Here is a 57,671-nt window from a genome sequence, read left to right on the forward strand (position 1 = left end):
TTGTTGAACTAAGCCGCTACGCGGAGATCCTATTCTGACCATTTGAGCCACACTTACCTTGGGGTTATCCCATATTTGGAGGTAAGTCATGAATACACTCATTGAACAAGTCAAAACTGAAATAGCCTACCGTGGTTATTCACAAAGTACCTGTAAAAGTTATTGCGAGCATTTACTTAAACTCAGCCATTATTTTAATAAACCACTCAATTTAATTACTGATGATGAGCTGAATATCTTTTTTAAAGATCCCGCCATTCGCAAGCTCTCCAGAGCGAGTCAAAAAATACAAATAAACAGCATTTGGTTTTTGTTTAAGAATATTTTACACCGCCCACTGAACTTAGACATAGCCTTGCCTAAAGCAAAACCTCGGGCACCTACTTATTTATCGCGTGATGATATTCGACGACTTATAGAAAGTTGCACGGATATGCGCTTAAAAACATTGATAGTGGTGTGTTATGGATGTGGTTTGCGTATTGGCGAACTGCTGCGCATCAAAGTGCAAGACATCGATGGACAGCGTAAAACCATTTTAATTGAACATGGTAAAGGAGATAAGTCACGCTATGTTGTTGTATCAGATAGCGTGCTAAATCAATTACGTTGCTATTGGAAAATGTATCACCCAACGGGCTGGATGTTTTATTCACGATGGTTAATGGATAAACCCATGTCACCCTCAAGCTTCAGAAAGGCATTGAAAAAACATGCACAAATGTGTGGTTTAAAGCACTGTAATCCACATGTATTACGCCATGCTTATGCAACACATCAACTTGAGTTAGGGATGCCGCTTCATCAACTTCAACATCAGCTTGGTCACAGTGACATTAGAACCACGCAAAGTTACTTACACTGGTTACCTGAATTAGGGCATGGTGGTATTGATTTACTCGCAAGTTGGGGAAACCAATGAGCGGCTTACACCTCGCTGATATTTTAAATTCTGGCCTTGGGAATTATCGGCAGCACCACATAATGAGTTATCAGCAGTTACGAGTCTGCCAACACCTTCAATCATGCAGAACGGGTCAGCTCGGTTATCAAGCATGGCAATGTGATAACTGTAGTGAAGTACAACAAATTGGATGTAGCTGTCGAGATCGGCATTGCCCACGTTGCCAAGGTATGGCAACGGCTAAATGGGTGCAAAGACAACAAGAGGATTTATTATCGTGTCGCTATTTCCACCTTGTTTTTACGCTCCCGCATGAGTTAAATATCATTGCGCACTACAACCCAAACGCGTTGTATCACTGTTTATTTAAAGCCGCATGGCAAACGCTGGTAAATTTGCGAAACGAAAGAGGCATGGCCAGTTAGGCATGACAAGCGTACTGCATACGTGGGGGCAGAACTTAAGTCAGCATATTCACCTGCATTGCTTGATACCCGCAGGCGCGCTTGATAAAGCGCACTGGCATGAAATAGAAAAAGGCTATTTATACCCCGTTAAAGCATTATCAACAGTGTTTAGAGGGAAAATGCTCGCGGCGCTCAATGAATGCGATAGTTCATTCGCGAAGGTAAGCACACCAACCAAATGGTGCGTGTATAGCAAAGCCTGTTTAACGTACAGTGAAAAGCTAGTTAGTTACCTTGCTCGTTATACCCGAAAAGGCGTGATGTCAGAATCGCGATTAGTGTCAGCGACTGAAGAAACAGTGAGCTTTAAATACCGCGATTATGCAGATAACAACCGCGATAAAGTCATGACTCTGAGTTGTGATGAATTTTTACGGCGCTACTTACAACATGTATTGCCCAAAGGGTTTATGCGCATTCGTCACTATGGCTTTTTAGCTAATGCGTGTCGCAAGCGAAAGTTAGGGTTAATAAAGGCTCAAGTATCAGCAACCCCATGCAAAGCGGTGAAGCCGAAGGTAGAGCAAGAACGATTAATACCCCATTGGTCTTGCCAGTCATGCAAGACGGGTACCTTACGATTTATTGGTGTGATGAATTTAGATGAGGCGACAAATAAAATAGCGCGAACGAGTTAGCAGCCTTGCTTGCTGCATCAAATCAATAAGTTAACCTGCTTAATTGCTCAGGCTAATAGCGACTGTGCGAGCGAAAAATATCCTTGCTTAACGGTTAAACATTCGGTTTAATGAATAGATAATAAACGCTGAGCAATGCAGGGAAAGCTTAAATTATAATAGGTAAGCTTATTAAATTAGCTGATTTAGCTAGAGCCTCTAAAAAGCAAATTCCCATAGCATAAACAACACCAACTCTGACACACCGAGCAGGTAGCGCCTCAGTCCAACAAGCGATTATGCAACACAAACTGCGTGTCGCATAAATACTAAAGTGTTAGGTTTTAGGAGAGTTTTGTGGCAATAGCCGAACATGTGGAAATCTTCAAAAAAGGCTCTCAAGTATGGAATGCTTGGAGAGAAGAGAATCCTAATTTAAGCCCTGATCTTTCTGATATAGATTTTGAAAAAGACGTTCATACATATAAAGAAATGTATGATATGCCAGAATTTACGGGTTACAACCTAGCGCACATGAACCTAAACCGCATTACTGCAAGAAACTCTTATTTTATACGTTGCTTTTTTGCTGGTAGCACGCTCAACTTCTCAGATATTTGCTTCTCATTTTTTCAAAACTGTAGTTTTGAAGAATCTAGCCTAGCGGTTTCAAAAATAGGCTCTGCAGAATTCCATGAATGTGATTTTACAAACTCAGATCTTTCATATTGTAGTGCTGAAGAGACAAACTTCTCAGGCTCAAAATTTATTTCTACTAAATTAAGTAATATGAGTTTAGTAAAAACAGACTTTACAGGTACCGTTATAAACGAAGCTAGGGTTTACGGTATATCTGCTTGGGATTTGATTTTAGATGGTAGCACCCAAAGTAATATCTTAATTGAAGAAGAAGGAACGTCAATTACAGTTCCAACTATCGAAATGGCTCAAGTTATTTCACTGTTAGTCAATAACTCAAAAATCAGGGATGTAATTGACACAATCACTTCTAAAGTCGTTCTGATTTTAGGTCGGTTTACTGAGGAACGAAAAGCTGTTCTTGATACCATCAAAACAGAATTACAAGGTAGAGGTTATCTTCCTGTGCTTTTTGATTTCGAAGGTCCGAGCAATAGAGATGTAACCGAGACTATCATTACTTTGGCATCACTAGCTAAATTTGTTGTTGCCGATCTATCAAGCCCTAAGAGTATCCCACAAGAGCTTACTCAAATAATCCCAAACTTTCCCTCTTTACCGGTTCAACCTGTGATAGAAGAAACACAAAGGGAATACGGTATGTTTGAACATTTTAAGCACTACCCTTGGGTTCTTGATCAGATTAAGTATTGTGAAAATAATATCCAAGCATTAGTTACAAAAGTCACTGAGAATTGTGAGAGTTATGTGGCAACTAAAACCTAACAAGACGATTCAACTAGGACAAAAAACAGTTGGTTTTTGCTCCTGCGTCGCTTATTTTAACCAACTATTTTTAGTCTGTTAATACGGGCGTTATATGCCCTAGGCATTGGGCGACCAATTCATTGATCAAGGAAAGGGGGCATAGATTGAAAGTTAAGATTACAGACAAGGTCGTATGGCAGGAGTTCTTGAAAAAGTTGTCGCTGATATCGGCCATTTTCTCGATAGCTTTTATTTTTATTGATGTCTCAGATAAGTATAAAACTTGTGCCGGTTTGTCAGTTGTACTTTTCTTTGTCGGTTTGTACGTTTTTCTATGGTGGCGATACAATAATTTACAACACCTGAATCTTTCAATTGATGGAAGTAAAGTATCAGTTTTGACAGGAGACTTGTTTAGTCAGCCTGGCATTAAAGCGATAGCATTTAACGAATATTTCGATACTCAAGTGGACGACAGGATTATTTCCAAGAACTCACTGAATGGAATATACATCAATGAACACTCTAATTTATCAGTGGCTGAACTGGAGCAAATTATCGAAGACTATCAATTTGAGGATGGCGAGCTAATAGATGGAGATGTTAAACGCATAGGAAAGTCAAAAAAATTCAAATTAGGAACGGCTTGTCTTATAGGTGACTATCTACTGACGGCTTTTTCGAAATTTGATAGTCAGAATAAAGCTGTTCTTAGTATGCCTGAGTATCTGGAATTTTTAATAAATTTTTGGGATAGCGTTAACCGAGTTTATTCTCAGAAAAGTGTTTCGGTTCCAATATTTGGGTCTGGTATTACTCGAATTAAAGAACATAAAAATATCAGCGACGAAGAATTACTTAAGATAATGCTTTGGACATTTAGGGTGAGTGAAATGAAATTTAAACATCCAGCGAAATTAAGCATTGTCATTCACAAAGATAAAATTTCTAGCATAAATCTGCTGGATATCAAAACCATAGAAAATGGAATTTGAATTATAACTAATGTTTAAATTTATGTAACTTGGGGAATAGCATGGCAAACAGAACTGGAACCTATATCGCTTTTGATGGACTAGGAAAGATAAACCCTACTGAGTCTGACTTTAAGTATTACGCAACAATGCAGGCATGGAGTGTAGGAAAAAATATAGATTTTAAGTTTGTAAACAGCCATGACAAAACTGCGGCAGTAAGAGATACAAGTCTTCGGGGGACATTAGAATCAAGGATCAGAGAACGATTGGCTGCATCAAAAAACTGCATTGTCATACTAAGTGATGACACTAGAAAAACGGGCAGCATGTTGTCATACGAAATCGAAAAGGCTGTTGATTTATACCAGATACCATTGATTTGCGTTTATGTTGGATATAACACAATCTATTCACCGAAAGAGCTGTCTCACAGATGGCCAAATACCTTGACTGCCAGAATAAACAATGGAACAGCAAATGCCATCCACGTGGCATTTAAGAAAGAAATACTCTTAACTGCGATCAATCAATTCTCAGTAAATAGTGGTTCTCCGGGTGGCTCATTAGTAACTTATACAAAAGAAGCGCAAGAAAAAATGAACTCTAAATAAATTGCACTATAAAGCATATAACAAACGCATGTTGTCGGACTGGTTTTACGCTCCGCGCAAACCAGCCGCAAATGCGGGCGTTAGGTGTTTCTCAGAATGCGGTTAAGTTTGTCACTATTTTTAATTCTTTTTTGCTCCTTTAGTTTTGCTCATAAAGATACAGGTATTACACTCGAAGCAAACGGTAATTTTAAAGGGTTGCCTGACAAATATTTACCTGCAAATTTCAATGTTCAACGCTTAACTTTGCAAATATCAAATCGCAAATTGCTAATCCCTAAGTGCATCGCCAAATATTTCGTTAAAAATGAATTATCATTTTCAAGTTCTTGGTATCACACTCGAGGAAAACTACCACCATATTTTAATATCATAGCTACTCATCCAGCTAAAAATATTGAATATACATTTATGTTAAATATGGATACATTAGAGTTGATAAAAGCTTATAGTTTTCCAAGTAAAATGGATATAGCTGGTATTCGTTATAGTATGGAGCCAATAGTTTTATCATCTAGTTGCATACAAAGTGTAAAAGCTAGCTAGTTTATAAAAACACCTAACAAGCGACTAAGGTTTCGATTATCCGATCATGGCACTTACCAGTCATATATAAACGAATCAAACACCAACAAAAAAGGCGCTTCCTTTACGGTAAGCGCCCTTCTCTTATCTCACTAATTACTTATTTTACGATTGTCATTTCGTCTAACAAGTTTTGTGCATTATCTACTTTATCCATTACCCACAGCATGTAGCGCGAATCAACGTGGATTGAGCGATTAAGCTCTGGGTTGTAATCCCAGTCACCAATAATACTTTCGTAAACACCGTCAAACAGTAAACCAACAAGCTCTGCTTTGCCGTTAAGTGTTGGCGAACCTGAGTTACCACCGGTAGTGTCTACATTTGATAAAAAGTTTACTGGTACTGTATTCATGCCACCCGTGTAATCACCGTAAAGCTTGGCTTTAATTTGCTCTTGTAGCTTTTTAGGTGCATTAAATGGGTCAACATCAGTGTTTTTAGCTAGTAACCCTTCAAGCGAGGTAAAAGGTGTTGCTACCAAGCCATCTTGAGGTGAGTAGCCGCCTACGGTGCCATAGGTTACTCGTAATGTGCTATTGGCACAGGTTTGTTTTTAGCTTTGTTAAACGCAATGATTGCGCTCATTAGCTCTGGGCGAGCGGCTTGTAATTTACCTGCAAGTGCTTTTGATTTGTCTTCCTCAGCTTTCATTACTTTAAATATTGCTTTAGCGTACTGCACAAATGGGTCTTGGCTTTGATTTAGCTGGCTAAACGATTGCTCAAATAATGAATTGCGAACAGTGGCATTATCGAGTCTTGACTGCTCATACATGCTATCAAGTAACGCGCTTTGGGTTGCTTTATCAAACCCATTTTGTACTTTAAATACGTTATCAACGTCGCTAAAACGCTCTTCTTTTGGAAGTGCTGCATACAGTTCTAAAAAGTGCAGTAAAATAGCTTTGTCTACTTTGCTATCATAACGGCGCGTCATGCGCTCAAGCCCTGCTTTAATGCGAGGTAAGTCACGCTCTTGATAACCAGATTCACGTTCGCTATTTGGCTTTTGCTTTTCATAAGCTAAGCGGTATAAACGTCGTGCTGTGCTGATCATTTGTGAGCGATGTACATAACCTAACATACGGTCGCGTTCACTGTGCTCTTGTGATTGCGCAATTAGCTCAGATAGCTCACCTAATACGCTTCCGTATTGCTCTTTACGCTCACCGTCACTATTGATCCATTGTGTTAGATCTTGCTCAAACTGTTTTTTGCGCTCAAGCATAGTGCCTTTTTTGAAGCTTTCGATCATCGAACCATAGTTTTTAATATAGTTGTTATAACCTGCAATGGTGCTTTCGTAAGCAATACGCGCTTTACTGCCGTCTTCTGAATTTTCTTCAATAAGCGACACGTATTTTGAGTTATGAACGCGTGCTTTAGGGTAGCTGTCGTTAAATACGTTATCTACCTCTGTTGCTATACGGTAGCGGTTAGNTGGGTAGCCTGTAACCATTACAAAGTCGCCTTCTTGCACGCCTTTGGCACTTACTTTTAGGTAAGAGTCAGGTACGTAAGGTACGTTGTCTTCGCTGTACTCTGCAGGTTTTCCATCTTTGCCTACATAAGCGCGGTAAAAACCAAAGTCGCCTGTGTGGCGCGGCCACATCCAGTTATCTATATCGCCGCCGTATTTACCTACGCCCATTGCCGGTGCATAAGTTAAGCGTACGTCTTTAATTTCAAGTGACTTAATTAGGTAAAACTCTAAACCACCATGAAACGAATACACGTTACAACGATAGCTTTCGTCGGCTTCACATTGGGCTACTAGCGCTTTTTCATTTTTTTCGAGTGCGTCGTAGCGTGCTTTTGCTGTTAACTCGTTAGTACCTTTAATTACTTCATCTGTTACGTTGGTAACCGTTTTTGTTACATATACGCGTGAGCCCGGCGCTGCAGGTAAATCTTCTTTAGGACTTTTAGCTAAAAAGCCATTTTCTAAAATATTGTTTTCAGGCGTTGAGTTGTATTGTACCGAGCCATAAACACAGTGATGGTTTGACACAACTAAACCCTTAGGCGATACAAACGATGCTGTACAGCCACCTAGGCTAATTACCGCATTCATTGGGAATTCGGTTAATTTAGAAATAGATTCAACATCAATTTCAAGCCCTTTGGCTTTTAAAATTGATTCTAACTCTGGAAGTTGGTGTGGTTGCCACATGCCTTCGTCGGCTATGGCACTACTTGAAAGTGATAAAGAAAATGTGGCTACTAATGTAGCTACAAGAGGTTTTAAACGCATTATAGAATCCTTTTTATTTGTTTCTATAACAGGTTACTCGCGATGGGACAATAAGGTCAATAGCCGTGCAATGAATTGTTACAATCGAGTGTTTAATCTTACTTTTTATCAAAATTCATCGAAAAATCAAGAAACTGTTTTGCTGGTATGGGTTTACTAAAATAGAAGCCTTGCATAAAATCACAACCCAATTCGTTCAATAAAGTATGCTGCTCTTTTGTTTCTACACCTTCGGCTACCACTGTCAGTCCTAAGCTGTGCGACATGGCAATAATTGCCTTTACGAGATTACAGTCTTCATTGTTTAATACAATACCGTCAATAAAACTTCTATCTATTTTGAGTACATTAAAAGGGTATTCTCTCAAATAACTTAATGATGAATAACCTGTACCAAAGTCATCCATTGATAAGTTAATGCCTAATGCAGTAATTTCAGTCAGTATATCAACAACATTAGTGTGGCAACTCATCAATACACCTTCAGTTATTTCAAGCTCTAAACTTTCGGGATTTACGTTTGTTTCACTCAATGAGTTTTGAATGAAACTGAGCAACCCTACGTCTCTAAATTGGCGAGGAGATAAGTTAACAGCCATTGTATATTTTTGTTGGCGTTTACAGGTACTTTGCCATGTGTTTAAAAAGTGTAATGCTTGGCTAATTACAAACTTGCCAATAGGTACAATTAATCCTGTATTTTCGGCAATAGGTATAAACTCATCGGGTGTTACATTACCTAGCACAGGGTTATGCCAGCGTAATAACGCTTCTGCACCAATGATGTGTTTATTTTTGGCGTCAAATTGGGGCTGGTAGAATAACTCAAATTCATTACGCTCAAGGGCGCCACGCATCTGCTCTTCTATTACTAGTCGGCGCTGAATAATTACGTTCATCTTTTTAGTAAAAAATGAATAAGTATTACGACCATATGATTTTGCTTGATACATTGCAGTGTCAGCATTTCGTAATAAATCAGCAACGGTTGTACCATTTTCTGGGTATATGGCTACACCAATACTCGCTGTTAGTATATGTCCCCGGCCCTCAATTTTAAAAGGGGCTCTAAAGTTATTGACCAGTTTTTCAGTAATTTTTAGCGCTGCATGGTGATCAGTTATACCTCGTAGTAATACGATAAACTCATCTCCACCTAGGCGCCCTACCGTGTCGTCTTTTCGCAGTGCCTCTTGCAGCCTTTGCGCTGATTCAATTAAAAGTTTGTCTCCTGTTTCATGGCCTAAAGAGTCATTTATTTTTTTAAAATCATCTAAATCCAAAAACAGTACTGCCGCTTTCTCGTTATTTCTTTGTGCTTCAATAAGTAATTGCGACAAACGATCAAGTGCTAAAAAACGATTTGGGAGTAAAGTTAGACTATCGTAATACGCTTGATGTCTAATTATTTCATCTGATTTATGCTGTTCTGTAATATCTCGAATAATAACCATTAACTGGTTATGTTCTGTTATTTTATTTATTCTTGCTTCAAAAAAAACGAGCCCATGGGGCAAAGCTAGCTCGTATTTAAAGCTCATCATCTGCTCTTTTTCTAATACAAGGCTGATATAGGTTTCAAATTTTTTGGCTACATCTTGAGGGAGTACATCACCCATTTTTTTACCAATAAATTGCTTTGGCTTGGTGTAGAGATCGGTCTCATTACTGGCATGATACTCAATAATAGTTCCATCATTTTCCATCAAGAAAAATAAGTCAGGAATTGCTCCAAAAATAGTTTTTAGCATATGCTCATTAAATGACGCATCTGCTTGTGCCTTTTTAACCTCAGATAAATCAATATCAATACAGTACATTTGTTTTGTATTATATTGATTTGTAAACATAACATGGCTGGAAAAAACCGATACATTGTTTCCATTCTTGTCTTGTAAGATAATTTCAGATGCTGGAATTTCTATATCTTTTTTTACCCAATCACTATGTGCGTTAATAACTAATTCACACATTGGCTCTGGAATTATAAGGTCTTCTATTTTTTGTCCTATGGCTTCTTCTTTGGTATATCCATAAAGTCGCTCACTGCCTTCATTCCAATAAATAACACGACGTTCATTGTCATAACCTTGAACAGAAATAACATTTACCGCATCAAATAACTGATGCAAATAGTCGTTAATTACAAATTGATGGGTTAAGTTTGAAGTCGGGTTATCTAATTTCATTTGAGGCTATATCCATAAATAATTTTATTTAATAATAGAGAAATACTAAATAATAATTAATTTTAATATTAAATTTCCATGTACATTATATACGCCATTATACAAAACAAAAAAAGAGCCGAAGCTCTTTTTTAATAATTGTTAACTATATTTAAACGCTATAAAAACTGAATTTATTTTTTTGTCACATCATTTGGATGTTCCACGCCAATCCATGCTTTGAATAGTGCTTTTTGCTCAGGCGTTGCCTCTTTATCAGCAACTACTTTTTTAGGCTTATCAAAATCTTCTGATAATACTAATGTTAAGCTTTCAAGAGCATCGCGACGAAGATAGTCAATGGTTACTTTATCGCCTTTTTTAAACGTTTCTAAGCTGGTTTTTAAATCTTTACCTACGTGATGTTTGTTTATAGCGACAATTTTATCATCGGTAGTTAAACCTGCTTTCCACGCACTGCCACCACGGCGAACGTAACTTAACGTAAGTAACTCGCCTGTGTTTTTAGCGGTAGCATCAATGCTTGCAAGCGCTTTTGCTTTTTCAGGACGTTCAAATTTCAAGCCTACTTTAGTAAGTAAGTCGTCAAAGTTAATACTTGCAGGCGACTCAACATTTTCTTGCCACCAGCTTGAGTAATCACGCCCTGTTAAATCTTTTAAGATATTAAGTACATCTATATCTGTAAAACCAGCTGGCATTTTATGATTGTTATAAAGTGCTTTGTGTACGTCGCGATAGCTTATTTTACCTTGGCTTTTTTCTAGCAAGTCGATATCTAAAACTAATGAAAGTAATGAACCTTCTGAATAAATATTAGTGCTGTAGTTACGTGCATGATCGCCACCTTGGTTAATCCATTTATCAAAGCTTGTTTCGCTTGCGCTTTGCACTTCACGGCCTGGGGTTTGTAAATGACGATTAATGGTTTTACTCATCACTTTAAAAAATTCATCTGTGGTTTCAATACCAGAGCGAACCATTAAATGATCTTCAAAATAACTTGTTGAACCCTCTGCAATCCAAAGCAGTTTAGAGTAATTCATATTAGTGTAATCGTACGGCACTAAACCTTGAGGGCGGTATGCTTTAACATTCCAAGTATGAACAAACTCATGCGCAGCGGTGCTAATAAAGGCTAGGTAATCTTCGCGGCTACCAAATCTATCGCGTGGACGTTGAATAATTGTTGAGTTTAAATGCTCTGTTGCACCACCAGCACCCGACGTAGCATGTACCATAAATACATAACGTTCATACGGATAGCCATCCCAAATTACATTACCAGTGGCAACTAATTTTTTAAGATCGGTAAGCATTTGCTCTACATCGTAGTTACCATCGCCCCATATAACTAAATCGTATTCACGGCCATCTACTTCAAATGTGTGTAGTTGGTTAATACCCGTTTCGATTGGTGAATCAACAAGTACGTCGTAATCTGCTGCTTTAAATGAATTTTTGCCTTTTAAATTATCCATACCCGATACAGATCGCCACTTTTTAGGCACCTCTAAATTAACGGTTACTGGCTCTTGTCGAAATGATTCACTAAACATAAAAAAGCCTGATGCATCTATAAATGCGTGGCTGTCGTCAATGTGGCGAGCGCGCTTACCAAGCTCATTTGCATACACCTGGTAGTCAACATTAACTTCTGTTGGCTCATTAAGGTGTACACGCCATGTACTGTGATCAATTTTTTCCCATTTTAACTCTTTGCCATCTTCATCTTTAGCTTTGAAATAACGAATGCCATTGGCAAGGTTTAGCATTTCATAGCGACCCGTTCGCCATGCAGGAAGTTTTATATCAAGATGTGCTTGCGCTGTTTTTGGAAACTCAACACTTACATCGCCTAAATGATGTTGTGGTTGTGAGATTTCTAAAGAATAATTTACATCGGCAAATACAGGTGCTGAACATGCAGCTAAAATAGATAGGGCTAATAACTTTTTCATAGAGACTCTTAGTGGAAACTTAATTGCCTGCAAGACTAGCAAGCCCCTATTTAAAAGTGAATTAAATACGACAAATTGCCCCGTATACGAGTTTATACGTAGTAGCTTATTAAAATTTCTAAGTTTTTTACTAGATAACTACACATAATAAAAATTTGTTGTAAACTGAAGATAATAAAATTAATTTGATGGCGGTACGCTTAGGTGTCTGAAAGATCTAATCCAACAGATAAAAAACTCAAACAAGCAATTGATGCTCGTATGGCTATTGAGAGTGCACGCAAACATCAAGTGGATATTTTGTGCGACTTTGCAGCTAAACTTTCGCTAAGCTGTAAAGGGCTTGATATTGAGTTAGATAATCGCCTTGCTAAATTTAGAAGTGCACTCAATAAAGGTATGAGCTTTGAAGACCTCTCTCCCCTTGTTAGTGAAACTTTGATATTACTTAAAAATCAAGAATCGATTCAGCAAGCTCAGCAACGTGATTTATTCAACAGTGTACAAAATGCAGGTAAACAGTTACAAAAAACTAAAGGTTTACCAGACGATACTCGCAGAGCCCTGAGAAATTTACTCGATCAAGAGATTAATAACGTTCAATCAACCCATGGTTATATTCCGCTACTTGATCAACTTATTCTCTTTTATCATGAAGCATTGCTAACTAAGCAAGACCCTCAAGCNNNNAAGCCGATAATCAGGGCCCTGTAAAACAGGCTCGTGCAAAAAAACTACTTGAGCTAGCTAACGAACTTATACTTGAAGAAGAAGCTACACTACAAATTAATAGTATAAAAAATAATATTACAGAAAGTGACACAATCGACGCATTACTCGATGTTGCGATTAACATAATTGAAGTTGTAGTAAAAAACATTAGCAAAGAGCGCAAATCTGCACAAAGCTTTTTAGTTTCATTAAATCAAACCCTCGAAGATCTACATAATTCTATTGTCTCTACTAGTAGACACTCAGAATCGATGAGTATTGAGTTTGATTCGTTGAATAAAAGCATTGAACTAAAAATTAAAAACCTCAACGAACAAACACAAAAAGCAACGTCAATCTCATCTTTAAAAGAACTCGTAGATAACGAATTAAAATCACTAAGCGAAGATTTTCTAGCAAAAGAAAAGTTAGAACGAAAAGATAGAGAAATGCTTAGCACTAGCTTTAGTGAAATAAACAAACGAATTGTTACTTTAGAAGATAAGTTAACAACGTATAAAAAACGCTTAAACGAACAGCGCTTTAAAAGTTTACTTGATGGGCTTACAAAACTGCCTAACCGAGCTGCATTTGATGAACGTTACAATCACGAAATGCATTTGTTTAATGTGCAGCCATCAGATGTTACGCTTGCGGTTATTGATGTTGACCACTTTAAATCTATCAATGATAGATTTGGCCACACCGCAGGTGACATTACCTTACAGGTTATATCAAAAGCGTTGCAAAAATCGGTAAGAAAGTCCGATTTTATAGCGCGTTACGGCGGTGAAGAATTTGTATTGTTAATGCCAGGTGTATCGCTAGAAAACGCAACATTACCTCTGGATAAAGTAAGAAAGGTAATTAAAAATATACCTTTTAAATTTAGAGAAAAACAAATTGAGATCACTATCTCGGTAGGTGCAACTCAGTTTAAAAAAGGCGATACTCTGTTAAAGGCATTTGATAGAGCAGATGATGCTCTTTACGAGGCCAAAAACTCAGGACGAGATAGACTTTGTACCAGTAAATAATGTCATAGCCATTATAGATTTTATGACAAGTAGTTTTTTACGATTTAGCAGTAAGGAGAACGTCTATGTTAATACAGTTAAACCCAACTGGGGTTTTAGATTTACTGTCGCAATTAGAAGTTGATTTATTAGAGCAATCTTCTGCTAGTGAGCGTTATAAGTTATTTAGAAACTGCGTACTAGCAGTGCTTAATGTAGGTAGCCATACCGACGAAAGTAGCGATATATACGACAAATACAAAGATTTTGATATTCGTTTAGTAAGCCGCGAACGAGGTATTAAAATTGAGCTTGAAAACCCACCCGAAACCGCATTTGTTGATGGCGAAATAATTACCGGAATTCACGAGCATATATTTTCTGTTATTCGCGATATTTTGTTTATTTGTCAAAAATACGAAAAAGATTTAAAAGAGCAAAAAGCCATTACTCATATGGTGTTCGATATGCTCAGAAATGCAGGTGCTTTGCGTGTTAATAGCGAACCAAGTATGGTTGTATGCTGGGGCGGACACTCAATAAACGAAGTTGAATATAAATACACAAAACAAGTAGGTTACGAGCTTGGCTTACGTGGATTAAATATTTGTACTGGTTGTGGCCCTGGTGCCATGAAAGGCCCAATGAAAGGTGCCACTATTGGCCATGCAAAACAGCGCAATACCAATAACCGTTACTTAGGCCTAACAGAGCCAAGCATTATTGCTGCAGAGCCACCAAACCCTATTGTTAACGAATTAGTTATTTTACCTGACATTGAAAAGCGCCTTGAAGCTTTTATAAGAACAGCTCACGCTATTATCATTTTTCCTGGAGGCGCAGGTACTGCTGAAGAATTGCTATATTTATTAGGGATATTACTTCATCCAGATAACACCAAACAATGTTTGCCTGTTATTTTAACTGGCCCTAAAGAAAGTGAAGCGTACTTTAAAGAGCTGTGTGAATTTGTTGAAATGACGCTTGGTAAAGAAGCATTAGATAAGTTTGAAGTTATTATTGATAATCCTGAGTTAGTTGGGCAAAAGCTAAGATCGGCTATGGCCAATGTTCGTGATTACCGTAAAAGTGAAGGCGATGCCTACTACTTTAACTGGACGTTAAAAATCGATAACGATTTTCAACAACCTTTTGCACCAACACACGAAAATATGGCAAGTCTTGATTTACATCTTGATCAACCAAAGCAGTTATTAGCGGCTAATTTACGCAGAGCTTTTTCAGGTATTGTAGCTGGAAATGTAAAAGACGAAGGCGTTAAAGCCATTAAGCAAAACGGTCCATACATTTTAAGTGGCGAGCCTGCCCTTATGGAAAATATGGATACGTTATTACAAGCATTTGTTGATCAAGGCCGTATGAAACTCCCTGGCAGCAAATACATTCCGTGTTACAAAATAAAAGCATGAGTTTTATAGTTTGAAACCCCATTTACTTCTTATTGATGCGCTTAATTTAATTAGGCGCATTTACGCCGTTGACGCTAATCAAAAACATCACAGTGATGAGCAAATGATACAAACGTGCTGTGCACGTGTAGCTCATGCGTGTAAAAAGCTTTTAGATACAAGTAATGCAACCCATGCGATTGCGGTATTTGATGGTGACAAAAGCTGGCGTTATCATTTTTATAAAGACTACAAACACTCCCGTGCCCCAATGCCTCAAGTGCTAAAAGATGCCTTAGAGCACTTTAAAACCGCAATAGAAGAAACCGGTATTGTTGTATTTGAGCCTATTAACGATGAAGCCGATGACATTATTGCAACGCTTGCGTTTAAGGCATCAAATAATCAAATAGCTAATACTGTTGTCTCTACTGATAAAGGCTTTTTACCCTATATAGGCCCCTACATTACAGTTTATGATTATTTTAAAAAACTCTATTTAGATGAGACAAGTATAAAAGAGCGTTTTGGTGTTGAGCAAAATAAGCTCGTTGATTTTTGGGCTTTGGCTGGTGATAAAACAAATGATATTCCGGGAGTAAAAGGAATAGGCACTAAGTCTGCGCAGCAAATAGTTAATAACTATAATTCAATTGAGCATGCGGCCGAAGATGAGTCTCTAAGCCCGAGTATTAAAGCAAAGTTAGCCGCTAATATGGATATGTACGTAATCTCAAAGCACTTGGTTAGTTTACGCACCGATATAAATTTAGGCTTTAGTTTAAAGCAGTTAAGGCTTAATTAATCGCAAGTTAATAGCCTCTAAACATTACAAAACGTATACTATTTATTAGTTACCGGAGTTAGAGTAAACCATATTGAAAAAATTTATCCGATATTTAATCTTAGGTTTAGGGCTATATGCATTGATAGCAGCGTTGGTGATCACCTTTTATAAAGATGATCCTCAGGCTATGATTTGGCAAGACCGAGAGGCTTTCAATAAACGTTATATCGAAAAACTATCACTTGAGCAGCCAACAACACTAAATACTGTGCTTGATTATTTAGGCAGCCCCGACCTTACTTATGCCAAACGAGATGGTGAACAGGTATTTCAGATTGTTTTTTACCGTACACAGCATAAAACATCTGACGGTATAACCACTATTGATGAATGTACTGGGTTATTATTTAAAAATGGGCAGCTATTTTTATGGGGTCCTAGTGCATATAATAAATATCAAGAACAAAACTAGGTGAAGGTTTAATGGATGAAGCTGTTTCAACTACTTTAGAGCAGCTGCTTAATAATACGCAGCTGTTTTTAAGCTATTATAACAATAAACAAAAATGGACAGCCTTATACCCCATGGCAAGTAAGCTAGCTGAGCAATATAGAGTGCTCTATAGCGAACAGCCATTCGCATTACAAGCTCGTTTAACACTTTATAATCCTAATTATTCTTATGCCACCAACTTAGTTGTTAGTCAGAGTGTAATAACCGCTGCACTTTGTAAATCTCAACACTATAACAATGCCCTAAGCGAGCTATACATAGCGGCTTCACTCATTGAGCATTTATGTGTTGGAGCGCAATTAAACAAGCTCTGTGAGCAAACACCTTTTCAAGACTCTGATAAAAACATATGGAAAATGCGTCATCAGTTAGCTGCTAAAGTAATGTTATCCAGTGGCGATTCTGCCAAACCCGTTACGCAATTATTAGCTAAGTTAAGTAAATATAAACAAGCATTGGTAAGTGCTCCTAAAATAATGCTTTACGATGGGGGCATAACACTAATTGCTTTAGCAAATATTATTAGTATGAACATTACTAGTAATACGGCTAATAAACACATGAGTTTATTTAAAGCACTTACTGACTTGTACATTCGCACACCAAATTTGTTTGCACTGCAGCTAATCAAATCACTTATAGCCCATTTGGGGCCACTATTACCGGGAAGCCGCGTTTTTTATGCCGAGCAAACCATGATTTATTTAGCGACTGATGCGCAGCAAAAACATATTTTAATTAGTACCGCTAATCCAAATAAATTGGCTTGGTTTAGCGTTAAAGCAACGCTTAACGACAACTCAAAACAATGGCATTGCGCTGATAAAACCATTAGCTTCAAAGTGTTTAACAGTGAACATGTTAAGTCAAAAAGTGTGGTTGACGTTGATAAAGCACAGTCTTTACTTGAACTAATAAGTAATATTAAGTCACAGCACGAATATAGCTATAAAGGGCTAAGCCAGCTAATGGCGGCTCACCCTCAGGTAGTTGCTAATTTATGTGAGGCAGTAAAACCTTATAATAAGGAGCATCAGGCCGCTAAAGACTTAAAGCATAGTTTATCGATGGTCGGTTATTATAATGCGCCTGCGATAATTCAAAGAGTTGTTTTTGAGCAATTAGTTAATGTCACCCCACACCCTCTGCAAGCCTACGTTACTAACAGATTAAATGGCTTAGTGAAAATAATGGCCTTATTAGTTAGTAAAAATAAACATGACCAGTTTGAACACATTACATTACCTTTATATGCTTATGCTCATTTTTTATTAACGCAATGCAGTACACAGCTTTCTCGTAAAACGCTGATTGACGACACACCAAATAAAACATTGAGTGCCCCTATTTGCTCATTTTTTGGTGTGGATTCAATTAATAACGAGCAACTAACGCAACAGCTTACTCATTTATTAAGTGACAACCCATGGACAACGGCACTTTTAGAAGCAGAGCAAACACCTAAAAAACACTTAACTGATTCTCATAAACTCTGGATCACACTTAAAATTGTTGCACAGAGTGTTTTTAAACCAGAACTTGCGCTAACAGCGTGGCAACTGCAAACATTAAACGAACAGCTGAAAATACTAAATTGGCAAAACCCAACTGATTTTAATCAAAAATTAGAATCTCTCGCGTTATTTAATAGTATTTAATTTATGGGACCCTATTTAACGTCTTTATACCCATTATAACTTTGGTGTATACCCAGTATTTCTTGTATAAACTAGCAAAATGGGTGATAAGTTGATATAAATGCGCCCTTAAATTTTCAAGCACGTTCACATAAATGATCTAACAAGCGATTACTCTCTCAGGGTAATAATTTATGTGCAAATCAAACTCTTTAAAGGAAAAGTCAATGGCCAAACAAACCATCACAGTGATCAAAGGCGACGGCATCGGTCCGAGCATTATCGACTCAGCACTTGAAATATTAAAAGCCGCAGGTTGCGACTTTGATTATGAATTTGTTGATGCTGGCCTAGCTGCACTTGAAAAAACAGGTGAGTTACTTCCACAAGACACGGTTGATACAATAGCTAGAAACAAAATCACTCTTAAAGGCCCATTAACAACGCCTGTAGGTGAAGGTTTTACGTCTATTAACGTAACACTTCGTAAGCAATTTGGTTTATACGCTAACGTACGCCCTGTTAAATCATTTGTTGGCACTAAAGCGCGTTACGACGATATTGATATCATTACTATTCGTGAAAATACGCAAGGTATGTACTCAGGTGCAGGCCAAATAGTAAGTGAAGACGGTAATGAAGCAGAAGCAAAATCGATAATTACGCGTGAAGGCGCAGAAAAAATCGTAACTTTTGCATATGAGCTAGCGGTACGTGAAGGTCGTAAAAAAGTAACTGCTGTTCATAAAGCTAACATTTTAAAATCAACATCTGGTTTGTTCTTAAAAGTAGCACGTGAAGTAGCTGAGCGTTACCCACAAATTGAATCAAATGAAATGATTGTTGATGCAACGTGTATGAAACTGGTAATGACACCTGAAGAGTTTGACGTAATTGTTACGACTAACTTATTTGGTGATATTTTATCTGACCTTTGTGCTGGTTTAGTTGGCGGTTTAGGTATGGCTCCAGGTGCTAACATTGGTGAAGACGCTGCAATTTTTGAAGCTGTACACGGTAGTGCACCAGATATTGCTGGCAAAAACCTAGCTAACCCAACATCTGTAATTTTAGCGTCTATCCAAATGCTTGAGCATTTAGATATGGGCGATACAGCAGAGCGTATTCGTAGTGCTGTTGCTGATGTAATTAAATCAGGCGACCGTACAACTCGCGATTTAGGCGGCAGCCACGGTACAACTGATTTCACTCAATCAGTAATTGACCGTTTATAATTAATATTTGTTATTAATTTAAATAGCCCGCTAATTTAGCGGGCTTTTTTTATTTGTTAATTAAGCTTATACCAACCTGCTTATATAGTTAGTATTGAACCTAAATAAACTTAACAGTAGTAATCCTAATAAACCTGCCAATGATCCGCCACTTGAACCAGAACTACTTTGTTGCTTTTGCACTGTAAGAGATAACTCTTTAGCAAAAGTGTCATTTGTTTGAGTGTCAGTAACATTCAACGTTACACTAAATGCCCCGTCAGTTTGATAAGTATGCCTTGGGTTTTGTAAGTTTGATACCGCACTGCCATCACCAAAATCCCAACTGTAAGTATAACTATTAAAGCCGCCGGTTACTTGCGCATTAAATTGAGCGCTTAAATCATTTACTGTAACGTTTGCGTCTATGCTAAGCGGAACAGTTGCCGTTACATCAACCGCTTTAGTTTGCTCCGTGCCTTCGTTATCTGTCACTGTAAGCGTTACTTGGTAATCACCAGAGTATAAATAATTATAAGTGAGCGATTGCGTCGTTAAAGTACTTCCATCCCCTAGCTGCCAATTATAAGTATACGGTGCGACTCCACCTGTAAACGAAGCTTGAGCTGTTAATATTCCTTGGTTTATTTCATATTCAATTTCATTTACAGATAATGGCTCAGCTAATGTAACTTGAGCTACAGCTACTTGCTGTGAAGTATCATTACTTGCCATAAACTCAACGCTATAGGTGCCATAGTCTTGGTATTCATGAGTAGGCGTTAACTCTGTGCTTGAGCTACCATCGTCAAAATTCCACGTGAATTTATCCGCTGGCGTGAGTGCAAAACCTTCTACATTAAAATTAACGATTAAACCTGTTTTGGTAAAATTAATACCTTTAGTAACATCGTAATTAAGCTCTACTTCTATATCTTCACTATCAGCTGACTGGCTTATAATATTAAACCCAAAGCCAACCTGTGGAAGGGCAACGCCCGATGACTGTTGCGCTGAAAAGCTATAGTCGGTTTTATCAGTAAATTCTGTAATAGCTGATAAATCATCATCACCTAATCCAGCTCGCTGTGGATATAAACTAAAAGCAGCATCACGAATTTGAATTGCTGAAGCAGCCGGAGTTTGCGTACTGCCTTTATTTATAGAGCGCTGATCAGCATCTACCACTAATGCAAAACCACTACCTGGATGCTCTGTCGTGTTGTTATCTGCTTGAGATTCATTGCTATACCACAATAATAATCCCGGTGAGTACTGCTCTGCTTGCAAACTACTATCAACGCCTGTGTATGAACGCAATTGTAAATAGTAATGTGATGGCGATGCATATGTGTAACTACCTATTTTTTCAAAGCCATTAAACTCGGTGTTAATTTGATCTTGTGCATTATTTTGCCAAATTAAAGTATCACTTTGCACAATACGCATATCATCCACAACAAAACCATAATAATGTGTGTTCGCATCTGTTATGTATTCAATTTTTAGATCAATGATTTGCCCAGCATAAGCTGATAAATCAAACTTATGAGTTAAATAGCCGTTAGGCTGCTTAGCATCACTATTAAAAAATGAATCACCTGATATATACGGACCAATGTCACCATAGTATGGGTTTATTGCTTGCGTATAATTACTAGCAATAGGCTCCCCATTTACTTTTACCTGTACTAAATCATAGTCGCGCTCAATACTGTAATAAGCAATAAAGCTTAAAGTAAGTGCCTCAGTTGTGTTTGGTAGCGTTACTGTATTAACTAAGCTGTTACTAACATTGTCGCCCGTATTTGAATAGTATTGAAAATCGCCTTCTACTGGCGTTTTAAATTTTTCGAGTCGAGATGGCAGTGTTATTTTTATTTGGCTTTGTAGTTGTGAATTACTCGCAGTATTAATTAATGTTTGCTGTGCGTTAGCATCTATCTCATCCATATCAAGCGTGAGCTGATTAACCCAATTACCCTGGTATCGATTTTGTAAATATTCAAGCGCATAAGGACTAAACATAACAGGCTCTGAACCTCGTGGCGAACCTGCCCAACTTCCTGTCGACATAACTGACCAAGACGCAACAGGCTCACCTACCGTGTTAGATTGTAAGTCGTATTCATCTAATAATCCCAAGTCATGCCCAAACTCATGTACCACCACGCCAATCCCAGCATCAATTGGATTAATTGTGTAACCAAAGAGTTTAATACTGCTGCCTGCAATCTCGCTCGGCCCACTATTTTCATCAAATACATAGTAGCGGTGCGACCAAATAGCGTCGGTGCTTAGGTAACCGCCACCTGACTCCTCACCAATACTTGAATGAAAAATCATTACATGATCAATAATTCCATTAGGCTCGTTGAGGATGCCATCGCCATCAACATCATCTAAATCAGTTAAATCATAATCAGCTAAATTAATATTAAACTTTGCAACCGCCTTCTCCACAGCCTCTTTGACTAAAGCGGGCGCATTTTTATCACGCGTACTGCCTTGGCGTTCACCATATATTTTTGCATTGCTATCAGCGGTTACCCAGCCATATACCTGCCCGTTAAAGTTTAAGCTATTACCAGATGCTGCTTTATAATAATCTGCAGCCGTTGATAAGCTTTGTCCATCAGGGCCCGCATAACCTTGAGTATTAAAAAGCATTTGCTGATAGTGTTCAGTTGAATAATCAGCGTAAAACATGTCTGTGTCTTGCTCTACAAGTCGATTATCGTCATGTTTGAGGTCAGGAAAATCAATTAAGATAGCTAACACTTTTACATCATTAACGCTTTGATCAGGCACTAGCGACGTTGAAAAAGCGGCTTGTTGTTTATTTGTGTTTGAAAAATCCGTAGAGGAGGATTTAAATTGCCTAAAGCCATTTTTAATTGAGTGATTGGCAACTTCTTTGTTACTCATATATGACTTAAATGAACTATCTAACTCACTAGAGGATATTTGGTCTCTTTTTTTAAGCCAATATAAAATACGTTCTTCGTTAGTTATACCAACATCATGCGGGCTTAAATTATTAGCCGCTACCATAGGGCTTAATAGCGTAGTTAAAAGCGCAATTAACGTCACTTTTTTCACTGTTTTTTCCTCAAACATAATTATGTAGTAATCATACCTAATAATAGAAATTTAAACATGCGATAAAAACATATAGTTAACATGTGCAATAAAGGTTAATGGTCTGTCACACTCTTTTATAACTAAAATCAAACACACAACCTAAAACGCATAATTTCTGCTAGTTAACTCAGTTAAATACAGTATTTCTGAAGATTTAAATTAAAAAAAGCTACAAAACGAATTTAAAATGCAAAAAACCACTTTCAAGGTTGACATAAGGGTTCAAAACCCTTAAAAATAAACCTATACAGAATTTTTAATTTAAAAGCAGTGTTTTGCTAAGTAGAGTAAAAACTATGAACACACAAATTAACCTTTTAGTCGTACTCGTACTGGTCTTAGTTATAAGCCCAGCGGGGATGTATTAAAAGGTGATACTGCTTTTTAAAAACCCTCGCACTACGCGGGGGTTTTTTTATGCATAAAAAAAGCGCACAGAGGAATGAGGATGAGCAAACAAGAATATAATGGCTCTGAACTAGTAGTTCAGGCATTAAAAGAGTTAAAGGTAAAATACATATTTGGCTACCCCGGTGGTTCGGTTTTAGACTTATATGATGCACTTTTTCAGCAAGATGATATTGAGCATATATTAGTACGTCATGAACAAGCTGCCACACATATGGCTGATGGTTATGCTCGTGCTACTGGAGACGTTGGTGTTGTACTTGCAACCTCAGGCCCTGGCGCTACAAACTGTATAACGGGTATTGCAACGGCCTACATGGATTCAATTCCTATGGTTGTATTGTCAGGCCAAGTACCTACAAATTTAATTGGTGACGATGCATTCCAAGAAACTGATATTGTTGGCTGTTCTCGCCCTATAGTTAAACACAGCTTTAACTGTAGAAGTGCTAAAGAAATCCCAACAATCTTAGCTAAAGCCTTTTACATAGCCAGTACAGGTCGTCCTGGACCTGTTGTAGTTGAGCTTCCTAAAGATATGCTTAACCCTGCTATAAAGTTTGAATACGAATTTCCTAAAACAACAGAGCTAAGAACATACAGCCCTAATACTAAAGGGCATTCAAAACAAATTCGTAAAGCGGTAACAACTATTCTAGAGGCCAAAAAACTGGTTATCTATTCTGGCGGTGGTATTGTTATTTCAAATACGTCAGAGCAATTAACGCATCTAGTTGAATCGTTAAATGCACCCATTACCAATACACTAATGGGGCTTGGCGGCATATCAGGTGTACATCCAAACTTTGTAGGTATGCTAGGCATGCACGGTACGCTTGAGGCTAACAAAGCAATGGCAAACGCCGATGTGATTTTAGCGCTTGGTGCACGATTTGATGACAGGGTAACTAATAACGTTAAAAAGTTTTGTCCAAATGCCACAATTGTTCATGTTGATGTTGACCCAACTTCAATTTCAAAAACAATCAAAGCACACATACCAGTTGTAGGTTGTTTAGCAACCGTACTTGAACAACTACAAACGGGTATTGATAAAAGCCCAATTAAAATAGATCGCAGCGCGCAAGAAGATTGGTGGCGCCAGATTATCAGCTGGCGTGAACAAAAATGTTTAAGCTACAACACTGATGGCGACAAAATTAAGCCACAAGCCGTTATTGAAGCTGTTTATAAAGCCACTAATGGCGATGCTTACGTAAGTTCTGACGTTGGTCAGCACCAAATGTTTGCAGCACAATATTACCCATTTAAGCATCCTCGTCAGTGGATAAATTCAGGCGGCCTAGGCACTATGGGCTTTGGCTTACCTGCTGCTATGGGCGTAAAATTAGCCTTTCCTGATAAAGAATCTGTATGTATTACGGGTGATGGCTCTATTCAAATGAATATTCAAGAGCTATCTACCTGCTTGCAGTACAACCTAGCGGTAAAAGTTGTATCACTCAATAACCGCTCTTTAGGTATGGTACGCCAATGGCAAGATATGGTTTACGGCGGTCGTCATTCATCATCTTACATGGACTCGCTGCCTGATTTTGTTAAGTTGGTTGAAAGCTACGGGCATGTGGGTATTAAAGTAAACACACTTGATGAGTTACAACCTGCAATCGATAAAGCTATGAGCATAAACGATCGTTTAGTCTTTTTAGATATTCTTGTAGACGAGAAAGAACATGTATACCCAATGCAAATCAAGTTAGGTGGCATTGATGAGATGTGGTTACGTAAAGGAGTAAAAGCATAATGCGTCGTATTTTATCTATTTTACTGGAAAACGAACCAGGTGCACTGTCGCGTATTGTTGGGCTTTTTTCACAACGTGCATACAACATTGACAGCCTAACTGTTGGCACAACTGATGATCAGTCGTTATCACGTATTACCATTACCACCATGGGTGATGACAGAGTGGTTGAGCAGATCACAAAACAAGTTAACAAATTAGTCGACGTGCTTAAAATTATCGATTTAACAGAAATGAGTCACATTGAGCGAGAGTTATTGCTTGTTAAGGTATTTGCTCAAGACGAGACGACTCGTGCAGCGGTTACCCGCGTAGTTGATGTGTTTCAGGGTGTTATTTTAGATATGGGCCGACAAAGCTATAGCCTGCAACTAGTGAGCAGTACAGACAAAATAGAATCGTTTTTAGACACACTTCGCCATGAAACCGATATTATTGAAGTTGTACGTTCTGGTGCTGTTGGCATTGGCCGAGGCGATAAAGCCTTAAAAGCATAAATTTATAATATAAAGGCATCAATTGATGTCTTTATTAAACATAAAAAAAAAGAGCTAAATAGCTCTTTTTTTATTTTAATTCGTTAAACCTATTAAGGGTTTACTTGGTCTTTAAGACCTTTACCTGCTTTAAAGCTTGGGATAGTTGCCGCTGCGATTTGGATCTCAGCACCCGTTTGTGGGTTACGGCCAGTGCGAGCTGCACGTTCTTTTACTGAGAAAGTACCAAAACCAACTAATGCTACTGAATCACCTTCTTTTAAAGAAGAAGTTACAGCACCTGTAAACGCGTCAAGAGCACGAGTAGCAGCGGCTTTAGAGATTTCTGCATCAGTAGCAATTTTTTCAACTAATTGAGCTTTATTCATTGTTAGATTCCTATTCGTTATTATTTTGCCTTCGCAAAACCTATCTTTATGCATTTTTAAAGAGTTAGCAACAGCAAATTGCATTTTTTGCTTAAATTCTTAAAAAATGAGTAAAATTTAAATAATTCTCGGTAGAATACAGCGTGTTGGGTTAACAAAGACTTAATTTGAGTACAATTTTGGCGCAAGTTAAGCAACTGGGTAAATAAGCTATATTTTTTCGATAACTAAGGTCACTTCCCCGACCTCGACTCCAAACTTAACAATAGATGTGCGGTTTATCAAGCGCGATTGTGTAACCAGGTACATCCAATCGTCAAAATTCACTTCTAAAGTACTGCCATCGTATGGAAGCTCTACATCATAATTCCAATGAAATACGCTGCCGTCACTTTTGCCTTTTGCTGTACCTATAACATCAGCTGCCGACCCCGTTAAACTATTGTCTTCATTTAACGTTATTTTCCAAATTCGCTTTTGGGTTTCGCCATCATCATAAACAAAGTCTTCTTCAATAACGCCCTGGTTACCGTCCCAAGTCGCATTCATATCTACGACAAGCTTTCGGGTCAATTCGCCTTTAAAGTCTTGTACAACACCATAGGCTTTCAAATTTCCGCTAAAAAACGTTTTAAAGTCGAAATTTGGCGATGTATTTTTATAATGTTCAACATTTGGTGCCGAACAGCTAATTAAAAGTAGAGCCGAGAGGCTCATAACAGCTGCTTTTAACGTGTTTAATATGTTCATATTAATTCCCTAATAATTGCTTTCGTAATTTTGGCTCAGAAGTTTTTTCATCAAGCCAAATAGCTAAAAAGTCACTCGAAAATTGAGGTTCATCAATTTCACCCATTTTTTCATCATTATGATAAAAAGTGCTCATACCTTGCTCATTTGTCACTAATGTTAGTGAGTCACCCTTTTTTATATCAGGCCAAATAGACAACAATTTACTGTCGTATTTATCTGCCAGCCCTGTTTTTCCAAGATGTTCCCACTGCTCATTTGTTGCTTTTACTATTTCTTTAGCGTCAAAGTCACGTAAATAGGTAAGCTTAAACTTAACAGGATGTGTTTCTGCGCTGTAATTACCTGAAGGGGTAAATAGCACGGCGTCATATACATCCCAAAATAAATACTCCATTCGTGCTTCGCCTACTTTATTAAATTGTGTGTTAGCTAAAACAATTGAAGTTGTAAGCAAATAAAAAGTAACTGCCTTTAGTAAAAATTTCAAAATAAGCTCCCTTTGAGTCAATGGGTAATGTTACGAAATAGAAATTGTGGACGATCAGCGATTGATGAATAACTTGATTTTTTGGTTTATAAAAAGAATAACAGTAAATACTGTAGACCAAAGCGCGCCGTAAACGAGCCAGAATTGCCATAAAGGGAACCCTAAACTTATTACTTCAAAGCGTGCTCCAGCCCAATAACTTGCTGGCGCAAAAGCCATGCATACTAAAAAGGCCTGCCAAAGCTTTAATTTGCTCAAAAAAACCATAGAGGTATTTAAAGAAAGTAATAATGCAGCCCATAAAAAGACGAGCCATAGAGGGAAGGGATAAACTTTAAATTCTAACAAGCCTAACTTTACCGCTATAAATTCTAACAATAGTGCTAAAGGTAGGGCTTTAATTAGTAGTAAGGAGTCTTGTTTTTTCTGCTTTGACAAACAAAACATTAAAACAATAATCAAGCCACTAAAAAGTAGCGAATTGGCTTCAAGCAGCAATGATAAAAACCACACTGCTTGAAATAAAATAAAATTAGTAACCGAGCGCAATATCATCGTTATCACTAGTAAAACGAGGTTTACGCGCCATTAAATGTACCGTACTTGTTGCTCTCGCTCTAAACGCACCTTCGCAATAAGCAAAATAAAATAACCATAAACGATAAAAGCGTTCATCAAATTTAGAGCGGTCTAAATCAGGCCAACTTTTTATAAAACGAGTTCGCCAATCTGCTAATGTTCGTGCGTAGTGAGCGCCAATATCATTAACAGTATGAATAACCATATCGGTATTATTTTTAATCTGCTCACTCATTTCGTTAAGCGATGGCAAACATCCACCCGGAAAAATATACTGTTGGATAAAGTCAGAATTTTTTAAGTAGTGCTTATAACGCTGATCGCCAATAGTAATTGCTTGTATAAGCATGGCGCCATCGTCTTTTAGGAGCTCACCACACTGAGTGAAAAAGCTCGGCAAATAATCATGACCCACTGCTTCTATCATTTCAATAGAAACAAGCTTGTCGTATTTACCTTTTAGTAGTCTGTAATCGAGCTTGAGTAATGTTATTTTACTTTCAAGACCAAGTTCAACAATCTTGTTAGCTACATAATCATGTTGCTCATCAGATATGGTTGTTGTTGTTACATGGCAATCGTAATGTGTGGCCGCATATATAGCAAATGCCCCCCACCCTGTACCAATTTCAATTACTGAATCATTTTTTTGAAGCTCAACTTGCTCACAAATGCGTTTAAGCTTGTATTGCTGAGCCTCTTCAAGTGTGGCTTCTTTTGTAGGATATACAGCACTTGAATAAAGCATTTCTTTACTTAAAAATGATTCGTACAAATCATTACCTAAGTCGTAATGAGCAACAATATTTTTCTTAGATCCCGATTCTGAATTTTTGTTTTTTATGTGATTAAATCGGTGTGCGATACTACTAAAAAATGCGAATTTTTTTTCAAACTCATCGAGTTGCTTTTCGTTTATAGCAAATATCTCAATGAATGAAGTTAAGTTGTCACAAGACCAATGCCCCAAAATATACGCTTCGCCAGCGCCAACACTCCCAGATAATGCAAATGCTTTATACATAGCTTTATCATTAACTGTAACGGTTGTTTTTAGATCAGAAAACGTATCACCAAAAACAGTTCTTTCGTTGCCTTCGATAAGCACTATTTGACCTGTTTCGATTGATGAAAAGGCTTTAGTTACTAATTTTTTATATATATTAGTTAACCAATTTGTGCTTTGTTCGCAATTTAAGCTCGACACTTTATCCATTAAAATACCTATTAATTGTCCTGACTACCTATGTGCTTTATGGCTTACCTGAGTGGCCTAAAAAAGGCACTCGCTTTATAAACAACTTTAATGCTTGATAATAAATACCTTTGAAAATAGACCATGTCATGGCCGGAAAACGTTTAAACAACTTATTAATCTCTTCGTTAGTGAGTTCTTTACGTTTTAAGCGAAGTGTTGCATCAAATAATAACTCTTCATTTTTCTTATTTTCAATGTGTATCAATGTTTTATCAGGCGATTGTTTAACATGCCAATGATAGTTCATATCTAGATTCATAAAAGGTGATACGGAAAAAACCTTCTTAAAGTTCACTTTTTTTTCTAAAGGGACTAAATAATAATGACGTTCGTTCCAGGGTGTATTACTCACTTCAGCAATCATGTACTTAAAACGAGTGTCGTTGTGGCCAAAGAAGTAAAAATTAACAGGGCTAAAATACACCCCAAAACAACGAAGTTGCCCAAGCATATAAACATGAGTAAAGGTTTCAGTAATACCTAAATTGGTAAGTTGATCATGCGCACGCTCAATAAGAGGTCGTTTAGCACGCTTTGAGGGGTCTTTAAGATAATCAGCTTCATTAAATTTTAACGCTTTTAAGCCTGACGTACCTATGTGTTTATGCACACCATTTAGTTGCTGAGGATTATTTAAATCTACCCACATCATATACAAAGGGTAACTAAAACGATGTTCTTTAACAGCAAAACGGCGATGTTTTACATCGCCTAAATACACTGCACTAGTCAAATTCGACCCCAAGTTGCTTGGCTACATCTACACCACTGTGTACGCCATCTTCATGAAAACCATTGTACCAATAAGCACCACAAAAATAACTATTGTTTTGTCCATCAATACTGTGTTTAAGCTTTTGAGCAGCAATTGACTCTTGGTTAAATACAGGGTGATGATAAGTAAACTCGCGCAAAATTTTACTTTGGCTTATTCCTTCAAGGTGATTAAGCGTTACACAAAACTGTGTATCCGACTGTATGCCTTGCAAAATATTCATTTGGTAAGTAACAACAGCTGCTTTATCAGTGTTGTTATTAAGTAGGTAGTTCCAACTTGCCCATGCCGCTTTTCTATCAGGTAAAAGGTTTGTATCGGTGTGCAGCACAACTGAGTTCTCAGTGTAAGCTATTGTACCCAATACTGACTTTTCTTGCTCAGTCGCATCACCAAGTAGTGCAAGCGCCTGATCTGAATGACAAGCAAATATTACTTTATCAAACTTACTTAATTCACCATTGGCAAACTCTATTGTTACTTCATCATTTTGACGCGTAACAGATTTAATATCTGTATTAAGTTTAATTTTATCAGCAAAGCCTCTGATCAGTGGCTTAATATACTGACGAGAGCCACCTGGTACTACATACCACTGTGGTCTGTTTGTTACATCTAAAAGGCCATGATTAAAGAAGAACTTAACAAAAAATTCAACGCCTACATTTTCCATTTCTTTAATACTGGTAGACCAAATAGCTGCGCCCATCGGAAGAATATAATGGTATTTAAAAAAGTCATTAAAGTGATTGTCACTAAGCAATTGACCTAATGATTGATCAGACTGGTAATCATCTTTTTCATGTAGTGCTTTACACAATTTGTTAAACCTAACAATGTCGTACAATAATCGCCAAAACTTAGGTCTAAAAATATTACGACGCTGAGCAAACAGGCTTGTAAACGTATGGCCATTGTATTCAAAGCCAGTGGCTTCGTTATGAACACTAAAGCTCATCTGCGTTGTTTGTTTATCTACACCAATACGCGATAGTAACTTTTCAAAGTATGGGTAAGTTCTGTCATTAAATACAATAAAACCAGTATCTATTGCGTATTTTATGCCGCACACATCAACATCAACCGTTGCAGTGTGGCCACCTATATAATCATTTTTTTCAAATACGGTTACATCGTAATGTTTATGAAGCAAATGCCCACATGTTAAACCAGATACACCAGTTCCTATTATTGCTATTTTTTTCAACGGGCTAATCCTTTTGCGATTTTAAGCCAAATTGGGAGTGGCAAAATACGTAATGCCTTTAATATAAGTGTAAAACGGTACGGAAAGTGAACATCTTTTCGGCGCTTATGTATTCCCTTAATCATATAGTCTGCGGCTTTTTCAGCGGTAACGGCCATAGGCATCGGGAAATCATTTTTATTAGTAAGCGGAGTTTTCACAAAGCCAGGGTGAACTAAAGTCACATCAACATCATCTAAATCAACAGCTAAGCTTTTTGCTAAGTAACTTACACCCGCTTTTGATGCACCATAAGCTTCTGAACGAGGTAACGCAAGGTAGGTAACACTTGAGCTGACCAAAACAAGCTGACCACCTGAATTTATTTTAGGAAGTAGCGCCTCAAGGCAATACCCCATAGAGAGTAAATTTACGTTTATTACACGTTCAAACAATGCACTATCAAAATTTCGCGCGTCATCTATGTATTCACAATTACCGGCGTTTAAAATAACACGGTCAAAATGAGGAAAGCCAATAGTAGACTCTTTAATGTCTTGTAGATTAGTTGCATCAAATTTACACGCTTGAATATTGTCGTATTTAGCAAGCTCAGCGAGCTTTTCACTATTACGGCCACAAGCAATAACAGTGTCTCCCAACTGCGCATATTTAATTGCTAACTGCTCACCAATACCAGAAGTAGCACCCGTTATAAGTGTGATCATAATTAACCTGCCCTTTTATCAATTAGCTTTATAACGCTACCAAGTAAAGGAATGTGTTTGTATAACAACTCGCCCATATTAAAGTAGTCTCTGTGCTTGATAATTTTGCCGTCTTTAAAAATAAGCTTGCTATGACCTTCTACCGAAATAGTTTTACCTGATGAAAGCTTTGGATGTGCATAGTGCATAGTCCAATAAATAAAAGCATTGTTTCCGCTATTAAACGAATCACTAATATCAAACTGGCAATGCTTAACATTGCTATATAAGTTAGCAAAGTACCTGCGCAATTCTACAATGCCGTTAATTGCATGCATTGGGTCTATAAACTGTATGTCGTCACAGTAAATATCACTCAATAAATCAAGATTAGTGCTATCAAGCTGTTGGTATATTTCAACAAATTTATCTACTGGTAACTGGTTATCCATATCACACCTTAAATGCAGCAAGTGCACGTTCTCGTGCCGCTTTATGATCAACTATTGCTGGCCAGTAACATTCCTTATCTTTACCTATTGCGGCTAAATAAGTGTGTGGAAAATGAATGTGTTTATCTGGCACGTTTTCAAGCTCTGGCAAATACTTACGGATAAACTTGCCAGTTGGATCAAAGCGCTCGCTTTGTCTGATAGGGTTAAAAACTCTAAAGTAAGGCTGAGCATCACACCCGGTACTTGCAGCCCACTGCCAGCCACCATTATTTGAGGCTAAATCGCCATCAATTAGGTGCTGCATAAAAAAGCGCTCACCTTCGCGCCAGTCTATTAATAAATGCTTAGTTAAAAAGCTCGCAACAACCATACGTAAACGATTGTGCATCCAACCGGTTTGCTTTAATTGTAGCATTGCAGCATCCACTAACGGATAACCTGTTCGCCCTTCACACCATGCTGTAAATTCATTTTCGCTTTTACGCCACACTACGTCGTTATACTTTTCGTTAAAGTTGTCACCGCGCGAAAGCTTCGGAAATTCAGCAATCAAATGCCTGTAAAATTCGCGCCAAACAAGCTCGTTAATCCACGTAAACGTTTTACTTTTTGACGTAGTTAAAATATCAGGATAACGCTGCTGAATATTAATAAGCAGCTGTTTTGTGCTTACAATACCAAGTGCTAAATACGGGCTTAAACCTGATGTGCCTTTTACGCTGGGTATATCACGCTGATCATCGTAGCTTGTAAGTTTGTCACATATAAAGTTATCGACCACGGTTGCTAGTGTTTCGTCGTCAACCGGCCACTTATCTGAGCATCCATCACTTTTTAGTAAGTCGCTTTCATCAAATTTTATTGGATCAGAAGTTAAAGGCCATTGAGGCAAACTAAAGTGTGTATCTTGATACTGCTTTAACCATGCTCGCTTAAATGGAGTAAACACTTTATACATTTCATTACTTTGATTTTTAACCGTTCCAACAGGTGCAATTAAATCACCTTCGTACAAAGTAAAAGTAATTGAAAGCTCATCGCATTCGTGCAAAATTGCTTTATCGCGGTTTACTTCATTAAGCTCATATTCTGTATTAGCAATTACGTGTTTTACATCGTTTGATTTACAAAAATCAATAAGCTCACGCGTACAATCACAAAAGCTTGGCGCTTCAATAACATGTAAAGTAATGCCGTAATCAGCAAGCTGAGATTGAAGATAAGTAACTCGGCGCTTGAGTAAGTCAATCTGAATAGGCGCAGTTTGGTGCTGTTGCCACTGTTTTTCAGACACAAAAAAAATGGCGTGTTTAGCGCCATTATTTAGCGCTTGAATTAACGCTTCGTTAGAAAAAAGGCGCAAATCGCGCCTAAACCAAAATAATGTATCCATCAAATACCAAATCGTAGTTTTAAATCGTGAGGGTAAGGGTTAAAAAACACTTGTTTTTCAAGGTACTCATTTGGGTGAACCTTCAAATGATGTTTTAACAAGGTAAGTGGTACATACAATGGCACCAAACCTTCGCGGTATTCATCTATCGCATCACGAAGTTCTTGTTTTTCAACCTTCGATAAATCTGTTTTAAAGTAACCTTGTAAATGCATTAGCGTGTTGCAATTATTTCTGCGAGAAGCTGGCTTTTTAAGACCCGTCATCAAACCTAGAATATATTCATCTGCAACTGCATTTATATCGTCACCTACATAAGTCCCCAGCAGGTTACCCAAATCACGATAAGCTTGATAGTTATGAGCCATCAACAAGTACTTATACTGAGAGTGAAATTGAGTAAGCTTATGAACCGTAAGCGGCTCTTGTGCTAATTTTTGCCAGTTTTTAAATACGTAAATTCTCATTACAAAGTTTTCACGTAAATGCATGTCATTTAAACGTCCGTTTTCTTCACATGGCAATAATGGGTTGTGCTTCATTATTTGCTCAGCAAAAAAACCAACGCCTTCTGAGGTATTACCTGTTCCTGCTTCGTTGTATATTTTAATGCGCTCCATGCCGCAGCTTGGGCTTTTTGCACAAAATACAAATCCGCTTAATTCTTTAGCTTGTTCAGTTGCAACTTTTTTACCATATTCAGTAAGTTGTTGGCCTACTTCGCCGGTGCCATCTGGGCGGCATACTTTAATAGTATCGCCCACTTTAACTTGGCGAATAGTTGGACGAGGTATTGGTAAACCAACAGCTACTTCCGGACAAAACCGTGTGTATTCAACGTGTTTACCTAGCTCGTCCATACAAAAATTTGACTTTTTATGTCCTGTGTCAAATCTAACTTTTTCGCCTGCTAAGCAGGCGCTTATACCTATTTTTATTATATCTGTATGCATATATTCTCTTAGTAAATCAAATTACCTATTGGATTTAGTAACTTGCTGAAGCCCTTATTAAAATGTAGCGCACTACTGACAACTGTAAAGCATAAACATCCATCTTTCGTTAAAGGTGTGTGTTGATGACTACCATCTTGCCAAATAAAGTCGCCTGGTACGTAATTACCATCTTCATCACTAAACTCACCGTCTAGTAGTAAAGTAACTTCAAATCCAGTATGTGTATGCTCAGGAATTTCGCCACCGGCATCAATATGTAGCAAGCTAGAACGCAGCGCACCATCATCAAGCGAAACGCGAGATCGTGCCAGCTTACCAACTTGTGTAAATTTGCTATGAGAAATACGTGTTAAAGCACGTGGAAGCTGATAGTTATGCTCATTCACTTTAATAGAGACAGGCTCTACTTCGTAAACTTCATCAATAGAATCATCAGACATGATCATATCAAGTACATTTAGTTCAAATTCTTCAAGTAAATCAGATTTCTCAGTTTGAGGTTTCTCAAATTGAGCAGGCTCTTCACTAAATAATGCATTTGCATTACTTGCTTCAATTTTAGCTACTTTAGCTTGGCACACAGGGCACATGTCTACGTGAATAGAAACGGCTAAACTCAATGATGTAGCAAGTGATGCATCGCAATACTGTGTCAGTAAAGTTTCACTCGGGTGATGTTTAATCATGCTGATCTCCCATTTCATTACGTAATTTTTGCAAGGCCAAACGTAACCGTGATTTTACCGTGCCTACTGGAATATTAAGTTGATGTGCAAGTTGCTCTTGCGACATATCTTGAAAATAAACGCCTCTTACCACTTCGCGTTGAGCAATTGGTAATTTGTCTAAATAGCGCTTAATTTGCTTATCTTCTAAATGATCACTGTATTCGTGATGCGTATCTTGTGAGTCGTTTAGTAACGGCCAAATATCTTCGCTTATATTTTCTTCTTTATTACTTTTCATTTTACGAAGCATATCGAACGAAGCGTTACGCATAACGGTATAAACCCACGTAGTCGCAGCGCCTTTTTCACTATGATACAAATGTGCTTTACGCCAAACAGACGTTAATGTTTCTTGCACAAGCTCCATGGCTTGGGCTTCAACACCAAACTGCTTAATTCCAAAGCGTTTAATTTTTGGCGCAAAGTATTCAAATAAATATGAAAACGCTTTTTTATCGCGTGATTGCGCAACATCTATAAGCGCTTGCATGAGCTCTTTACTCGGCGTTTCTGGCATGGCAGTGTACTTACCTGTATTAGGTTCACAACGTGGTGACTGTTGTTGACTTACCATAATAATTTATCCCGTTATTGCTTTTGTATTAAGTAATACGGGCAATAATTAATTTAGGATCATAAAATTTAGGCAAATTCGTTATTAATCACAGTATGGAGGAAATTCAGTAAGTTATCAAAATTCGTTTCAAACGCAAGTTGCTGTTTTTTCTCAATAGAAACAGGTAGGAGTTCGAGCCAACGTGCTGCAATCCATGGAAGCTTGTCAAAATGAGTTTTCTTGTACAACAAATTAAGTTCCGGATTACCTTGAAACACGTTTTTAAGCGCATCGTGTAATAGGTAATGTTCACCAATTTGGTTGTTAGAATCTTTGTACCAATACGGCGTATTACAAGGCGATACCAAGCCATGACGTAATTCGTCTTCGTCTTGATAAACATCATTAATTTGCACATTTTGCGATGCAAATACATCAATTAATAATACATCGTTATCGTCTTGGTCAAAATCAATAATATCAACAAGGCAACCTTGCGCGCTTATATTAAAAGGCGTGTCATGCTCGAACGTACAAAGCACAAACCCTGTATTATTTTTTAATGCGGTTTTAACCATATTTAAATAGCGAGGCTCAAATATGCGTAATCGCGTATAACCTTCAGGTAACATAAAAATGGGTAATGGAAAAATCGCACGTTTCATAAAGTCTACTTATTTCAAACACTCTGCCTTTATTTACGTGCGCTTTTGCTAAGTCGATCAGCTTTGTATGAATCGAATTAATTACCAGCTATATAATTGGCTAAAGATTAAACCAACCTCCCATAGCTTTAAACACTTGAACCGAGTAATAAGCGCTAATCATACTGACTACGGGTGCTAACATTAATGCAAATAATCCAAGTTCACTGCTCATCGTTTTAATCCTTTAAATAATTTATTTTGCGTTTTTTATACTAGTGTCAGTATTTTTAAGCGTTGTGCTATTTGTTAAAACGGGCTCATCTAATAAACCCTCTAAAACAGTTTTAGCATCAAAATAAAGCGTCTCCTTTAGTGATTTTTCAAGCTCGATTGTGGTTTGCTTAACATAGCTTGCTACACTTTGAGTTAATATATCAGTTACATCTAGGTCCACTTCTGTTGCGTGTACTTGCGCAGAACCTAATACTAATAAACTTGCCATAGCGATTTTAATTGAATGTTTCATAATGGTATTCCTTGTTTGTGTATTGTTTAGACGTAGTTACATACTCAAGGGTTGTGCCAACATAAAAATAAATTATAAGCAACTGTAATTAAACAACTTTACATGCGCCACTTTAATTTAAAAAATTCATACCTCGTTAATTTAACCATTTAATTTAATTTTTTGACTACTTTTTAGTTAATAAATAAAAGGGGTTAAATGTATTAATACCGTCACACTAAATACATTTAGCGTTTATAAAAACGTCATATCTACCCGCTAAAGTGCACACCACTATAAATAATTCAAAAAGTGCAGTATGACCCTTTCATCACGTCGAAATTTTTTAAAAATCTCAGCAGCAAGCATATTTACCGTCGCAGTATCGAGTGCCATTACAGGTTGTGCTCAAACATTAACAAACAAACCTTTATCGGCTATTGAATTTAAACACGGTGTAGCCAGTGGCGATCCGCTCACTAATGCTTTAATAATTTGGACACGTGCAACTACTTCTCAATCAAATTTTGAAGTTACTGTTGCTTGGGAACTGGCAAGTGACTCTCAATTTAAAAACATCATCCGCAGCGGACGCGAACAAACAGATAAAAGCAGAGACTTTACAATAAAAATAGATGTGCAAGAACTTGATCCAAACACAGAGTACTTTTATCGGTTTATGGGTTTAAATACACAAAGCCCAATTGGCCGTGCTAAAACACTACCAATAAATAACATTGAACAAGTAAAAATGGCTGTTGTGTCGTGCTCAAACTATCCTGCTGGGTACTTTAATGCCTACACCGATGCCGCTAAACAAAAAGATTTAGATGTGGTACTGCATTTGGGAGATTACATTTACGAATACCCAATGGGCGGNCAGCCGATAACAGTGGTGAAATTATTACCCTTAGCGACTATCGTAAGCGCTATGCTATTTACAGAACAGACCAAGGCCTTCAAGCTCTTCACGCTGCAGCGCCTTTTATTGCAATATGGGATGATCACGAAGTTACCAACGATACCTATAAAAGTGGTGCTGAAAATCATACCCCTGATGAAGGTGACTTTTTTAAGCGCCGTGCAGCAGCTATTCAAGCNTGGCTGCCAATTAGACCGCCTATGGGCGAACAAAGCCCGCAAATATACCGCACCTTCGATTTTGGTAATTTAATAAGCTTGCACATGCTAGATACGCGCGTAATAGCACGCGATAAACAACTTGCTTACAGCGACTATAAAAACCTAGAGACCAAACAAATGGATGTTGCGCGCTTTGCCAGTGATTTAAATAATCCAAGTAGGCAGTTACTAGGTAACACACAACTAAACTGGCTCACGAGTGCAATAACTAAATCAAATGCAAAATGGCAAGTATTGGGCCAGCAAGTATTGATGACTAAAATGTGGCTACCTACTGAAATATTCTCGCAATCCGATCGCACTAAAATACCGCAGGTGTTAAAAGAGCTTGTTGCCATTAAAAAAGCCGTGTTAGCTAATAAAGCGGTAACACCTGAGCAACTCGCACGCGTAAATACTTTAATGCCTTACAATTTAGATGCGTGGGATGGTTACCCAAGCGAGCGCGAAGCATTATACAAAAGCGTTACCGCATTAAATAAAAAGTTAGTCGTGGTTGCAGGTGATACGCACAATGCGTGGCATGGCACATTAAAAAATGCAAAAGGCGAAAGCATAGGAGTAGAATTTGCAACGCCTGGTGTTACATCCCCGGGTATGGAGCATTATTTAGCGCTTAATACAGCACAAGCAAAGCAAATGGCTGACTCGCTTTCATTGTTAATAAACGACTTAAACTATTGTGACTTATCACACCGTGGGTATATGTTACTGACTATTACTAAAGAGCAAATCACAACCGATTGGCGCTATATAGATAACATAAACTCCCCAAGCTACAATATTGTTGAACAACACCAAAGTGTTTATAAAGGCTAATACTTTTAAAAAGAAGGTAAATGTATTATTTACCTTCTTCGCATATTTTATAAAACGTGCTTAATTACAAGTATAAAGAAGCGTCCACGAAGCATCACTTCCTGGAAGGCTGTTTGTATACCAATTTGCGCTGTATGCATTACCTTGATATTGCATTTTATCGTCGGTGTTATTGTGGGTAAACGGACCACCTGAGTAATCTTTGTTCACCCAATTAGGGTATGCATTAATACCGTTACAATCTGTTGAGCTTACAACACTGCATCCGTTTGTATCAACACTTGTACCAGCGGGTGTATCTGGGCACTGATCGATATCATCATTCACACCATCGTTATCCGCATCGCTTTGTGGCTCAACTACTTCAACAACGCAACCTACATTATTAACAGTTTCACCTACTGGTGTATTAGGACATTGATCAACATTATCGCTAATACCATCGGCATCGCTGTCAGTTACTGCACAACCAATACTATCAACCGTTGTACCTGCGGGAGTATTATTGCACTGATCAAGGCTGTCACTTACGCCATCCCCGTCGCTATCTAAATCAACATTGCTACTACCACCACCCCAACCTTGAATGATCTCTTTAACTTTAGAGCCTGACGATGTTAGTGAATTCCAACTACCGCCTGGAGTAAATAACGATGCACCTTCGTTTTTATCGTTTAAAGCCCAGTTAGCGTGGCTAATATTGTTTGTTTTAAAAAATGCCATCCATGCATCGGTTTCATTGATATTAACACCACCATTTCCATCAGCATTAACTGTTCCCCACTCTGTGGCGAATAGTGCAATGCCGTTATCGAGTGCTGTTTGTGCTTTATTTCGATACGATTGACCATGCGTGCCAGCATAAAAATGCAGAGTGTAAGCAATATTGGCACGATCAATTGGGTTTTGTGATGCCACATCAACATCTTGCGACCACGTAGGCGTTCCAACCACAATTAAGTTATCAGGGTCGATTGCTCTAATTTTATCAATAACTGTTTCTGCGTAAGGCTTAATATCGTTAACCCACGAGATTTGTAATGGCTCGTTATAAATTTCATAAATAACATTGTCGTACTGCCCATATTTGGTAGCTACGTCTTCAAAAAAGCGAACTGCAGTCGCCTGATCGGTATGTGCTTCATGGCTATGAAAATCAATAATAACGTACATATCCTCAGCAATAGCTGCGTTTACAACAGTATCAAGACGGCTCATATTGCCCTCCCAATCAAAGTTCAAACTACCACCAGTACTCGTACCATGACCAATAGCTGCACGAATTAATGTTGCATTAAATTCAGTTTTTGCCTTTGCTACTGTTTCTGCTGTATAAAATTTTTCAGCGCCCCACCCCGTATTACTCCAAAATAGGCTAGGTCCTGCAAAGCTTGTGTTTTCTCCACCCGCAAGAATTTGATTCCCACTCACCGTTAACTTCTCAACAGCGGCATTGGCCATTGTTGAGCATCCTAATAATAAAGCTAACGATAAGCTCGCCACTTTAAAATCCTTTCTTTTGTGATTATTTGAACTGTTATTCATCGTATTTCCTTAAATTGAAGTTATCAGTCGTCATTGCTTGACGTAATAAATCGATAGCAAACCAATACTTAATAGCTAAACAAAGTTAATTTGGCGAGCAGAAAGTATCATTTATTTATTAACATTAAATGAATAAAAAGGTACAAGGAGAAGGATTTCAATTAACTAAATATCAACAAGTGAGCGATTTAACGAGGTTTGAGGATTTTACTGGGTATATACAGGCATTTACACGATATTTACATGATGCGGGCAAAAAATCTCGGTTACAAAAAATATGTATAAAAATGAAAAGGCGGTAATAATAATTATTACCGCCATCAATAATAGCTAAATATCAGGGTAAAATATTAATAAGCCAACCAAACCGAGTTCTGATTAAGTGGCTTATTTTTTAGTGGGTAGCGCTTTTCTGCCCAAACGATATGCATCCATCATGCTCAGCACCCAAATTATAATCATTAAAGGTACGTACTTATATTCAGCGAGTTGAGCGCAGGCGTTAGATGGTTGTTGCGCGGCTTTTAAAATAGCCGTAACCGACATGGGGATTTTTCCGTTTACAATTTCATTTGCAGTACACTGTGCAATCGCAAATATATCTTTTAGGGTTAAAATTAAAAGAACAGAAAATACACCTGCAAAAATAGCGCCTATAAGGTGTTTTTTTAAAGAAAAATGCCCCGCTCCAGGATAAACAATGGCGGTAAGTAAAGCAGCTTTTAGATCTTGTTTCATTTTTACCTAATATAAATTCACTTTAACGTGATCACATAAAAAAGCCACTTTGCAGTGGCTCAATTAAAATATCAAGTAGTTAAATGTATTATTGTCCACCAAACCCGAGAGTTAACTCAATACCAACAAAGCGAGGTGCTCCTGCAACAAATGTTGGGTTGCCAAATCCCCCTCCAGTATTACCTGCATCAACTAAATACTCTTTATCTAATAAGTTACTAGCAAATACACTAACAGCCCAGTCATCACCATTTGCGATACCTAAGCGCGCACTGACTAATCCAAGCCCTGGTTGGCTAATATCTAAGCCTGATATTGGCGCATTTGCTGGCTCAAAAAACACTTCAGAGCGGTAGCTATATATTAAAGAGCTCGTTAAATTAAGTGAGTTCGACAATTCTGTTGAATAAAACAGCCCCGTACTAAACGTCCACTCTGGTTGTAGTCTAAATTTATTGCCTGCGAGGTTACCGTTATTACTATCATCATCTATTTCAGCATCAAGGTAAGCCGCATTGGCAAAAACCTCAAACTCATTATTAATTAACGCCCTTACCTCAGCCTCTGCGCCAACATTAGTGGCAGAGCCCGCATCAGCAGAAAACGCAACGCCTTCATCATCCTGTAACGTAACCTGAAAGTTAGAATAATCTTGATAAAATACAGCGACAGAGTAATCTAAACGCCCGTCAAGCGCTTTGCCTTTAATACCGGTTTCGTAGTTCCAAATAATTTCCGCAGGGACTTCTGATATAGAAGCTTCGACATTTCCTTGTTCGTTGTTAGCCGAACTTACTTCAAGTACTTCCGAACGACGCCCTTTTGAAATAGTCGCATACATATTTGTAGTAGGGTTTATTATATAAAGCGCATTAAAACGTGGCAGCCAATCATCATAATCAGCATCGCCATAAAATGTTTCACCATTTGTATCAACCGTAAACAATGGCGCTTGTGTTAAAACACTATTGGGTGCAGCAGAGCTATAGCCACTGCGCTTTTCTTCTTTTATATAACGAAGTCCCGCTGTTAACTCTAATGCTTCAGTAGTAGCATAAGTTACATCAGCAAACGCTGAGTACGCTTTGTTTTCACCATAGTTTGTAAACTCTAGTGAATATGGCAACTCGTTTACTACACCACCTGTTAATGCTGGCGTTAAAATATTAACGCTACCATCATTATTAATACAAGGAACACCTGAGCCCAATACACCTAAGCAATTTAAAAATATAGACTCCTCTGTACTAAATGGAATACGCTGGCTACCATCTTCTTCAAAGTAACTCACACCAAAAATACTAGTAAACTTATTCTGTGTATAGACAGCGCGTAATTCTTGGCTTAACTGATCGCCCTCAGCAGCTTCTGCAAATTCTAAAAACCATGCTTGCGTACCATCAGCATCAAACACTTCTAAAGAGTCAAAGTTACGCCCTGCAGTAATTGAGGTGATTGTTAAATCGTTACTTACATCCCAATTTACAGTCAAATTTAAATCGTTAACTGTGCGCTCCACACCTAAGTCTTTTTTTCCAAACACAGACTCTGCATACGGACTACCTGGCATTTCAACAAAGCTATATGGACTTGTATCACCACCGGTTGGTGCATAAAGCCCATTTTTAAAAGATGTACCCGAGTCATCATTTTTTTCATACGTATACACCAAATCAATCGTTACATGGTCACTAGGTGTAATACGTAAAGACGGACGATAAGAAAAACGCTCAATAGCATGCATATCATCTTGCTTAAACCCAGCCGGATTTTGGGAGTTACTATCTCCTGCAATATTTTTTATAAACCCATCACGTTCACGATAAGTAAAAGCAACACGGCCTTGCAATAAATCATTGCCACCCGTTACAAAGCCACTAGCACCTTTGGCCGAGTAATTACCAACGGATGCTTTTAATTGAGCCGAAAAATCTTTTTCTGGTTTACGTGTTGCTACACTAATGGCACCTACAGAAGCTGCTGTTCCAAACAGTGTCGCTTGTGGTCCCTTAACAACTTCAATCCCTTCTACATCAAAAAGCTCAAAGTATGAGCCACGAGAGCGTGATACATCTGCTCCGTTATAATAAATAGACACACGAGGGGATGATTGAGACGACCCACTATCAGACGTAATACCACGAATTACAAAGCCCGGGTTGTTAGGGCTTTGCTCTTGAATAACAAGCCCTGGTGTTATTTCAGATAAAGTGTCTAGTTCACCTATACCCAAGCTTTCTAAAAAGTCGCCATCGTAGGCGCTTATTGTTACGGGCACATCTTGTATTGATTGCGCACGCTTTTGAGCAACAACCACTATTTCATCAAGTTCTTTATTTATGGTTTGATCTGCAAAACTATTTGTTGATGTAACGCAAATCATCGCCACAGACAATTTAGTAAGTTTAAGAAAAGGCCGTGTTATTAATTTATTTTTCATGTTTTTCACTGTTCGTCCGGTTAATTGTTTTTAGGAATTACCAGTAATCTAACGAACTATTACGAATTTTTTACGTCTTATTAATTACGCATTGGTTAAATTGATGTTTCAACTTTATGAAAAACAATAAATTATTGTATTCATATAAAAATTATAATATTGAAAAACTCAGCGTACACTTGTACACTAAAATTCATTCAAATAGTGGTAGGATCTGTCATGTCGTTAGAAGCGCCCTATTCTAAAAAAGAAGAACAACTAAACGTAATTAGTCATGCACTTGGTATAGTATTTGCCGCATTTGTTATGTGGGATTTATTTAGCCAAGCCACCAGCACTAACGCGTATGTTAGTACTGCAATTTATGGCAGCAGCCTATTTGTGCTGTTTTTGTCGTCCACTTTGTACCACGCCAGTATTCAACCGCGCTTAAGAGCCTTTTATAAAAAGTGCGATCACTGCGCCATATACTTATTAATTGCCGGCACCTACACTCCCTTTTTATTAATCTCATTAACCGGTGCTTGGTCATGGGCAACACTTACATTTATTTGGACTGTTGCACTGGCGGGCGTTGCGTACAAAGTATTTGTAAAAAACGGCAATAAAAAAATATCACTCGCCACCTACTTACTCATGGGTTGGTTTGCACTGGCTATTGTTTATCCGCTTTATTCAAGTGTTGATGTAAAAGCACTTTACTGGCTANACTTGCCGGCGGTATTTTTTATAGTTTAGGCACTTTTTTTTACAGTGCTAAAAGCACCCAATTTAGCCACGCAATTTGGCACTTATTTGTTATTGCTGGGTGTGTTTGCCATTATATTTCAATTAGTAATTATGTTTATTGAGCTGGTATAGCCAATTAATATGGTCTGGTTTGAGCGATAAGCAGACATTGAAAAGTTAAATTTACTTCTGCTTTTTTGAGTAGGAGCCTAATTTTGTCCGATAACATTATTAAACGCCGTTTTGGGGCAAAATAACATGCTTAATTTCTAGCTGTTTTAATTACTTGTTTACAAAAGTAATTATTGGTGAAATTATCAGGGTATGTAATAAACGCCGTTTCGGTGTGTTATAAACCACCAGAATGGTGTTCAATAAGCTGTTAAGTTTAAAGGGAAGTTATGAGTAGTATTCTTGATATACGATTAATCGAAGTTGGTTATTTTTTATCAAGGCTTGGAATAAATGAGCCCCCTGAAACACTTAAAGCCTCTTCATGGAAAGAAGCGTATTCAAAATTCTACGGTACTTTTGGTGGCGAAAAAACTGAAGTTGAGTTTAAGAACAGCTTAAAAAATTTACGAGATCATTTTGATAGCCACCTAGAAAATGAGCGAACAGGTTGGATGGCTGAAGATGGTCATCCACAAAAACTATCCGCTGCTAATCAAGAGGCATTCGATCGCCTCCAGAAATTGACAGATGTAGAACTGTGGAATCATATAAGACCTCTAGCAACAACTTCTTATGACTCAAAAATAGAAAAAAAGAAAGCAGATGAAGCTAAAGAGTCTGGAGCTAAATATTTCTCTTCTGAATTTAGCGGTAAGAAAAAAGTAAAGTCTAAAGCAACTACTGAAGCAAATGTTGTGCATGGATATGTTGTCGACCAACTAAAACAATATGTTGAACAAAACTTCAAAAATACTGTTGTATTTAATACTCAGAAAATAGACCTTGCTATCGAGCTTGATGGGGAGATCACTACAATTTTCGAGGTAAAAACGTCAGGAGATACACAATCTATTTATACAGCGGTCGGGCAGCTTTTTATGCATGGTACAGGCATACCAAATGTAAGTAGAATAATTGTATTACCAGAGCCACTTGAAAATGAGTCAACTATAAACTGTTTATGTGAATTGGGAATTCAGCTCATGTTATTTTCAATAGACAATCAATTGTGTAATTTTAAACTTAACAAGGCCATTAAGTCGGATTCGTAACAGTTGGCTCGGTTCCGCTTCGCTACACATTTTAGCCAACTATTACTCACCGCTTATGGCGACGTTAGCCGAATATATGCACTAAGGAGTTTATGTGCTAGAAAAGTTATTAAAAAAAGGATATTTCCCAGCTGAATTACCAGTCCCATTTACAACCGTAAGTTATGGTGATGCCTTATTAAATGTGACGAATCAAAATACCCCGCCATTTTCTTATGGTAATAGAGGACCTAAATATACCAGTATTTGTGCGAAATATAATTTAGCCCGAAGAGGTAAGTTAAGGCGACCTTTGGCTGTTCCAAACCCAATAAATTACTTTCACATATCTCAATTATTAGCTAACAACTGGGCTGATTTCGAATTGGTCTATGATCGTTCAAATCAATCTTTAAGCAAACCTGTTGTTGATAATTCTTCTAGGGCTTTAAAGTGGGATAAAGGGTTTGGAGTTCTACCTGATGAAAAGCTCAGAACTAGAACAGCTTCTAAGTACTTACTTAAAGCAGACATAGCTAATTTTTACTCTACTATTTATACCCATAGTATTCCGTGGGCAATCCATTCAAAAGCAGTAGCTAAGCAAAATCGTTATTTTCAAAATAACTTAGGAAATAAAATAGATTTGATTGTCCGAAATGGACAGGATCAACAGACTAAAGGGATTCCAATTGGAAGCGATACATCATATGCCATTGCTGAATTAATAATGTCTGAAATTGATGAGAAGTTGATTAGCAAAATTGGTAATAATTACCATAGGTATATTGATGATTTTGAGTTTGGGTGTAAAACACTACAAGAAGCAGAAGAAATTCTTTCTGTGCTACAAGAGGTTCTTTCATCATACGAGCTAGAGTTAAACTCGTCTAAAACCGAAATCACTAAACTCCCAGAAGAGATAGACCCACAATGGCTTCATGAGCTGCAAAAATATAAAATCAATATGTCCACAGATGCAGTTCAAAAAAGGTCATTATTGTCATTCTTTGATCTCACTATGAATTTTTTGGAAAAAGAGCCTAGTGAACCAATTTTGAAGTATGCTGTAATTCGTACTTCATCACATATTGTTAGAGCGAATAATTACCCTTTATACCAACGGATATTATTGCAGTGGGCTACGGCAGAGCCTTCTACACTGCCTATCATCATAGATTTCATAGCGTTTTATAAATCAGCTGGTGTGAATGTTGACCTAGCCGAGGTTAAGAGAACCTTACAGTTTATTATTATTGAAAATTGTAGGCAGGGCCATACAAGTGAAGTTTGTTGGTCAATATTTGGAATGATTTTACTGTCACAAAGTTTTGATGATGAAGCATTATTAGAGCTGGAAAAAGTAGAAAATCCATTTATTGCACTGTTAACTTTAGATGCAAGAAATAGAGGCTTAATTGCAACAACCTATAACTTCCCTCTTTGGGAAAGTTTAATGAATAAAAATGAATTAAAAACTGAAAATTGGATTTTGGCATATGAAGCCCTTAGAAAGGGTTGGTTGCCTTCTGTAGATGGTAGCGATTATCTAATTGATGTTGAGGGGTTTTCAACGCTTGCTAATAATGATGTTGAGTTTTACTCAACAGATCTCATTGATCAACATGATCCTAAAACTAATTATCAGTACTTCAATAGGTTAAGTGCGGAAGAGCTTAGGTATTTCGTTCATAGAGATGTTCCATTAAGAAGGGTGCCGTTTTAAATTCGGCTAACAAGGCGTTTAAGGCGGATTCGTGACAGTTAGCTCGATTCCGCTACGCTGATCAACGCGGCGTTATGCCTCTAATTCAGTAACGTTAAGCTAATCGCTTTACTCTTTTATAAAAAACTTTATTTCTACTTTGTACATTATCTAGAAAAGCAATATCCATTTTATTGAGCAAGTTCTTATTTATAAATCCGATAAATTCATTGTAAGCTTCATCTCTATCATCTTGTGATTTAAAATACCATGAAAACCCCAGCTCGTTTGTTAAAAATGTATTTGACCACCCCGTATTTCCTGCAAAACCTTTAGGGTGGTAATCCATATTTATATCCCTAATTGTACTTGCTATACGTTTCTTCTTACTCGGTTGAATAATCTTTTTTAGTCTTATTTTTAAACCAAATGAGCTAACTTTACTTTTTTTCATGGTATATGCCTTAACTATCAATTAGTGTTGATAACCTTTGACCGCTTAATTTTCTGAATTTTTGGGCTGAATCTAGTTGAATAAAGCTATAACTAGTGCTTGAAACTTGAAACATGCACCACGACTTATTAAGTAACTCAGATGACAGTGATGATAAAAATACTTTATCAACAATTTCTTTTTCTGACATTTCACCAATACCTTTTAATGAAAGTTGAAATCGTGTAATTGCAGATTCCTCACTACGTTTTTGGAGTGCAAAAGCTAACCTTTCTGCTGTCTGTTCTGCTGTGTATGGCAAAGTTGAATCTCCACTTGAAGTATGGGCGTCATATTAGCGCCCCTTACACTTACTGTCAACGGCATAATTACACTCACATGTGTACCATAATACACCCTTATGTGTATTAAAGTCTCCGAGGTATAACGAAAATCTAAGGTTACGACCGTCCGTTCATGGCACGTGCCAGACTCTAACTTTGAGTCTGGCTTAGGTTCAAATTTAAGCATCTATCTGTTCTGATACTTCTAACGCATCATCAACTTCTATTCCCAAGTACCTTACAGTGATTTCTAATTTCTATGGCCAAGTAGAAGCTGACAGGCTCTTAAATTTTTAGTTTTTTTGTAAATTAGTGATGGTTTGGTACGTCTCATAGGATGAGTACCATATTGAGTCTTATCTAACCCAATTGAGGTGACCCAAGAGTCAACTATACGTCCATATTGACGGGTTGAAAGGTGTTCAGAGGAATGAATTCGTAATTTAAACAAGTAATCATAAGAATTGAGAGAAAATTGATCTATGATCGGCACAATTGATTTTCTAGTATTTCCAGTAATTTTAAATTGAACAGGCATACCAGTCTTTTTTGAAAGACTATTGCCCGTGATTGGATTGTTTTACCATGTGCGATGTCATTAACTTTTGTGAAACTAAATCACACCCTCTTAGTTTGCTATCTATGGCTAGGTTAAATAGTGCTAGATCTCTTATTTTATGAAAAAGTTCCAGTCGTATTCGGATAGCCCATATTTGCTGTAATTTTAGAGGTAACTTTTGTCCTACAAGCTTATTTTTATTCCAAGGCTTTTTAAGCTGATATATAGTTAACTGGTGCATTAGTTGTACTCCGGTGTTTATGCAGTTTTAAGCTTAGCTCGCTACAAAAGAATTCGGGTATGAGCGAGAAGCGGTCATTGAGGTTGGCTAAATATCGTCGTTAATAGATTGGTCAAACTGCTCTTCGAGTGTATATTCATGATAATGCGGTTGCTGAAAGCTTTTTCGCAACGATTAAAAAACGAACAATTAAGCTTAAGATATATTCGACACGCAAAGATGCGAAAACTGAGATATTCAATTTTATAGAAATGTTTTACAATCCAAAAAAGCGTCATTCGCACACGAGCGGTGTTTCACCTGCTAAGTTTGAGTAAGCGTATTATTTTGAGTTAAAAACTGTCTATTGAAAGCTGGGAAGTCCAAACCTTCGGATCATTGCCTCATAAAATAAGGATTAATCATGGGAACAATTGTTGTCGATACAGGGCTGAAAACAAGAAAGTCAGATACAAACAGGGTTCTTAGTTCTATTTTTAAAGAGCCTATTTCTGAGAATACAAGAAAACATCGAGCAAAACTCCTTTTATTTTCAAGCATTACTGCCTATTTACTAATCGCTGGCGTTCAACTAACACAGATTGGCTGGCTAAAATTTGAAAGCACATCCACTAGCCCTATCACACCACTAGTTCTCATTGCGACGTATTACTTAGTGTACTTCGTCAAGTTTGCTCATTCTGATTTTGCTAAATACAAACTCGCACGTAGCTTTGATATTTTCGATAAATACGAGCGTGGAATTGACACCTTATCTAGAAAGATCGAAAGTGGCGAAGAGATAACTTCGAACAAGTTCACAAATAATGAGCTTACAAAATGGCTTGAAGATTACGAGGCAGACAGAAAGATACTTATCGAGTCTTCAAACCGCACTTTCCGGGATCTAATACTCCTAGAGTACGGCATTCCTGTAGTAACTTATTTAGTAGCGTCCGGATTATACATAACTGAAGTTGTAATTCCTGCAATTCAACACTGACAGGCCCGTACAAGCAATTAAAGTTGCTCCTTTCAGGAGCCATAGCTGCTATTAAAATTGCATAAGCAAACGGCAGCTTATGGCACATTGACGAAGCTCGGGTTGTAGCGAGAAGCCGCCTGTCAAAAATTGTGATATATGAAGTCAAGATTTGACCCTGAGGTCTTTTTTTGCGTCGAGTAATTAAGCGTATGATATACTCTACACGGGAAGTCCAGTTCAATAGTTAATTTATATTAAGGGAAACTTTATATGCACATAAATGAACTTACATCTCCCCCTTTTAAAGATGCTGAATTAGATAAAATTTTAAGTTTAACGGAAGAACGAGAATATCACTTATCTCAATGGAGACTAATTTCTAAACAGCGTGAAAAATTCAAGTGGAGTGCCATCATTAGCTCATTAGCAGTCGGTCAAGCTATATGTATGAAGGATGCTTCAGTGATAGCTTATGTATTTAATTTGAAATTTGGTATTGTTGCTGGATTTATTTTGATTTTTTATTCGCTTTTTCAATGGTATACCCTAAGAAAAAACGCATTAGAAATATATAAACTTACAGAGAAAATATACCGAGATACAAAAGAAAAATATGGTATAAGTCTCACATCTAAAGATTGCGTGGTTGTAAACAGCGATAAATATAGTTATTTCATTGAATTACCATCTTTTAAAATTTCCTATCGTCGAGAGCGAAAGAAGAATGCCGTTTTATAATAAGACCATAAGTCGGGTTCGAAGTAATTGGATTAATTTCGCTTCGCTCCACTCCACATCTTAGCCAACCATTACTCACCGCGTTATATAACAATTAGGATTTATCTACATGGGTTACCAACTTTGGATGTCGCCAAAAACAGGTTATCGACGTCAAGGAACTAGGTTTGAGTCTCTACATGGCATTTTCGTTGAAAATGCGAAGCTACTTTCATTGTTCGAACCAGTACTTTGCTGCAAAGAAACAGATAGTGCACCCCACGCAAAACATGCGCTCGAATCGAGAGATTTTGATGTGACATGTGTCGTTAATGATGATGGTGATATTGTCGGACAAATAGAGAGAAAAGCTCTGAATCAAGGCTTAGTAGCCGAATATGTAAAGGATATAGAAGAAGAACATAAAATAGATGAAAATACCTCATTAGTTCATCTGCTCCAGATTTTGGAGACAACTGAATCTAAGTATGTAACTCGTGATGGTCAAATAGTGGGTATTGTTTCACGCTCAGATCTGAATAAGCCAATTCCAAGGACATATCTATTTGGTGTAATTTCTTTAGTTGAGTTACATGTAAATTTTTGGATTAATTACTACTATCCCAACGACACTTGGCTTCAGACTTTAAACGAAGATAGGCAAACTAAAGTAAATGAAACTATTGAACTTCGTCGAGGGAGTAATGATTATCTCGCTATGGTTGAGTGTGCTCAGCTTTGTGACAAAAAAGAAATTCTTAGGAAGACTCCCAAATTCTTAGATAGGTTTGAGTTTAGTAAAACAAACTTTAAAATTTTTTTAGAAAAACTTGAAATTGTTCGCAACGAAATAGCACATAGTCAGTCATCCATAACTGGTCGATTAAATTGGGAACATATTACCCGCACTATTTCCAAGGCTGAAGAGTTCGTTAGTCTTTCAGATGACGTAATTGAGGCTGAAAGCAAGAAGAAAGCCAAAGACTTTGATACGACAGTTTTGGTTCCTGTAACTATTGTATAACAAGCTGTTACAGGAACGATTCGCAACGCGAAGCATTTTACTATTATGTGCATCTAGTATTTAAGGTGGTTTACAGCGTCATTGCGTTGGTCACACCTTAACAGGGCGTCACCAATGTCTGTGAGTTGCATACTAGCGATAGCGAAGTTTGCGGTAGCACTCTTATTAAATTAATCATATTTTAAATCTTGAATGGAAGACAAGGGATCAAATCTTGTTTTCAGATATTATGGTTCCTGACCGTCTGCTCTTGGCACTCTCCAGCCAGACGACAACATAAAATATTGATAATAATTGGCAAGGTATTTTACTTTGTCGGTTGGCGTGGCTTCGCCACTTATCCGACCTACGTCAAAAGGTAGGTTGGTTAAGCCGAAGGCGCCACCCAACAGAGTATCGATTCACGCCTTGAAAGTCAGCTATGGCACTTACCTGCCCATAATAGTCATATCACTCCCACCGGCACTCGCGCATATTCACTTTGTCGTTTTTAAACAGTACGCCTTCTGATAATAACTTTTCGCGTTGTTCTTGGTATTTTTCGCTACCTGCAGGGAATGATATTTTACCTTGGCTATTCACTACCCTGTGCCAAGGTATAACTGAGTCGTTTGGCATCATTTTTAATAAGCGCCCCACCAACCGTGAGTTTTGCGGGTAGCCCGCAAGAGCTGCAACTTGCCCGTAGCTTGCTACTTTACCTATTGGTATGCCTGCGATAACAGTATAAATAAGAGTTTCTTTATCAATATCAGCGTTCATTTAAATACGCCTCACTAAGTACTTTAAATTGCTCCCAAATAGTACGCGCTACAGGGCCGTGGTGTACTGCATGCTGCCTAAAGGCTCTAATTTGTGCACTAAATTTATGCTCTCGATCAGTTATGTGTATTTCTTGAAGTGAGCCTGCTTTTATTTCAGGGTCGCAGTGCTCTAGGCTCATCATTGCCCAACCTGCGCCTGAGAGTAAAAACGATTTTAGGGTCGATACATCATCAATTTTCATCATGGCGGAGCCTTTTGAGTACGATAGCCTGTCGCTGTCGATACTCAAGTCACTTTCAAACATGGCTAAACANGCCTGCCTATGGGTACGCTTTCTAAATCGCCTGTCGCGTGAAATAAATCAAACCACGGACCAATACCTAATTCGGCTTGCCCACTGTTTACTTGCTCTAACGAAATAAAGCGCTTCCCGCTTGTTAAGCTAAACTCTGTGCTGGTAAACAACCTAAAAGTATTACTTATGATCTCGTTGTAACTCTGCATATGACAAAGTTGCTCGTAACAAACTCTAAATTGGGGTTCATTACCGAGTGCCAATTCTTTAGCGAGCTGTGCTAGCTCGTCGTTGGCATGAAGTAGTTGCTGCGCTTCGCGGTGAAAAACACGCCCTTTTTCAGTAAGCTGTAATCGGTACTTACTTCTGTCTAGTAACTCAAATCCTATTTTGGCTTCTAAGTTTTTGATGGCGAGTGTAAGCGCGGGCTGCGTTTTATGTAGCTTTAGTGCTGCTCCGCTTAAGCTTGCGCTTTGCACTATGGCATCTAAAATTATTAATTGATTCAGCTTCATATACCGCCCTGCAACATCATAAATAAAACTTATTGAGTTTCTAAAATTTAATGATTTTTATTTTATATGTTTGCAGCGTATGCTGCACTTAATTATTTTGCCATCATTGCAACGGAGAAGACATGAAACTCTTTCGTCTATGTTTATTAACAACGACCTTACTTAGCTTAATAGCCTGTTCTGAGCCAGAACAACAAGTTAAAGAAGAGCCTATTCGCCCTGTTAAATTATTCAACATAGGTCATGATACGCAAATTAACATTCGTAGTTTTCCTGCTGAAGTTGTTGCAAACCAAGGCTCTTACCTTGCTTTTAGGGTAAACGGCGAACTTGTTAAGTTTCCTGTGCTTGCTGGTGAACACGTTGAAAAAGGTGATTTATTAGCAAAACTGGACCCAGAAGATTTTCAATTACAGTTTGACGAACGTAAAGCGCGCTTTGAATTGGCAAAATCACAACTTGGCCGTATTGAGCAATTGTTTGAGAAAAAAATCACCAGCCAATCAGAATTAGATCAAGCCACTGCTAATATGCAAATTGCTGAATCTGCATTTAAAATTGCACAAACGAACCTTGAGTACAGTGAACTACGCGCACCATTTTCAGGTACGGTCGCTAAGGTGTTTGTTAAAAACTTTGAAAATATTCAAGCAAAGCAAAATATATTACGCTTAGAAACACGCGATTTAATGGATGTAGAAATCCAGGTTCCTGAAAAAATAATCGCTCGCCTTAAAAAAGGCACCGATTACCACCCTACTGTAAAGTTTGATGGCTTTGACGATAAAGAATACACACTTGATATTAAAGAGTGGGACACCCAAGCAGATCCTGCAACACTTACTTATAAGGTTGTATTTTCGCTACCAGTACCTGAGGACTTTAATTTACTAGCGGGTATGACGGGTAGCGTGCTTATTGATTTAAGTAAAGTAACGCGCTCGCAAGTTGCTTATACAATATTACCTATCGAGTCGGTGTTTTCTGAGCCGCAAGAATCAATTGAAGATAACGCCTACGTATGGCTTTTTGATTCAAAAACTAGCCAAGTGCATAAACAAGCAGTAAAGGTTGGCCAGTTGCACCGCGATGGTATTGAAGTATTAAGCGGTATTGAAGAGGGCCAAATTGTGGTTTCTGCCGGTGTGCATTCACTAAAAGAAGGCATGAAAGTAAGAGCATGGAATAAAGAGCGAGGCTTATAATTATGAGCTTTGCACAACTCTCCATAGAGAAAAAAGTAATCAGTTGGATGTTTACGCTGCTGCTATTAATTGGCGGTAGTGTGTCGTACTTTGATTTAGGGCAACTAGAAGACCCTGAGTTTACGCTTAAAAAAGCCATGGTTATTACCATGTACCCTGGCGCTTCGCCGCAGCAAGTTGAAGAAGAAGTTACTTTTCCGATTGAAAACGCGATTCAGCAATTACCTTATGTTGATTACGTTACGTCTATTTCATCTAACGGGAAATCACAAATTACTGTTGAAATGAAAAGCACTTATCGTAAGGAACAACTCCGCCAAATTTGGGATGAAATGCGTCGAAAAATTAACGACCTTTCTCCGTCATTACCCAGTGGTGTTTACCCAAGCACTATTTTGGACGACTTTGCCGACGTTTACGGTGTTATGTATTCGGTAACCGGTGATGGTTATTCGTATGACGAGCTTAAAGATTACGTCGATTTTTTAAAACGTGAACTGGTATTGGTTAAAGGCGTAAGTAAAGTAACAATAGCGGGTGAACAACAAGCGCAAGTAATGGTTGAAGTTTCTACGCGTAAACTTGCTCAATTAGGTATTGCGCCAAGCCATATATTCCAGTTATTGCAATCGCAAAACACGGTATCTAACGCGGGTAAAATTCGCGTGGGCGATGAATCAATTCGCCTGCACCCTACCGGTGAATTTAAAGACGTAAAAGAACTCGAAACGTTGCTTATTTCAAAATCGGGTGAAAGTGAACTTATTTATTTAGGCGATGTTGCAAAGGTTTACAGAGAGTATGCAGAAGTACCAAATAACATTATTCGTTATAACTCTCAGCAAGCTTTACTTATTGGCGTGTCGTTTATGTCGGGTGTTAACGTGGTTGATGTGGGTAAAAACATAGACGAGCATTTAGCATCACTTGAATATCAACGCCCTCATGGTATTCATATAAATTCTGTATACAACCAACCACAAGAGGTTCAAAAATCGGTTGATGGTTTTATTATCAGCTTACTTGAAGCCATTGCGATTGTTATTGTAGTCCTGCTGTTATTTATGGGTTTAAAAAGCGGTATTTTAATTGGTGGTATTTTACTGCTTACCGTACTGGGTACGTTTATATTTATGAAGTTGTTTGCTATCGACTTGCAACGCATATCGCTTGGGGCACTTATTATTGCGCTTGGTATGCTGGTTGATAACGCAATAGTCGTCACCGAAGGCATACTTATAAACCTTAAACGTGGCCAAACAAAACTCAAAGCGGCTGTTAATATTGTTGAGCAAACAAAATGGCCTTTACTAGGTGCAACAGTAATTGCAGTCACTGCCTTTGCGCCAATTGGTTTAAGCTCTGATGCCAGTGGTGAATTTGCCGGTAGCTTGTTTTGGGTGTTGTTTATTTCGCTTTTATTAAGCTGGATAACAGCAATTACGCTAACGCCATTTTTTGCTAATTTAATGTTTAAAGAAAACGAATTTAAAAACGAAGAAGGCCAAGAAGATGAAGACCCATATAAAGGCTTTATTTTTAATGGTTACAAAGCGATTTTAGATTTAGCGCTGCACTTTAGAAAAACCACGCTTATATTAATGGTTGCTTTACTGTGTACAGCAGTTGTTGGTTTTGGCTCTGTAAAACAGTCGTTTTTTCCTGCCTCTAATACGCCTATGTTTTATGTAGATTACTGGCAAGAGCAAGGTTCTGATATTCGCTCAACCCTTGAGGGCGTTAAAAAACTTGAACAGTTTTTATTAAAAGAACAGCTTGTTGAAGAAGTAACAAGTACAACAGGCCAAGGTGCACCGCGCTTTATGCTTACCTACGCGCCAGAAAAATCATACCCAGCGTACGGGCAATTAATTATTCGTGTTTCCAACAGAGAAGCCGTAGCAACTGTAATGCAAACAGTGCGTGATTACTCACACAATTATGCACTCTCTGCACAGCTTAAAATTAAACCTATGGAAATTGGCCCCTCTACTGATGCAAAAATAGAAGCTCGTTTTTCGGGTCCTGACCCCGTGGTATTAAGGCAGTTATCCGCTAAAGCCAAAGAGATATTAGGCAAGGACGACGGTGCATTCAATATTCGAGATGACTGGCGCGCACGCACCAAAATGATTCGCCCGCAATTTAACGAGCAAAAAGCACGTCGATTAGGTATTAGTAAATCAGATTTAGACAATGTATTACTAACGAGCTTATCGGGTAAACAAGTGGGCGTATATCGTGATGGCACGCAGTTGCTACCCATTATTGCCCGTTCTCCCGCTAACGAGCGCTTAAACGTAGAAAGCGTACACGACCTACAAATATACAGCCCAGTATTGGGTGTATTTGTACCAGTGACTCAGGTTGTAGACGAATTTGATGTGCAGTGGGAAGACAGCCTAATAATGCGCCGCGATCGCAAACGTACTATTACAGTAATGGCCGATAATAATGTATTAGGGGATGAAACACCTGCAAAACTATTTGCCCGTATTCGCGGTCCGATAGAGAACATGGAACTACCGCGTGGTTACCAACTAGAATGGGGCGGCGAGTTTGAGTCATCAAGCAAGGCGCAAAAAGCAATATTTGGCTCATTACCGCTGGGTTATTTAGCGATGTTTGCAGTCACGGTATTACTTTTTAACTCACTTAAACAGCCACTTGTTATTTGGGCAACTGTGCCGTTNGTAAGCGCCGGCTTGTTAGCGATGAATGCTCCGTTTAGCTTTATGGGGCTACTTGGTTTGTTAAGCTTAAGCGGTATGCTAATTAAAAACGGTATTGTATTAGTTGATCAAATAAATCTTGAATTAAGGGAAGGTAAATCGCCCTATGAGGCCGTGTTTGACTCTGGTGTGAGCCGTGTACGACCGGTTGCAATGGCAGCNAGCTATAACCACTATTTTGGGTATGATCCCGCTGTTATTTGACGTGTTTTTTCAGTCAATGGCGGTAACGATTATGTTTGGTCTAGGCTTTGCTACAATTTTGACTCTAATTGTAGTGCCAGTACTTTACACGGTTATATTTAGAATTGATTACGAGCCACGTAAGTAGTTAAACATATAATTGGTTAACATTAAAAAATGCCACAGGCTCAAAATCCTGTGGCATTTTTATTTAATACCGATGAAAAAAGAAAGGCTACATATTTAGTTGTTAAGAAACTAACCGCAACACTTTTTATATTTTTTGCCACTACCACATACACAAGGTGCGTTACGCTCTGGTACTTTATCAAATACTTGTGGTGTTGACTTGCTAAGCGCAAAGTCTAGTTCGCGAATATCTTCTGGTAAGTCTGCTTTAACTTCAATTGAAGCAAACAGCGAATGCTCTTCTAGTATTGCTTCTATTTCTGATTGTCGTTCAGCTGAGTTTACAATTAGCGTTAACGGGTGTAACTCTGTGCCGACCTTTGCGGTACGATTTGGCGCAAATCCATTACTGTTATTTTTACCCATTATGTCGGGCTTACCCATAAAGAAAAATTTTGACATGTTACTTCTATAACCTTTCTACATTATTAAGACGGCGCATCTTAACAGCTTACCCAACATATAACTAAGTGTACTTGCTAATGCACAATATAAATCAAGCTTTAGCGTATATACGCCTAATATAGCGACATAATGAGACCATTTAATGGATTTAGGCAAAATTTGAATTCGAAATATAGTAAAATTACACTAACTAGACTCAGTGGCGTTTTAGTATCTAACTCAATATTGTGGAAAAGCATTGGAAAACTTTAAAATTGCAGTACTAATAGCAGGCAGTCTTTTTATACTTTTTGGTTATTTACGCTTTATAACTGACGATAGTGGTAACGTGAACTTAAACAACTACC

46 protein-coding genes and 7 pseudogenes (1 of these 53 running past the window's edge) are annotated in these 57,671 nt (G+C 37.9%); 25 read left to right on the forward strand and 28 right to left on the reverse strand.

Annotation, left to right across the window (positions count from 1 at the left end; all coding sequences use genetic code 11):
* Positions 1–88 precede the first annotated feature (88 nt).
* The 6 genes and pseudogenes from L654_RS0122930 (at position 89) to L654_RS0122955 (ending at position 5,529) form a co-directional block, all read left to right on the forward strand.
* Positions 89–922 (forward strand): tyrosine-type recombinase/integrase, encoded by an 834-nt coding sequence (locus L654_RS0122930; RefSeq protein WP_024607783.1) that lies wholly within the window; start codon positions 89–91, stop codon positions 920–922.
* Positions 919–2,009: pseudogene (locus L654_RS01000000126695) on the forward strand (IS91 family transposase). Before L654_RS0122930 ends, L654_RS01000000126695 begins: the two are co-directional and overlap by 4 nt.
* Positions 2,010–2,345: 336 nt before the next feature.
* Complete coding sequence (locus tag L654_RS0122940) at positions 2,346–3,413, forward strand: pentapeptide repeat-containing protein (RefSeq protein ID WP_024609149.1); 1,068 nt, start codon at positions 2,346–2,348, stop codon at positions 3,411–3,413.
* Between the two features lie 146 nt (positions 3,414–3,559).
* Positions 3,560–4,390, forward strand: a complete 831-nt coding sequence (locus L654_RS0122945; protein WP_024609150.1) for a macro domain-containing protein — start codon at positions 3,560–3,562, stop codon at positions 4,388–4,390.
* Positions 4,391–4,431: 41 nt separating this feature from the next.
* Positions 4,432–4,983, forward strand: a complete 552-nt coding sequence (locus L654_RS0122950; RefSeq protein WP_024609151.1) for a TIR domain-containing protein — start codon at positions 4,432–4,434, stop codon at positions 4,981–4,983.
* Between the two features lie 108 nt (positions 4,984–5,091).
* Entirely contained in the window at positions 5,092–5,529 is a 438-nt protein-coding gene (locus L654_RS0122955; RefSeq protein ID WP_139016126.1) for a hypothetical protein, read from the forward strand.
* A gap of 139 nt (positions 5,530–5,668) precedes the next feature.
* Here the strand turns inward: L654_RS0122955 and L654_RS01000000126700 are convergent.
* The 3 genes and pseudogenes from L654_RS01000000126700 to L654_RS0122970 all read right to left on the reverse strand — a co-directional run bounded on the left by L654_RS01000000126700 (position 5,669) and on the right by L654_RS0122970 (position 11,974).
* Positions 5,669–7,824: pseudogene (locus tag L654_RS01000000126700) on the reverse strand (S46 family peptidase).
* Positions 7,825–7,922: 98 nt separating this feature from the next.
* Positions 7,923–10,013 carry a bifunctional diguanylate cyclase/phosphodiesterase gene (locus L654_RS0122965; RefSeq protein ID WP_024609153.1) on the reverse strand — a complete coding sequence of 697 codons (2,091 nt, stop codon included), beginning with the start codon at positions 10,011–10,013 and terminating at the stop codon, positions 7,923–7,925.
* Between the two features lie 173 nt (positions 10,014–10,186).
* The gene (locus tag L654_RS0122970) at positions 10,187–11,974 is read right to left on the reverse strand and encodes a PDZ domain-containing protein (RefSeq protein WP_024609154.1); all 1,788 of its coding nucleotides are present in this window, start codon (positions 11,972–11,974) and stop codon (positions 10,187–10,189) included.
* Between the two features lie 204 nt (positions 11,975–12,178).
* On the opposite strand from L654_RS0122970, the gene L654_RS1000000128725 reads away from it, so the two are divergent.
* From L654_RS1000000128725 to L654_RS0123000, 7 genes are all read left to right on the forward strand, one after another.
* Positions 12,179–12,688, forward strand: a complete 510-nt coding sequence (locus L654_RS1000000128725; protein WP_343223607.1) for a hypothetical protein — start codon at positions 12,179–12,181, stop codon at positions 12,686–12,688.
* A gap of 71 nt (positions 12,689–12,759) precedes the next feature.
* Positions 12,760–13,722: a GGDEF domain-containing protein gene (locus L654_RS1000000128460; RefSeq protein ID WP_343223608.1), complete on the forward strand. Its 963-nt coding sequence runs from the start codon at positions 12,760–12,762 to the stop codon at positions 13,720–13,722.
* Positions 13,723–13,787: 65 nt separating this feature from the next.
* On the forward strand, positions 13,788–15,131 hold the full coding sequence (ppnN, locus tag L654_RS0122980; RefSeq protein WP_007580678.1) for a nucleotide 5'-monophosphate nucleosidase PpnN: 1,344 nt from the start codon (positions 13,788–13,790) through the stop codon (positions 15,129–15,131).
* A gap of 10 nt (positions 15,132–15,141) precedes the next feature.
* The gene (gene xni / locus L654_RS0122985; protein WP_024609155.1) at positions 15,142–15,915 is read left to right on the forward strand and encodes a flap endonuclease Xni; all 774 of its coding nucleotides are present in this window, start codon (positions 15,142–15,144) and stop codon (positions 15,913–15,915) included.
* A 70-nt stretch (positions 15,916–15,985) separates the two neighbouring features.
* On the forward strand, positions 15,986–16,369 hold the full coding sequence (locus tag L654_RS0122990) for a DUF3192 domain-containing protein (RefSeq protein WP_024609156.1): 384 nt from the start codon (positions 15,986–15,988) through the stop codon (positions 16,367–16,369).
* Positions 16,370–16,380: 11 nt separating this feature from the next.
* Positions 16,381–18,069, forward strand: coding sequence for a hypothetical protein (locus L654_RS0122995; RefSeq protein ID WP_024609157.1), 1,689 nt, complete (start codon positions 16,381–16,383; stop codon positions 18,067–18,069).
* Positions 18,070–18,275: 206 nt separating this feature from the next.
* A complete protein-coding gene (locus tag L654_RS0123000) occupies positions 18,276–19,283 on the forward strand; it encodes an isocitrate dehydrogenase (RefSeq protein WP_007580684.1) in 1,008 nt (335 codons plus the stop codon).
* 66 nt (positions 19,284–19,349) lie between these two features.
* On the opposite strand, the gene L654_RS0123005 is transcribed toward L654_RS0123000, so the two are convergent.
* Entirely contained in the window at positions 19,350–22,364 is a 3,015-nt protein-coding gene (locus L654_RS0123005) for an immune inhibitor A domain-containing protein (RefSeq protein WP_024609158.1), read from the reverse strand.
* 490 nt (positions 22,365–22,854) lie between these two features.
* On the opposite strand from L654_RS0123005, the gene L654_RS0123010 reads away from it, so the two are divergent.
* A complete protein-coding gene (locus L654_RS0123010; RefSeq protein WP_024609159.1) occupies positions 22,855–24,579 on the forward strand; it encodes an acetolactate synthase 3 large subunit in 1,725 nt (574 codons plus the stop codon).
* The gene (gene ilvN / locus L654_RS0123015; RefSeq protein WP_007580691.1) at positions 24,579–25,076 is read left to right on the forward strand and encodes an acetolactate synthase small subunit; all 498 of its coding nucleotides are present in this window, start codon (positions 24,579–24,581) and stop codon (positions 25,074–25,076) included. Before L654_RS0123010 ends, ilvN begins: the two co-directional genes overlap by 1 nt.
* Positions 25,077–25,168: 92 nt before the next feature.
* Here ilvN and L654_RS0123020 read toward each other — a convergent pair whose 3' ends face one another.
* The 15 genes from L654_RS0123020 to L654_RS0123095 form a co-directional block, all read right to left on the reverse strand.
* A complete protein-coding gene (locus L654_RS0123020; RefSeq protein WP_002962474.1) occupies positions 25,169–25,444 on the reverse strand; it encodes an HU family DNA-binding protein in 276 nt (91 codons plus the stop codon).
* Positions 25,445–25,654: 210 nt separating this feature from the next.
* Positions 25,655–26,194 carry a DUF3833 domain-containing protein gene (locus L654_RS0123025; protein ID WP_024609160.1) on the reverse strand — a complete coding sequence of 180 codons (540 nt, stop codon included), beginning with the start codon at positions 26,192–26,194 and terminating at the stop codon, positions 25,655–25,657.
* A gap of 1 nt (position 26,195) precedes the next feature.
* A complete protein-coding gene (locus tag L654_RS0123030; RefSeq protein ID WP_024609161.1) occupies positions 26,196–26,684 on the reverse strand; it encodes a chalcone isomerase family protein in 489 nt (162 codons plus the stop codon).
* A gap of 54 nt (positions 26,685–26,738) precedes the next feature.
* Positions 26,739–27,239 (reverse strand): DUF2878 domain-containing protein, encoded by a 501-nt coding sequence (locus L654_RS0123035; protein WP_024609162.1) that lies wholly within the window; start codon positions 27,237–27,239, stop codon positions 26,739–26,741.
* On the reverse strand, positions 27,217–28,479 hold the full coding sequence (locus L654_RS0123040) for a cyclopropane-fatty-acyl-phospholipid synthase family protein (RefSeq protein WP_024609163.1): 1,263 nt from the start codon (positions 28,477–28,479) through the stop codon (positions 27,217–27,219). Before L654_RS0123040 ends, L654_RS0123035 begins: the two co-directional genes overlap by 23 nt.
* Positions 28,480–28,516: 37 nt before the next feature.
* Positions 28,517–29,254: a DUF1365 domain-containing protein gene (locus L654_RS0123045; RefSeq protein WP_024591085.1), complete on the reverse strand. Its 738-nt coding sequence runs from the start codon at positions 29,252–29,254 to the stop codon at positions 28,517–28,519.
* A complete protein-coding gene (locus L654_RS0123050) occupies positions 29,247–30,503 on the reverse strand; it encodes an FAD-dependent oxidoreductase (RefSeq protein WP_024609164.1) in 1,257 nt (418 codons plus the stop codon). The genes L654_RS0123045 and L654_RS0123050 overlap by 8 nt, the downstream gene beginning before the upstream one ends.
* Positions 30,500–31,210 (reverse strand): SDR family NAD(P)-dependent oxidoreductase, encoded by a 711-nt coding sequence (locus L654_RS0123055; protein WP_024591087.1) that lies wholly within the window; start codon positions 31,208–31,210, stop codon positions 30,500–30,502. Before L654_RS0123055 ends, L654_RS0123050 begins: the two co-directional genes overlap by 4 nt.
* Before the next feature lie 2 nt (positions 31,211–31,212).
* On the reverse strand, positions 31,213–31,641 hold the full coding sequence (locus L654_RS0123060; RefSeq protein ID WP_024609165.1) for a nuclear transport factor 2 family protein: 429 nt from the start codon (positions 31,639–31,641) through the stop codon (positions 31,213–31,215).
* A gap of 1 nt (position 31,642) precedes the next feature.
* Positions 31,643–33,037 (reverse strand): deoxyribodipyrimidine photo-lyase, encoded by a 1,395-nt coding sequence (gene phrB / locus L654_RS0123065; protein ID WP_024591089.1) that lies wholly within the window; start codon positions 33,035–33,037, stop codon positions 31,643–31,645.
* Positions 33,037–33,990: a DUF523 and DUF1722 domain-containing protein gene (locus L654_RS0123070; RefSeq protein ID WP_024591090.1), complete on the reverse strand. Its 954-nt coding sequence runs from the start codon at positions 33,988–33,990 to the stop codon at positions 33,037–33,039. Before L654_RS0123070 ends, phrB begins: the two co-directional genes overlap by 1 nt.
* 8 nt (positions 33,991–33,998) lie before the next feature.
* Positions 33,999–34,679, reverse strand: a complete 681-nt coding sequence (locus tag L654_RS0123075) for a ChrR family anti-sigma-E factor (RefSeq protein ID WP_024591091.1) — start codon at positions 34,677–34,679, stop codon at positions 33,999–34,001.
* Positions 34,672–35,295, reverse strand: coding sequence for a sigma-70 family RNA polymerase sigma factor (locus L654_RS0123080; RefSeq protein WP_010552978.1), 624 nt, complete (start codon positions 35,293–35,295; stop codon positions 34,672–34,674). The genes L654_RS0123075 and L654_RS0123080 overlap by 8 nt, the downstream gene beginning before the upstream one ends.
* A 68-nt stretch (positions 35,296–35,363) precedes the next feature.
* Positions 35,364–35,942: an LON peptidase substrate-binding domain-containing protein gene (locus L654_RS0123085; protein ID WP_024591092.1), complete on the reverse strand. Its 579-nt coding sequence runs from the start codon at positions 35,940–35,942 to the stop codon at positions 35,364–35,366.
* 235 nt (positions 35,943–36,177) lie between these two features.
* Positions 36,178–36,450 (reverse strand): hypothetical protein, encoded by a 273-nt coding sequence (locus L654_RS0123095; RefSeq protein ID WP_024591093.1) that lies wholly within the window; start codon positions 36,448–36,450, stop codon positions 36,178–36,180.
* Positions 36,451–36,748: 298 nt separating this feature from the next.
* On the opposite strand from L654_RS0123095, the pseudogene L654_RS01000000126710 reads away from it, so the two are divergent.
* Positions 36,749–38,391 (forward strand): annotated as a pseudogene (locus L654_RS01000000126710) (alkaline phosphatase D family protein).
* Positions 38,392–38,451: 60 nt separating this feature from the next.
* Here the strand turns inward: L654_RS01000000126710 and L654_RS0123105 are convergent.
* The 3 genes from L654_RS0123105 to L654_RS0123120 all read right to left on the reverse strand — a co-directional run bounded on the left by L654_RS0123105 (position 38,452) and on the right by L654_RS0123120 (position 43,114).
* Entirely contained in the window at positions 38,452–39,936 is a 1,485-nt protein-coding gene (locus tag L654_RS0123105; RefSeq protein ID WP_024609166.1) for a cellulase family glycosylhydrolase, read from the reverse strand.
* 387 nt (positions 39,937–40,323) lie between these two features.
* Complete coding sequence (locus L654_RS0123115) at positions 40,324–40,674, reverse strand: hypothetical protein (protein WP_024609167.1); 351 nt, start codon at positions 40,672–40,674, stop codon at positions 40,324–40,326.
* Positions 40,675–40,762: 88 nt separating this feature from the next.
* On the reverse strand, positions 40,763–43,114 hold the full coding sequence (locus L654_RS0123120; protein ID WP_024591097.1) for a TonB-dependent receptor: 2,352 nt from the start codon (positions 43,112–43,114) through the stop codon (positions 40,763–40,765).
* A gap of 219 nt (positions 43,115–43,333) precedes the next feature.
* Between L654_RS0123120 and L654_RS01000000126715 the strand changes: the two are divergent.
* The 3 genes and pseudogenes from L654_RS01000000126715 to L654_RS0123135 all read left to right on the forward strand — a co-directional run bounded on the left by L654_RS01000000126715 (position 43,334) and on the right by L654_RS0123135 (position 46,774).
* Positions 43,334–43,965 (forward strand): annotated as a pseudogene (locus L654_RS01000000126715) (hemolysin III family protein).
* 279 nt (positions 43,966–44,244) lie between these two features.
* The gene (locus L654_RS1000000127120; protein WP_024609168.1) at positions 44,245–45,069 is read left to right on the forward strand and encodes a hypothetical protein; all 825 of its coding nucleotides are present in this window, start codon (positions 44,245–44,247) and stop codon (positions 45,067–45,069) included.
* Positions 45,070–45,163: 94 nt separating this feature from the next.
* Positions 45,164–46,774, forward strand: coding sequence for an RNA-directed DNA polymerase (locus tag L654_RS0123135; RefSeq protein WP_024609169.1), 1,611 nt, complete (start codon positions 45,164–45,166; stop codon positions 46,772–46,774).
* A gap of 94 nt (positions 46,775–46,868) precedes the next feature.
* Here the strand turns inward: L654_RS0123135 and L654_RS0123140 are convergent, their stop codons facing one another.
* From L654_RS0123140 to L654_RS1000000128465, 3 genes and pseudogenes are all read right to left on the reverse strand, one after another.
* Positions 46,869–47,207 (reverse strand): hypothetical protein, encoded by a 339-nt coding sequence (locus L654_RS0123140; RefSeq protein WP_024609170.1) that lies wholly within the window; start codon positions 47,205–47,207, stop codon positions 46,869–46,871.
* Between the two features lie 10 nt (positions 47,208–47,217).
* Positions 47,218–47,508, reverse strand: a complete 291-nt coding sequence (locus L654_RS0123145) for a hypothetical protein (RefSeq protein ID WP_024609171.1) — start codon at positions 47,506–47,508, stop codon at positions 47,218–47,220.
* A 201-nt stretch (positions 47,509–47,709) separates the two neighbouring features.
* Positions 47,710–48,330: pseudogene (locus L654_RS1000000128465) on the reverse strand (tyrosine-type recombinase/integrase).
* A 403-nt stretch (positions 48,331–48,733) separates the two neighbouring features.
* On the opposite strand from L654_RS1000000128465, the gene L654_RS0123155 reads away from it, so the two are divergent.
* The 3 genes from L654_RS0123155 (at position 48,734) to L654_RS0123165 (ending at position 51,035) form a co-directional block, all read left to right on the forward strand.
* Positions 48,734–49,312: a hypothetical protein gene (locus tag L654_RS0123155; RefSeq protein WP_024609173.1), complete on the forward strand. Its 579-nt coding sequence runs from the start codon at positions 48,734–48,736 to the stop codon at positions 49,310–49,312.
* Between the two features lie 252 nt (positions 49,313–49,564).
* Positions 49,565–50,032: a hypothetical protein gene (locus L654_RS0123160; RefSeq protein WP_024609174.1), complete on the forward strand. Its 468-nt coding sequence runs from the start codon at positions 49,565–49,567 to the stop codon at positions 50,030–50,032.
* Between the two features lie 109 nt (positions 50,033–50,141).
* On the forward strand, positions 50,142–51,035 hold the full coding sequence (locus tag L654_RS0123165) for a CBS domain-containing protein (RefSeq protein WP_007580728.1): 894 nt from the start codon (positions 50,142–50,144) through the stop codon (positions 51,033–51,035).
* Between the two features lie 450 nt (positions 51,036–51,485).
* Here L654_RS0123165 and L654_RS0123170 read toward each other — a convergent pair whose 3' ends face one another.
* Positions 51,486–51,797 (reverse strand): MGMT family protein, encoded by a 312-nt coding sequence (locus L654_RS0123170; RefSeq protein WP_024609175.1) that lies wholly within the window; start codon positions 51,795–51,797, stop codon positions 51,486–51,488.
* Positions 51,787–52,610 (reverse strand): annotated as a pseudogene (locus tag L654_RS01000000126725) (LysR family transcriptional regulator). The gene L654_RS0123170 and the pseudogene L654_RS01000000126725 overlap by 11 nt, the downstream one beginning before the upstream one ends.
* Positions 52,611–52,732: 122 nt before the next feature.
* On the opposite strand from L654_RS01000000126725, the gene L654_RS0123180 reads away from it, so the two are divergent.
* Both L654_RS0123180 and L654_RS01000000126730 read left to right on the forward strand, forming a co-directional pair.
* Positions 52,733–53,815, forward strand: a complete 1,083-nt coding sequence (locus L654_RS0123180; RefSeq protein ID WP_024609176.1) for an efflux RND transporter periplasmic adaptor subunit — start codon at positions 52,733–52,735, stop codon at positions 53,813–53,815.
* Positions 53,816–53,817: 2 nt separating this feature from the next.
* A pseudogene (locus L654_RS01000000126730) lies at positions 53,818–56,878 on the forward strand (efflux RND transporter permease subunit).
* Between the two features lie 110 nt (positions 56,879–56,988).
* Here L654_RS01000000126730 and L654_RS0123190 read toward each other — a convergent pair.
* The gene (locus tag L654_RS0123190; RefSeq protein WP_007580735.1) at positions 56,989–57,321 is read right to left on the reverse strand and encodes a PBPRA1643 family SWIM/SEC-C metal-binding motif protein; all 333 of its coding nucleotides are present in this window, start codon (positions 57,319–57,321) and stop codon (positions 56,989–56,991) included.
* A gap of 241 nt (positions 57,322–57,562) precedes the next feature.
* On the opposite strand from L654_RS0123190, the gene L654_RS0123195 reads away from it, so the two are divergent.
* Positions 57,563–57,671, forward strand: partial view of a hypothetical protein gene (locus L654_RS0123195; protein ID WP_024609177.1) — the beginning only. Its footprint extends 149 nt past the window's final position; 109 of the gene's 258 nt are visible here — the first part of the coding sequence; it begins with the start codon at positions 57,563–57,565; its stop codon lies beyond the right edge, outside the window.

This window comes from Pseudoalteromonas sp. TAB23 (genome assembly GCF_000498075.1).
GTDB lineage: Bacteria > Pseudomonadota > Gammaproteobacteria > Enterobacterales > Alteromonadaceae > Pseudoalteromonas > Pseudoalteromonas arctica.

Bases quoted from the DNA above. Each gene is read 5' to 3' on its own strand.
- L654_RS0122930 (WP_024607783.1), top strand. From the start codon at position 89: ATGAATACACTCATTGAACAAGTCAAAACTGAAATAGCCTACCGTGGT.
- L654_RS0122950 (WP_024609151.1), top strand. From the start codon at position 4,432: ATGGCAAACAGAACTGGAACCTATATCGCTTTTGATGGACTAGGAAAG.
- L654_RS0122965 (WP_024609153.1), bottom strand. From the start codon at position 10,013: ATGAAATTAGATAACCCGACTTCAAACTTAACCCATCAATTTGTAATT.
- L654_RS0122970 (WP_024609154.1), bottom strand. From the start codon at position 11,974: ATGAAAAAGTTATTAGCCCTATCTATTTTAGCTGCATGTTCAGCACCT.
- ppnN (WP_007580678.1), top strand. From the start codon at position 13,788: ATGTTAATACAGTTAAACCCAACTGGGGTTTTAGATTTACTGTCGCAA.
- L654_RS0122995 (WP_024609157.1), top strand. From the start codon at position 16,381: ATGGATGAAGCTGTTTCAACTACTTTAGAGCAGCTGCTTAATAATACG.
- L654_RS0123000 (WP_007580684.1), top strand. From the start codon at position 18,276: ATGGCCAAACAAACCATCACAGTGATCAAAGGCGACGGCATCGGTCCG.
- L654_RS0123010 (WP_024609159.1), top strand. From the start codon at position 22,855: ATGAGCAAACAAGAATATAATGGCTCTGAACTAGTAGTTCAGGCATTA.
- ilvN (WP_007580691.1), top strand. From the start codon at position 24,579: ATGCGTCGTATTTTATCTATTTTACTGGAAAACGAACCAGGTGCACTG.
- L654_RS0123020 (WP_002962474.1), bottom strand. From the start codon at position 25,444: ATGAATAAAGCTCAATTAGTTGAAAAAATTGCTACTGATGCAGAAATC.
- L654_RS0123025 (WP_024609160.1), bottom strand. From the start codon at position 26,194: ATGAACATATTAAACACGTTAAAAGCAGCTGTTATGAGCCTCTCGGCT.
- L654_RS0123035 (WP_024609162.1), bottom strand. From the start codon at position 27,239: ATGATATTGCGCTCGGTTACTAATTTTATTTTATTTCAAGCAGTGTGG.
- L654_RS0123040 (WP_024609163.1), bottom strand. From the start codon at position 28,479: ATGGATAAAGTGTCGAGCTTAAATTGCGAACAAAGCACAAATTGGTTA.
- L654_RS0123055 (WP_024591087.1), bottom strand. From the start codon at position 31,210: ATGATCACACTTATAACGGGTGCTACTTCTGGTATTGGTGAGCAGTTA.
- L654_RS0123060 (WP_024609165.1), bottom strand. From the start codon at position 31,641: ATGGATAACCAGTTACCAGTAGATAAATTTGTTGAAATATACCAACAG.
- phrB (WP_024591089.1), bottom strand. From the start codon at position 33,037: ATGGATACATTATTTTGGTTTAGGCGCGATTTGCGCCTTTTTTCTAAC.
- L654_RS0123070 (WP_024591090.1), bottom strand. From the start codon at position 33,990: ATGCATACAGATATAATAAAAATAGGTATAAGCGCCTGCTTAGCAGGC.
- L654_RS0123075 (WP_024591091.1), bottom strand. From the start codon at position 34,679: ATGATTAAACATCACCCGAGTGAAACTTTACTGACACAGTATTGCGAT.
- L654_RS0123080 (WP_010552978.1), bottom strand. From the start codon at position 35,295: ATGGTAAGTCAACAACAGTCACCACGTTGTGAACCTAATACAGGTAAG.
- L654_RS0123085 (WP_024591092.1), bottom strand. From the start codon at position 35,942: ATGAAACGTGCGATTTTTCCATTACCCATTTTTATGTTACCTGAAGGT.
- L654_RS0123095 (WP_024591093.1), bottom strand. From the start codon at position 36,450: ATGAAACATTCAATTAAAATCGCTATGGCAAGTTTATTAGTATTAGGT.
- L654_RS0123105 (WP_024609166.1), bottom strand. From the start codon at position 39,936: ATGAATAACAGTTCAAATAATCACAAAAGAAAGGATTTTAAAGTGGCG.
- L654_RS0123115 (WP_024609167.1), bottom strand. From the start codon at position 40,674: ATGAAACAAGATCTAAAAGCTGCTTTACTTACCGCCATTGTTTATCCT.
- L654_RS0123120 (WP_024591097.1), bottom strand. From the start codon at position 43,114: ATGAAAAATAAATTAATAACACGGCCTTTTCTTAAACTTACTAAATTG.
- L654_RS1000000127120 (WP_024609168.1), top strand. From the start codon at position 44,245: ATGAGTAGTATTCTTGATATACGATTAATCGAAGTTGGTTATTTTTTA.
- L654_RS0123140 (WP_024609170.1), bottom strand. From the start codon at position 47,207: ATGAAAAAAAGTAAAGTTAGCTCATTTGGTTTAAAAATAAGACTAAAA.
- L654_RS0123155 (WP_024609173.1), top strand. From the start codon at position 48,734: ATGGGAACAATTGTTGTCGATACAGGGCTGAAAACAAGAAAGTCAGAT.
- L654_RS0123160 (WP_024609174.1), top strand. From the start codon at position 49,565: ATGCACATAAATGAACTTACATCTCCCCCTTTTAAAGATGCTGAATTA.
- L654_RS0123165 (WP_007580728.1), top strand. From the start codon at position 50,142: ATGGGTTACCAACTTTGGATGTCGCCAAAAACAGGTTATCGACGTCAA.
- L654_RS0123170 (WP_024609175.1), bottom strand. From the start codon at position 51,797: ATGAACGCTGATATTGATAAAGAAACTCTTATTTATACTGTTATCGCA.
- L654_RS0123180 (WP_024609176.1), top strand. From the start codon at position 52,733: ATGAAACTCTTTCGTCTATGTTTATTAACAACGACCTTACTTAGCTTA.
- L654_RS0123190 (WP_007580735.1), bottom strand. From the start codon at position 57,321: ATGTCAAAATTTTTCTTTATGGGTAAGCCCGACATAATGGGTAAAAAT.